The organism is Pedobacter sp. MC2016-05 (assembly GCF_026239735.1).
Classification (GTDB): Bacteria; Bacteroidota; Bacteroidia; order Sphingobacteriales; family Sphingobacteriaceae; genus Pedobacter.
This window is the reverse complement of the sequence record NZ_JAPIVT010000011.1, coordinates 1-57,671: the sequence shown is the minus strand read 5'-3', so window position 1 is coordinate 57,671 and position 57,671 is coordinate 1. Positions and strand designations below refer to the sequence as shown.

52 protein-coding genes and 1 pseudogene (1 of these 53 running past the window's edge) are annotated in these 57,671 nt (G+C 37.2%); 27 read left to right on the top strand and 26 right to left on the bottom strand.

Annotated features, from left to right (window positions below):
* Positions 1–400, bottom strand: the start of a protein-coding gene (ychF, locus tag OQZ33_RS14730; RefSeq protein ID WP_265799800.1) for a redox-regulated ATPase YchF. 701 nt of this gene lie to the left of the window's left edge; the window shows 400 of its 1,101 coding nt (coding positions 1–400); the start codon lies at positions 398–400; its stop codon lies beyond the left edge, outside the window.
* Positions 401–596: 196 nt separating this feature from the next.
* Here ychF and OQZ33_RS14725 point away from each other — a divergent pair, with 196 nt between their 5' ends.
* Complete coding sequence (locus OQZ33_RS14725; protein ID WP_265799798.1) at positions 597–1,061, top strand: DUF5362 family protein; 465 nt, start codon at positions 597–599, stop codon at positions 1,059–1,061.
* A 76-nt stretch (positions 1,062–1,137) separates the two neighbouring features.
* Here the strand turns inward: OQZ33_RS14725 and OQZ33_RS14720 are convergent, their stop codons facing one another.
* Both OQZ33_RS14720 and OQZ33_RS14715 read right to left on the bottom strand, forming a co-directional pair.
* A complete protein-coding gene (locus OQZ33_RS14720) occupies positions 1,138–1,461 on the bottom strand; it encodes a DUF3276 family protein (RefSeq protein ID WP_265799797.1) in 324 nt (107 codons plus the stop codon).
* A gap of 79 nt (positions 1,462–1,540) precedes the next feature.
* Positions 1,541–3,331: an ABC transporter ATP-binding protein gene (locus tag OQZ33_RS14715; protein ID WP_265799796.1), complete on the bottom strand. Its 1,791-nt coding sequence runs from the start codon at positions 3,329–3,331 to the stop codon at positions 1,541–1,543.
* Between the two features lie 407 nt (positions 3,332–3,738).
* Between OQZ33_RS14715 and OQZ33_RS14710 the strand changes: the two genes are divergently transcribed.
* The 4 genes from OQZ33_RS14710 (at position 3,739) to yajC (ending at position 6,657) form a co-directional block, all read left to right on the top strand.
* Entirely contained in the window at positions 3,739–4,827 is a 1,089-nt protein-coding gene (locus tag OQZ33_RS14710; RefSeq protein WP_056851307.1) for a Glu/Leu/Phe/Val family dehydrogenase, read from the top strand.
* 46 nt (positions 4,828–4,873) lie between these two features.
* The gene (nusB, locus tag OQZ33_RS14705; RefSeq protein WP_265799794.1) at positions 4,874–5,824 is read left to right on the top strand and encodes a transcription antitermination factor NusB; all 951 of its coding nucleotides are present in this window, start codon (positions 4,874–4,876) and stop codon (positions 5,822–5,824) included.
* A gap of 2 nt (positions 5,825–5,826) precedes the next feature.
* Positions 5,827–6,270 carry a DUF1573 domain-containing protein gene (locus tag OQZ33_RS14700; RefSeq protein ID WP_265799793.1) on the top strand — a complete coding sequence of 148 codons (444 nt, stop codon included), beginning with the start codon at positions 5,827–5,829 and terminating at the stop codon, positions 6,268–6,270.
* A 63-nt stretch (positions 6,271–6,333) separates the two neighbouring features.
* Complete coding sequence (gene yajC / locus OQZ33_RS14695; protein ID WP_056851304.1) at positions 6,334–6,657, top strand: preprotein translocase subunit YajC; 324 nt, start codon at positions 6,334–6,336, stop codon at positions 6,655–6,657.
* Positions 6,658–6,711: 54 nt separating this feature from the next.
* Here the strand turns inward: yajC and OQZ33_RS14690 are convergent, their stop codons facing one another.
* Positions 6,712–7,653 (bottom strand): energy transducer TonB, encoded by a 942-nt coding sequence (locus OQZ33_RS14690; protein WP_265799792.1) that lies wholly within the window; start codon positions 7,651–7,653, stop codon positions 6,712–6,714.
* 141 nt (positions 7,654–7,794) lie between these two features.
* On the opposite strand from OQZ33_RS14690, the gene OQZ33_RS14685 reads away from it, so the two are divergent.
* The 4 genes from OQZ33_RS14685 (at position 7,795) to OQZ33_RS24330 (ending at position 10,618) form a co-directional block, all read left to right on the top strand.
* A complete protein-coding gene (locus OQZ33_RS14685; RefSeq protein WP_265799791.1) occupies positions 7,795–8,742 on the top strand; it encodes a YbbR-like domain-containing protein in 948 nt (315 codons plus the stop codon).
* The gene (gene coaE, locus OQZ33_RS14680) at positions 8,742–9,350 is read left to right on the top strand and encodes a dephospho-CoA kinase (RefSeq protein WP_265799790.1); all 609 of its coding nucleotides are present in this window, start codon (positions 8,742–8,744) and stop codon (positions 9,348–9,350) included. Before OQZ33_RS14685 ends, coaE begins: the two co-directional genes overlap by 1 nt.
* Before the next feature lie 93 nt (positions 9,351–9,443).
* Positions 9,444–10,385, top strand: coding sequence for an exonuclease (locus tag OQZ33_RS14675; protein ID WP_265799789.1), 942 nt, complete (start codon positions 9,444–9,446; stop codon positions 10,383–10,385).
* Positions 10,386–10,474: 89 nt separating this feature from the next.
* A complete protein-coding gene (locus OQZ33_RS24330; RefSeq protein ID WP_162237770.1) occupies positions 10,475–10,618 on the top strand; it encodes a DUF5522 domain-containing protein in 144 nt (47 codons plus the stop codon).
* 187 nt (positions 10,619–10,805) lie between these two features.
* Here the strand turns inward: OQZ33_RS24330 and OQZ33_RS14665 are convergent, their stop codons facing one another.
* From OQZ33_RS14665 to OQZ33_RS14650, 4 genes are read right to left on the bottom strand one after another with little or no spacing between them, the layout of a single operon-like run.
* On the bottom strand, positions 10,806–11,231 hold the full coding sequence (locus OQZ33_RS14665; protein ID WP_265799788.1) for a Uma2 family endonuclease: 426 nt from the start codon (positions 11,229–11,231) through the stop codon (positions 10,806–10,808).
* 50 nt (positions 11,232–11,281) lie between these two features.
* Positions 11,282–12,004 (bottom strand): ZIP family metal transporter, encoded by a 723-nt coding sequence (locus OQZ33_RS14660; protein WP_056851298.1) that lies wholly within the window; start codon positions 12,002–12,004, stop codon positions 11,282–11,284.
* On the bottom strand, positions 12,004–12,567 hold the full coding sequence (locus OQZ33_RS14655; RefSeq protein WP_265799787.1) for a phosphatase PAP2 family protein: 564 nt from the start codon (positions 12,565–12,567) through the stop codon (positions 12,004–12,006). The genes OQZ33_RS14660 and OQZ33_RS14655 overlap by 1 nt, the downstream gene beginning before the upstream one ends.
* Positions 12,564–13,295 carry a class I SAM-dependent methyltransferase gene (locus OQZ33_RS14650; RefSeq protein WP_265799786.1) on the bottom strand — a complete coding sequence of 244 codons (732 nt, stop codon included), beginning with the start codon at positions 13,293–13,295 and terminating at the stop codon, positions 12,564–12,566. Before OQZ33_RS14650 ends, OQZ33_RS14655 begins: the two co-directional genes overlap by 4 nt.
* Before the next feature lie 716 nt (positions 13,296–14,011).
* Here OQZ33_RS14650 and glmM point away from each other — a divergent pair.
* The 6 genes from glmM to OQZ33_RS14620 all read left to right on the top strand — a co-directional run bounded on the left by glmM (position 14,012) and on the right by OQZ33_RS14620 (position 21,110).
* Positions 14,012–15,400, top strand: a complete 1,389-nt coding sequence (gene glmM, locus OQZ33_RS14645) for a phosphoglucosamine mutase (protein ID WP_265799785.1) — start codon at positions 14,012–14,014, stop codon at positions 15,398–15,400.
* Between the two features lie 3 nt (positions 15,401–15,403).
* The gene (locus tag OQZ33_RS14640) at positions 15,404–16,552 is read left to right on the top strand and encodes a cysteine desulfurase family protein (protein WP_265799784.1); all 1,149 of its coding nucleotides are present in this window, start codon (positions 15,404–15,406) and stop codon (positions 16,550–16,552) included.
* 861 nt (positions 16,553–17,413) lie between these two features.
* Entirely contained in the window at positions 17,414–17,617 is a 204-nt protein-coding gene (locus tag OQZ33_RS14635) for a hypothetical protein (RefSeq protein WP_056851293.1), read from the top strand.
* A 75-nt stretch (positions 17,618–17,692) separates the two neighbouring features.
* Positions 17,693–18,592 (top strand): MBL fold metallo-hydrolase, encoded by a 900-nt coding sequence (locus tag OQZ33_RS14630; RefSeq protein WP_265799781.1) that lies wholly within the window; start codon positions 17,693–17,695, stop codon positions 18,590–18,592.
* 180 nt (positions 18,593–18,772) lie between these two features.
* The gene (locus tag OQZ33_RS14625; RefSeq protein WP_265799779.1) at positions 18,773–20,104 is read left to right on the top strand and encodes a cytochrome ubiquinol oxidase subunit I; all 1,332 of its coding nucleotides are present in this window, start codon (positions 18,773–18,775) and stop codon (positions 20,102–20,104) included.
* Between the two features lies 1 nt (position 20,105).
* A complete protein-coding gene (locus tag OQZ33_RS14620; RefSeq protein WP_265799778.1) occupies positions 20,106–21,110 on the top strand; it encodes a cytochrome d ubiquinol oxidase subunit II in 1,005 nt (334 codons plus the stop codon).
* 290 nt (positions 21,111–21,400) lie between these two features.
* On the opposite strand, the gene OQZ33_RS14615 is transcribed toward OQZ33_RS14620, so the two are convergent.
* The 4 genes from OQZ33_RS14615 to accD form a co-directional block, all read right to left on the bottom strand.
* The gene (locus OQZ33_RS14615) at positions 21,401–22,948 is read right to left on the bottom strand and encodes a M20/M25/M40 family metallo-hydrolase (RefSeq protein WP_265799777.1); all 1,548 of its coding nucleotides are present in this window, start codon (positions 22,946–22,948) and stop codon (positions 21,401–21,403) included.
* Between the two features lie 181 nt (positions 22,949–23,129).
* Complete coding sequence (locus tag OQZ33_RS14610; RefSeq protein ID WP_265799776.1) at positions 23,130–24,299, bottom strand: FAD-dependent oxidoreductase; 1,170 nt, start codon at positions 24,297–24,299, stop codon at positions 23,130–23,132.
* Between the two features lie 23 nt (positions 24,300–24,322).
* Positions 24,323–25,075 carry a helix-turn-helix domain-containing protein gene (locus OQZ33_RS14605; RefSeq protein WP_265799775.1) on the bottom strand — a complete coding sequence of 251 codons (753 nt, stop codon included), beginning with the start codon at positions 25,073–25,075 and terminating at the stop codon, positions 24,323–24,325.
* 331 nt (positions 25,076–25,406) lie between these two features.
* Positions 25,407–26,252 (bottom strand): acetyl-CoA carboxylase, carboxyltransferase subunit beta, encoded by an 846-nt coding sequence (gene accD, locus OQZ33_RS14600; RefSeq protein ID WP_265799773.1) that lies wholly within the window; start codon positions 26,250–26,252, stop codon positions 25,407–25,409.
* Between the two features lie 348 nt (positions 26,253–26,600).
* Between accD and fbaA the strand changes: the two genes are divergently transcribed.
* The 4 genes and pseudogenes from fbaA to OQZ33_RS24520 all read left to right on the top strand — a co-directional run.
* Positions 26,601–27,680, top strand: a complete 1,080-nt coding sequence (gene fbaA / locus OQZ33_RS14595; protein ID WP_265799771.1) for a class II fructose-bisphosphate aldolase — start codon at positions 26,601–26,603, stop codon at positions 27,678–27,680.
* 142 nt (positions 27,681–27,822) lie between these two features.
* The gene (locus tag OQZ33_RS14590; RefSeq protein ID WP_265799770.1) at positions 27,823–28,305 is read left to right on the top strand and encodes a low affinity iron permease family protein; all 483 of its coding nucleotides are present in this window, start codon (positions 27,823–27,825) and stop codon (positions 28,303–28,305) included.
* Positions 28,305–28,727: a GNAT family N-acetyltransferase gene (locus OQZ33_RS14585; protein ID WP_056851284.1), complete on the top strand. Its 423-nt coding sequence runs from the start codon at positions 28,305–28,307 to the stop codon at positions 28,725–28,727. Before OQZ33_RS14590 ends, OQZ33_RS14585 begins: the two co-directional genes overlap by 1 nt.
* Before the next feature lie 209 nt (positions 28,728–28,936).
* Positions 28,937–29,017: pseudogene (locus OQZ33_RS24520) on the top strand (hypothetical protein); the annotation flags it as partial.
* A 308-nt stretch (positions 29,018–29,325) separates the two neighbouring features.
* On the opposite strand, the gene OQZ33_RS14580 reads toward OQZ33_RS24520, so the two are convergent.
* The 6 genes from OQZ33_RS14580 to OQZ33_RS14560 form a co-directional block, all read right to left on the bottom strand.
* Positions 29,326–30,186, bottom strand: a complete 861-nt coding sequence (locus OQZ33_RS14580; RefSeq protein ID WP_265799768.1) for a hydroxymethylglutaryl-CoA lyase — start codon at positions 30,184–30,186, stop codon at positions 29,326–29,328.
* 169 nt (positions 30,187–30,355) lie between these two features.
* Positions 30,356–31,681: an NAD(P)/FAD-dependent oxidoreductase gene (locus OQZ33_RS14575; RefSeq protein ID WP_265799766.1), complete on the bottom strand. Its 1,326-nt coding sequence runs from the start codon at positions 31,679–31,681 to the stop codon at positions 30,356–30,358.
* Between the two features lie 567 nt (positions 31,682–32,248).
* The gene (gene secDF / locus OQZ33_RS14570; RefSeq protein WP_265799765.1) at positions 32,249–35,227 is read right to left on the bottom strand and encodes a protein translocase subunit SecDF; all 2,979 of its coding nucleotides are present in this window, start codon (positions 35,225–35,227) and stop codon (positions 32,249–32,251) included.
* Positions 35,228–35,676: 449 nt separating this feature from the next.
* Positions 35,677–36,186: a dihydrofolate reductase gene (locus OQZ33_RS14565; protein ID WP_265799764.1), complete on the bottom strand. Its 510-nt coding sequence runs from the start codon at positions 36,184–36,186 to the stop codon at positions 35,677–35,679.
* A gap of 38 nt (positions 36,187–36,224) precedes the next feature.
* Positions 36,225–36,452 carry a four helix bundle protein gene (locus tag OQZ33_RS24515; RefSeq protein ID WP_416338756.1) on the bottom strand — a complete coding sequence of 76 codons (228 nt, stop codon included), beginning with the start codon at positions 36,450–36,452 and terminating at the stop codon, positions 36,225–36,227.
* A 269-nt stretch (positions 36,453–36,721) separates the two neighbouring features.
* On the bottom strand, positions 36,722–37,516 hold the full coding sequence (locus OQZ33_RS14560) for a thymidylate synthase (RefSeq protein ID WP_265799762.1): 795 nt from the start codon (positions 37,514–37,516) through the stop codon (positions 36,722–36,724).
* A 199-nt stretch (positions 37,517–37,715) separates the two neighbouring features.
* Here OQZ33_RS14560 and ispE point away from each other — a divergent pair, with 199 nt between their 5' ends.
* From ispE to OQZ33_RS14535, 5 genes are all read left to right on the top strand, one after another.
* Positions 37,716–38,519, top strand: coding sequence for a 4-(cytidine 5'-diphospho)-2-C-methyl-D-erythritol kinase (gene ispE, locus OQZ33_RS14555; RefSeq protein ID WP_265799760.1), 804 nt, complete (start codon positions 37,716–37,718; stop codon positions 38,517–38,519).
* 78 nt (positions 38,520–38,597) lie between these two features.
* Entirely contained in the window at positions 38,598–39,017 is a 420-nt protein-coding gene (locus OQZ33_RS14550; RefSeq protein WP_265799759.1) for an OsmC family protein, read from the top strand.
* Positions 39,018–39,087: 70 nt separating this feature from the next.
* A complete protein-coding gene (locus OQZ33_RS14545; protein ID WP_265799757.1) occupies positions 39,088–40,254 on the top strand; it encodes an O-succinylhomoserine sulfhydrylase in 1,167 nt (388 codons plus the stop codon).
* A gap of 249 nt (positions 40,255–40,503) precedes the next feature.
* A complete protein-coding gene (locus OQZ33_RS14540; protein ID WP_265799756.1) occupies positions 40,504–41,223 on the top strand; it encodes a pirin family protein in 720 nt (239 codons plus the stop codon).
* A gap of 83 nt (positions 41,224–41,306) precedes the next feature.
* Entirely contained in the window at positions 41,307–41,603 is a 297-nt protein-coding gene (locus tag OQZ33_RS14535) for a hypothetical protein (RefSeq protein ID WP_265799755.1), read from the top strand.
* Positions 41,604–41,684: 81 nt separating this feature from the next.
* Here OQZ33_RS14535 and OQZ33_RS14530 read toward each other — a convergent pair whose 3' ends face one another.
* The 6 genes from OQZ33_RS14530 to tgt all read right to left on the bottom strand — a co-directional run bounded on the left by OQZ33_RS14530 (position 41,685) and on the right by tgt (position 49,907).
* Complete coding sequence (locus OQZ33_RS14530) at positions 41,685–42,077, bottom strand: GxxExxY protein (RefSeq protein ID WP_265799754.1); 393 nt, start codon at positions 42,075–42,077, stop codon at positions 41,685–41,687.
* 210 nt (positions 42,078–42,287) lie between these two features.
* Positions 42,288–42,569 carry a hypothetical protein gene (locus tag OQZ33_RS14525; protein ID WP_265799753.1) on the bottom strand — a complete coding sequence of 94 codons (282 nt, stop codon included), beginning with the start codon at positions 42,567–42,569 and terminating at the stop codon, positions 42,288–42,290.
* A gap of 139 nt (positions 42,570–42,708) precedes the next feature.
* On the bottom strand, positions 42,709–45,513 hold the full coding sequence (locus OQZ33_RS14520) for a TolB family protein (RefSeq protein WP_265799751.1): 2,805 nt from the start codon (positions 45,511–45,513) through the stop codon (positions 42,709–42,711).
* A gap of 1,277 nt (positions 45,514–46,790) precedes the next feature.
* The gene (locus tag OQZ33_RS14515; RefSeq protein WP_265799750.1) at positions 46,791–47,669 is read right to left on the bottom strand and encodes a DMT family transporter; all 879 of its coding nucleotides are present in this window, start codon (positions 47,667–47,669) and stop codon (positions 46,791–46,793) included.
* Between the two features lie 2 nt (positions 47,670–47,671).
* The gene (locus OQZ33_RS14510) at positions 47,672–48,775 is read right to left on the bottom strand and encodes an LptF/LptG family permease (protein ID WP_082455102.1); all 1,104 of its coding nucleotides are present in this window, start codon (positions 48,773–48,775) and stop codon (positions 47,672–47,674) included.
* 1 nt (position 48,776) lies between these two features.
* Positions 48,777–49,907 (bottom strand): tRNA guanosine(34) transglycosylase Tgt, encoded by a 1,131-nt coding sequence (gene tgt, locus OQZ33_RS14505; RefSeq protein ID WP_265799749.1) that lies wholly within the window; start codon positions 49,905–49,907, stop codon positions 48,777–48,779.
* A gap of 97 nt (positions 49,908–50,004) precedes the next feature.
* On the opposite strand from tgt, the gene OQZ33_RS14500 reads away from it, so the two are divergent.
* Positions 50,005–51,216: a glycosyltransferase gene (locus OQZ33_RS14500; protein ID WP_265799747.1), complete on the top strand. Its 1,212-nt coding sequence runs from the start codon at positions 50,005–50,007 to the stop codon at positions 51,214–51,216.
* 25 nt (positions 51,217–51,241) lie between these two features.
* Positions 51,242–51,877, top strand: coding sequence for a 16S rRNA (guanine(527)-N(7))-methyltransferase RsmG (gene rsmG, locus OQZ33_RS14495; RefSeq protein WP_265799746.1), 636 nt, complete (start codon positions 51,242–51,244; stop codon positions 51,875–51,877).
* On the opposite strand, the gene OQZ33_RS14490 is transcribed toward rsmG, so the two are convergent.
* Both OQZ33_RS14490 and smc read right to left on the bottom strand, forming a co-directional pair.
* Complete coding sequence (locus OQZ33_RS14490; RefSeq protein WP_265799745.1) at positions 51,878–52,852, bottom strand: M28 family peptidase; 975 nt, start codon at positions 52,850–52,852, stop codon at positions 51,878–51,880.
* 397 nt (positions 52,853–53,249) lie between these two features.
* Positions 53,250–56,789: a chromosome segregation protein SMC gene (gene smc / locus OQZ33_RS14485; protein WP_265799743.1), complete on the bottom strand. Its 3,540-nt coding sequence runs from the start codon at positions 56,787–56,789 to the stop codon at positions 53,250–53,252.
* Positions 56,790–57,067: 278 nt separating this feature from the next.
* Here smc and OQZ33_RS14480 point away from each other — a divergent pair.
* Positions 57,068–57,671: LGFP repeat-containing protein (locus OQZ33_RS14480; RefSeq protein ID WP_265799742.1), on the top strand; the 604-nt coding region annotated here is incomplete at its 3' end.

Here is a 57,671-nt window from a genome sequence, read left to right as displayed (position 1 = left end):
ATTGCAACTCTGTATCGATTATTTCTCTATCGCGAATGGGATCAACAGAACCATCAACATGGATCACATTGCCATCATCGAAGCAACGTAAAACATGGATAATTGCATTCGTAGCACGGATGTTTCCTAAAAACTGGTTGCCTAAACCTTCACCCTTCGAAGCGCCCTTTACCAAACCCGCAATATCAACAATTTCAATCGTATTGGGTTGTACCTTGTTTGGTTTAACCAGTTCAGCCAGTTTGGTCAATCTATCATCAGGCACAGTAATTACGCCAACGTTTGGCTCAATTGTACAAAACGGAAAGTTAGCAGCTTGTGCCTTTGCATTTGATAAACAGTTAAAAAGAGTCGATTTTCCAACATTTGGTAAACCTACAATACCACATTGTAATGCCATTTATATTTTTTAATTTACGATTTACGATTTCACTTCTCACTTCTCACTTCTCACTTCTCACTTCTCACTTCTCACTTCTCACTTCTCACTTCTCACCTTTTTCAGGCGGCAAAGATAAGCTTTTAAACCTTTATTTAGAGATTCGAATTTGTAGCGCCAGTATATTTTATCTAAGTTTATCGAAAATTAAAACAAGATGATAGAAGAATTTGAAGAGCAGAAACCGGCTGAAGTGAAACTAGCAGTAACAGAAGATATACGCAGTTATCTCTATGATATCACTAAATGGGCAAAATTTCTTTCCATAGTTGGTTTTGTTGTTTCAATTTTTGTAATTATTGCGGCCTTTAGCATACCTGCGTTAATCAATAGTAACCCTGCTGTGGCCACTCAAATGGGGCAATTGGGCTCAAGTGGAACAACCATAATAACGGTGATTTATTTCGTACTGGGTTTGCTGCTTTTTTATCCAAGCATTTTACTTAATAAAATAGCCAATAAAGGTAAACAAGGCGTCTTATTCGGTGATCAGGAAAGTTTAAATTCAGCAATGGCGAGCTTAAAATCCTTATTTAAATTTTGGGGATCGATTACCATTGCCATAATAGCGTTTTACTTTTTGCTAATATTTATGGTTGGTGCTGGCTTGGCCGTTGCATAATGCCGTAGAAAACTCAAGTACATAAAAAAGCCCTTGTTGATGAAACAAGGGCTTTTTATTTTGAAATTATAATTTATTAAAAAGAAAAATCATCATTTGTTTTTGTGCTATGTTCTCCGTTTTCAGAATATTCATAACGTTTTTCCACAACATCCTGGTGAGTTTTAATATAATCAACAGTTTCGTTTAATCCTTCAGCAAATTTTTCGAAATCTTCTTTATATAAAAAGATTTTATGCTTTACGAATACACCGTCTTCTAATCTTTTCTTGCTCTCGGTAACGGTCAAATAATAATCACCTGAGCGAGTAGCCTTCACGTCGAAGAAATAAGTTCTCTTACCTGCTCTTACTTTCTTTGAAAAAACTTCTTCTCTTTCCTTGTTGTCGAATTCTCCCATGGTTGGTATTGATGTTGGTTTTTGGTTTCGGTAAATATAAAGCAAATATTTAAAGTACAAAATACAATTTTGATACAATTTAAATTGTTCTTGTTTCCTCCTCCAATAATTGGTTATGATAAAGCTCAGTATAACTTCCGTTTAGGTTAAGCAATTCATCATGTGTACCTTGTTCTATTATTTTACCATCGTCCAATACCAAAATCTTATCTGCATTTTTTATGGTTGAAATCCGGTGCGCAATTAAGATACTGGTTTTATCTTTCATAATTTTGCCCAAATTCTGGAGAATTTCCTCTTCTGTTTTAGTGTCAACAGCGGATAAACAGTCGTCGAATATCAAAATTTTTGGAGATTTAATTAATGCCCTTGCAATGGATACACGTTGTTTTTGTCCCCCGGAAAGTGTGATTCCTCTTTCGCCCAACATGGTTTCAAACTTTTCATCAAAATCAATGATGTTATGATAAACCGAAGCATTTTTGGCAGCATCATATACTGCTTCATCCGTAACTTTATCTAAACCAAAAGCAATATTGTTTTTGATCGTATCAGAGAATAGAAAAACCTCTTGCGGCACAAAGCCAATCTGGTTGCGGTAATATTTAAGGTTTAACGATTTTAAATTTTCCCCATCAACACTGATAGCTCCTTGCTCCACATCATACATCCGCATAATTAAGTTTGCCAATGTTGATTTTCCAGAACCTGTTTTTCCAATAATTGCCACAAACTCACCGCTCTTAATTTCAAAACTTAAGTTTTGAAGCGCTAGTATTCCGGTATCAGGATAAACGAAGCTAACATTTTCAAACTTGATGTTGCCTTGAATTTCTTTCTCTTCATTGTTTGTTGATTGAATATCCGAAGGAATGTCTAAAAATTCGTTAATTCTCTTTTGAGAAGCCGCCGCCCGCTGTATTAAAGAGGTTACCCAACCCAGCATGGTTACAGGGAAAGTTAACTGATTGATATAGATGATGAACTCAGCAATGTTTCCTGCTGTAATACTGCCATTCATTACCTGGTTGCCACCAACATAAATAGTTAAAATGGTACTCAAGCCAATTAATAAAAGCATTGTAGGGTAAAAAAGGGCAGAAACCTTTACCAAACTCATCGAATCTTTTTTATACTCATTGCTTTGAATCTCAAACATGTTGCGGGTATAATCTTCGCGTACATAAGATTTAATAATTCTGATACCTGAAAAACGTTCTTGCACGAAGCTTGATAGATCTGATAAACGTTCCTGGATTTTTCCGCTTTTTTTGAAAATCAAAGTGTTTACATAATAGATAATGATGACTAAAAAGGGAAGGGGCAACAAGCAATATATGGCCAATTTCGAGTTTACATCAAACATAGACCAGATGATGAGCACAGATAAAACAAATGTGTTAATGGTATACATAATGGCTGGTCCAACATACATCCTCACGCGATTCACATCTTCAGTTGCCCGGTTCATCAAATCGCCGGTATTGTTGCGGCGGTAAAAACCCAGACTTAATTTCTGATAATGCTGATAGATATCGTTTTTCATATCAAACTCAATGTGCCTAGACATGAGAATGATGGTTTGCCTCATAAAAAACAGGAACAAACCCCTTAATACGTACAATGCCACCACCAGCAATCCAAAAAATAATAGGTTGCTGCTAAAAATATCGTAAATGATTTCCTGACGATTAAAACCTCCAAAAAGATTATAAACCTGAACATTTTCAGTAATTAAATCTACCGCATAGCCGATTACCTGAGCTGGCACCACGCCAAAAATATTGGAGATGACCACGAAAATACTGCCCGGAATAATCCACCACTTATATTTTAAAAAGTATTTGTTTAATCTGCTTAGATGTTTCATGCAATACAAACTTAGATAAATTTGTTATTTCGTGCTGCATATTTATGTTTCGATAGCTTAGCTTTAAAAAAATAATGACATTACTGAGGTTTTGAAGGGTTAAGCTTAATGAGATTGAGAAGGTTGTTTGAGCTAACAAATTATCAATTGCGGGCTAATTAAATAACATTGCGGCTAAACGATACCTTTTGTTAAGAAACACCCTAGCTAACACCAACAAATGTTATAGCGCAAACCCGTCAAGATTTTAGCAATCGAGAGATTGTATTTGCAGAAATACAGCAGAAATTGCTTTTGAGAAAACCATCTAAATATTTGTTTCTAGTAGCAGCGCAAATAGTTTATTTATATAAGTGTATTAATCGTTTTTTATTTTAATTTTGCAGCAGATTAGCCGAACGTTCAATATGCCAGCAAATTCTTCGTCAGATTTTTCCATTTTAGAGCAATTGAGTGCTTACGGGCATAAAAAATTGGTTTTTTGTAATGATCCTGATACGGGCTTAAAGGCAATTATCGCGATACATGATACTACCTTAGGTCCGGCTTTAGGCGGAACGAGGATGTGGAGCTATGCGACTGAGGGCGAAGCTTTGGAAGATGCCTTGCGTTTATCGCGTGGGATGACCTATAAATCGGCAATTACCGGATTAAATTTAGGTGGCGGAAAAGGCGTCATCATTGGCGATTCTCGTAAAGATAAAACCGAAACTTTAATGCGTAGCTATGGTAGGTTTATTAAAAACCTTAATGGCGAGTTTATTACAGCTGAAGAAATGGGGACCAATACTCGGGACATGGAGTATATCCGCATGGAAACCAATTATGTAACAGGTGTTCCTGAATCAATTGGAGGTGCAGGAAATCCAGCTCCGTTTACGGCACAGGGGGTTTATTTAGGTATTAAAGCTAGTGTGAAAGAGGTTTTTGGAACCGACATGCTCGCGGGTAGGACAATTGTAGTACAAGGAATTGGCAACGTGGGCGAACATTTAGTAGCTTTGCTTAGAAAGGAAAATGCGGAGGTTTTAATTAGTGATATTAACCAGGAGCAATTGACTTATGTTGCCCGAAAATATAAAGCAAAACCCATTGAAGCTGATAAAATTTTTGGTTGTGATGCCGATGTTTATGCGCCATGTGCGATGGGAGCAACGGTTAATAATAAAACCATTGAAAAAATGAAGTTTGCAATTATTGCAGGTTCGGCCAATAATCAGTTAAAAGATGAGGTTTTAGACAGCGAACTGCTTTTGAAAAAAGGCATTTTATTTGCGCCTGATTATTTAATTAATGCTGGTGGCTTAATTGCTTGTTACTCTGAATGGACTGGCTTTGGAAAAAAACGTACAGTGCAACTTACCGAAAATATTTACGAGGCTACACGTAACGTAATCAAGTTGAGTAAAGCCGAGAAAATATCAACAAATATTGCTGCAAACAGAATTGCTGAAAAGCGTATTGCAGATGTTAAAAAAATTAAATCATCATATTAAATAATTATTAAAATAGGTTTTATAAACCTCACTCGTTCTTACATTCATGTTAAATAGAAGGCACTTAAGAATCAAAGCTTTGCAAAATATTTTTGCTTGGCACATGGCAGACAAAAAAGACATTAAAGGAGATTTGAAAACTTTAATGCAAAGTATTGATAGCGTGTACGAAATGTACATCTGGATGTTATCATTGATGGTTGAAGTTACAGAGTTTACAGCAAACGATGCTGCAGAACGTGCTAACAAATACCTTAAAACCGCTGAGGACTTAAATCCAAATATGAAACTGCTACACAATAAGTTTAGCGTTTTAATGCAGCAAAACCCAGAATATGTTTCTGCGGTAAAAAAATACAAAGTAGACTGGGGCTTCGATCCAGAAATTCGTAAAACAGTTTATAATTCTTTAAAAGCATCTCAGGAGTATGCCGATTATCTTGCAGATCCGAACGAAAGCTTAGAGTCGTCAAAAGATATTATCAAATATATTTTCAGAAAAATTATTTTAAAAAACCAGGGTATTATCCAGGTTTTCGAAGAGAAATTTATCAATTGGCAGGTAGATCACGAGGTGATGAAAGGAATGGTTGCAAAAACGTTGAAGAACTTTACGTCTGACGATCCTTTCAAAAATAAACTTACCGAAATAAGCGCTGATTGGGTGGAAGACAGCAAATTTGTGCAAGATTTATTTGTACACACCTTGCAGAATGACGCTAAATACCAGGAATTGATTGCGGAGCGTACAAAAAATTGGGAGTCAGAACGGATTGCTTTAATGGATACCATTTTGATGAAGATGGCTATATGTGAGCTTTTAAACTTTCCATCTATTCCTGTTAAAGTAACCATTAACGAATATTTGGAGCTATCAAAAGATTACAGTACGCCGAAAAGTAATTCGTTTATTAACGGTATTTTAGACAAAATTTTAGGCGACCTTAAGAAGACAAATACGATTAAAAAAATCGGTCGCGGATTAATTGAAGATTAATAATGAAAAAATTATTCATCCTTGCTATTGCAGCAATCTCTTTCACAGCTTGCCGAAATGCAAACAATTCTACAGATCAGGTTGCAGGAAATGATTCGTTGGCAGCAGCTACAATTGCCTCACCTGACGCACCAATAATTGTTTTTGAGAAAGATATTTTTGATTTCGAAAAAATTAACCAAGGTGAAAGTGTAGAACACCAATTCAAATTCAAAAATACAGGTAAAAGCCCTTTAATCATTTCAAATGCTACAGCCACTTGTGGTTGTACAGTTCCAGAAGTGCCGAAAGAACCTATTTTACCGGGAAAAGAAGGTGTAATTAAAGTTGTGTTTAATAGTACAGGGAAAGAAGGAATGCAGGATAAAGTGGTAACAGTAAGTTCGAATGCGAACCCAACAGTTTCAACGGTACACTTGGTAGGCGAGGTGCTTACAAAAAAATAAAATGGTATGGTTTGGTTTTGTACCTATACCCTTACTTACAATCAATAATCAAATAAATAAGAAATGACATCAACAGTAATTTTACAAGCAGCAGGTGGATTTGGCCAATACGGACAATTAATTATGTTAGGTGCTATCGCGGTAGTATTCTATTTTTTCATGATCCGTCCACAGGTTAAAAAAGCTAAAGACCATAAAAAATTAATAGAAGGATTAAAAAAAGGTGATAAGATTATCACTACTGCAGGTATTCACGGCCGGATCGCTGATATGAACGATACTACTTTCTTAATCGAAGTAGAAGGTGGAGTGAAAATTCGCTTCGATAAATCGGCGGTTTCTTTAGATGCAACCAAAGCAGTTGTTCCTCCTGTAGCAAAAGCATAATCAATGCATTTAGCATTAAAAAGGGTTCCGAGTTTCGGAACCCTTTTTTGTTTGTTATTGTTGCGCCAGGTTGATATTGATATTGTAAGACACTTTTACTGGAATGCCGTGTTGTAACCCGGGGTTCCAATTGCGGCACTCCTTCAAAACACGGATGGCTTCTTCCCTGGTTCCATAACCCAGTTCGTTTTTAAACTTATAATTAGATAACTTCCCGTCTTTTTCGACAACAAAACTGATAAATAATTTCCCCGAAATCTTATTTTTTAGGGCTTCAGATGGGTATTTAAAATTTCTGGATAAATACCTGTAGAATTCAGTTATTCCACCTGGATAATCTGGCTTTTCTTCTTCCGTTTTATACTTTTTTGTCTCTCCGTTTTCAAATGTTGCAATGCCGTCAATAAAATATCCATTATTATACTTTTCAGCATAGCTATCTTTACCTATTATACCTTTCCACTCGCCATCTTTGTAACCATTCACATAATCTCCTTCTTCACGTTTATTCATATTTAAGTGTCCGTTGCCATCTTTTATAAATTGATTTCCCAACGAATCGAAACCCGAAATCACTTTGAAAGCAGAACCTTTCTGTTTATCAGATTTATCCGCATCATCGTATAGAATAACTCTTGCCAACTGCCCATTGGCATAATATGATGATGATTCGCCAATTGGCTTGCCCTTCAGATAATTGGTTTTTTCAATTAAAATTCCTTTTTTATTAAAGCGTTTAAGCTCTCCCTCATAAACCAGATTGGGTTCAAATTTAGATAGCTTGCCAATTGTTTTATCCGTATTGTCTGCGTAAAACTCGTAAAGGTTATAAAATTTCGATCCAGAGTCTGGTTCTTGGATAACCCTTCGGTAATCGGCTGATTCATTGTTTTTTACAGGGATTCCATCTTTAAAATAATAAACGTTTGAACGTTTTTGGCTAAATGCATAACATGATAATGCGGAGAGAAGCAGTAATAAGATGATTTTTTTCATAATTCAGATTGATGGTGCTAATATAGAAAACCTCTTTTCAAAATCCGTTTTCTTTTATTACATAGGAATTAATAAATTGTTACATTTGGAAGAATTGCTTTATCGAGCACAAATGATGCGGTAAGTTGTTTAATTTATAATATGCCCTTTATTAGATTAACTAAAATTGAAAGACGACGTGTTTTAACACTATTAGCCTGTTTATTTTTGGCTATAGCGGCTTGGCTTTTCATGGCATTGAATAACAAATACAATTACATAGCGAAAACGGTTATTGTATTCAAAAATAAACCTGCTAAAAGAGCTTTTTATCCTTTACAAACTGATACTTTAGATTTAGAGGTGGAAGGCACAGGTTGGCAACTTGTTTTTGCCCGATTGAGGATAAGTCCGCCATCAATTTCAGTTAATTTGAGTCAACTAAACGCAAGAGACTTTGTAGTTCTATCCGATCAGCTTTATAATATCAACAAACAGGTAGGAAGTGCACAAAAGGTAATCTCAGTTAAACCAGATACCTTGTATTTCGATTTCACAAAACAAATCATTAAAAAGGTAAACATAAAATTGGTAAGTCAGTTGGCATTTCATAAACAGTATGGATTGGCAAGTGAGGTATTACTTAACCCAAAAACAGTCACTGTAGCCGGTCCACAAGAAGAATTGAGCAAAATTATTGCTTGGCCTACAGATACTTTAAAAATAAATAATTTACAGAACAGCACCACAGCTCGAATCGGTCTCCAACATAGTATTCATAAAAACGTAAGCATTTATCCGTCATCAACAGAAGTAAAACTTTCAGTTGATGAGTTTACCGAGAAGACTGTTGAGGTGCCGTTAAAGATATTAAATAACAGAAATTACAACAGCATTAAGCTTTATCCAAAGAAAGTTAAGGTAACATTTTTGGTTGCCTTGGGCAGTTATGCACAAGTTGATGCAAATTTCATAACGGCAACCATTGATGTTGATGAATGGAAAAACCTAAACCATCGCCAGTTTGCTGTAAAGATTACGGAGTTTCCGGATTATTGCAAATTAATTAGTGTAAGCCCATCGAAAATAGATTTTGTAGTAGAAAAATAATGTATAAAGTTGGGATAACAGGTGGAATTGGTAGTGGCAAAACAACAGTATGTAAGGTTTTCGAGGTTCTGGGTATTCCAATCTTTTATGCCGATACTGAAGCCAAGAATATGATGGTTGAAGATAAATTGCTTATTGAAGCTATAAAATCAACCTTTGGTGAGGAAAGTTATTTCGAAGAAGGAAAGCTAAACAATAAACACATTGCAGGTATTGTATTTAATAATGAAGCCGAATTAGCAAAATTAAATGCCTTAGTTCATCCTGCAGTTTTTAGGGCTTTTGATAGGTGGGAAGCCAATGTGAATGCTAACGCTCCTTACACGTTAAAAGAGGCTGCCTTGCTTTTTGAAAGTGGTTCTTACAAAATATGCGATACAACAATTCTGGTTACTGCGCCAACGGATGTGAAAATAAACCGTGTGATGCAACGCGACAATAGTACTGCAGAACAAGTTAAAGCAAGGATGGACAAGCAGATGAGTGATGACGAAAAAGCTAAAATGGCCAATCATTTTATCATGAATGATGAAGCACATTCTATTATCGAGCGAGTTCTTGCCCTACACAAAGAGTTTTTAAACCTGGCCGCCAATCCGCTTAGTTAATATTCATCTCAAATATTTTATCAAATCATTTTTTAATAATATGTCTAATAGCCTAAAATCCTGCCTTATCCTCAAATCCAACAGAACCTAGTCATGATTTTAGACGATTTTATCACCATTACGCCAACAGGTTTATATTGTGTTTATGGCGATTTTTATTTAGACCCACAACAACCTGTAAATGATGCCGTGGTTTCTCATGCGCATGGCGACCACGCTATCGGTGGAAGTCAGAATGTTTACTGCACTGCTGCAACAGAAAACTTTATGAAACACCGTTACCGTAAATTTGCAGCGGTAGATTTTCATCTTAAAAATTACCATGAAACGTTTAAAATTAAGGATGTAGCCATCACGTTTTATTCTGCAGGGCATATTTTAGGTTCGGCGCAGGTTTTAATGGAATATCAAGATGTAAAATACCTTTACACAGGAGATTATAAGATAGAGCCAGATGCTACTTGCGAGCCTTTCGAGTTTGTGAAAGCAGATGTTTTAATTACCGAAAGCACGTTCGCCAACCCCGAAACGAAGCACCCTTCTCCAATTGATGAGATTATGAAACTGAACGAAACTTCAGGCAATATTATGCTGGGCGCCTATGCTTTAGGGAAAAGTCAGCGTATTATTCAGTTGTTAAGTGAACATTGTCCTACAAAAAATGTGATGGTCCACCATAGCATTATGCCCTTTGTTAAAATTTACGAAGACTTCGGGATGAAAATTGGTAACTATAAAATGTATGATAGAAAGGTGATGAAGAATAATCATGAGCACCAGGTTTATATTGTTCCGCCGATGGTTTTTCATAGTTACCACAAAGCGATAAATGTTGTTCGGGCTTTTGCATCGGGTTGGAAGAATCTGCAACAACAAAATGGAATTTCTCTTTACATCTCCGATCATGCAGATTGGGATGCGATTTTAGAAACTATTGAAAAAGTACAACCGAAACAAGTTTGGACCTTGCATGGAAATGGCAATCAATTAAAAGAATATTTTGAGGGTAAGCTGGAGGTAAAAATACTAAACTAATGAGCAGGATTTTTAGTATTTAAGGATTTCAAGATTATGATGATTGCAAACATTCACTCATTCAAAATTCAATCATTCACTCATTAATTATGAAAGAGGGCGAAGACTTTTATTTTAACGAAGACGGATTAATGGTTTTTACAGCGGCATATCATTTAAAACGTGGATATTGTTGTAAAAATAAATGCAAGCATTGTCCCTGGGGTTACGGGAAAAAGAAAGAGAAGAAGTAATTTTTTAGATTTTAAGTTTTAGAACCGAACTCGATTGTAAATATCACTCAAAACTACCTCAAAACCCATTGAAACAAACTTAACCGTGTCTTCAATTTGTTGGTATTCAATCAGTTCCCAGTTTTGTTTTTCGTTTAAGTAAAAAGCCTCAACTGATATAGCTTCTGAATCAATAAGAATATATTCTTTAAGGGTTGGAAATATCTTTATAAAGCTCGAATTTATGACCTCTATCATAATCCCTTGTCGATGGAGAAAGTATTTCAATAATTACTGGGAGTTCAACAAAGCTTTCTTCATCAATATTACTTTGGTTTAAGCCGTTACAATAAATTGAAATGTCAGGATAAGTGAATAAACCATTTGCGGTTATCTGGGTACGAAGGTCGCTGCCATAAGTGAGGCAAGGTTTACCTTTCAGCTTACCTCCAATTTCTAAAAACAAATTGGTGAAAATCTCATTATGATTTGTGCTTGCGCCAGCCATTGAAAATATTTCGCCCTGAAAATACTCATGCTTTTCTTGCGATGCCTTTTCCATCTCCAAATATTCAGCAACAGTAAAATGCCTTTTTTTGTATTCTACATTAGGCTCATTTACAATCTCTTCCATGTTCTAATATACTGAATGTTTTCAGATAAAACCTTGCAAAATTGGAAATGCTAGTGTGAATGCCCGGCAAAGAAACCAATTAAAGCCACGCCAATTCCCAGTAGAACAGCAATCATTTTTCGGGTGTTAATTTTATGGTCTGCGCTCGATTCGAATAAAATTGTAGTGGAAATGTGTAGGAAAATACCAATTACAATTCCCATAATTTTGTTGAAATAAGCATCGATACCTCCAATGGTTCCGTTGCTTAAACCAACACTTACATAAAAGCCAAGCGGGGCCATCACGGCGAAAATTATCAAGTACATGATGATGCTTCCTTTTTTGAAATGGTTTTGCATTAAAATGCTTGCCAAAGCAAATGCCGCTGGAATGTGATGTAATGAGATTCCAAAAATAAGTTCGTTATGCTGATCTTTGGCAAGTGGCATCCCCTCTAAAAAAGCATGCAGGCAAAGGCTGATCATAATTCCGAATGGAAAAACATTTCCATCGTGGTGTTTATGGATATGCCCATGTTCTACACCCTCAGAAAACTGCTCTAAAAAAACCTGCAATAAAAAACCTACCAATATAAAAATACCAATTTCGCCTTTGTCGGGCCCGCTATAGGCGTCGGGTATAAGGTGAAGAACCGTAATGGCAAATAGGTAAGATCCACTGAAAGAAAGGATTAATTTCAGTAGTTTTGATTTATCACTTTTGACCAAAAAAATGGCCGAGCCGCCTAAAAAAGCGCAGAAAAAAAGTACGGCAAATTTCCAAGCTTCCATTAAAATTGGGGTTGTAATTTTTTAAATATTCTCGAACAGATAAAACCAATTAAAGTTCCCAATAGTGCACCTGTAGTTACATCTATCGGGTAATGAACGCCCACGTAAACTTGTGCAAAGCTAATTATTCCTGCCCAAAATATCCCAAGAGGCAAAATAGGCTTCCAGCGACTGTAAAATACGCAAATTAAAAACACAGCAATAGCAAAATGATTGGTAGCATGGGCTGAGGGAAAACTTAATCCACTGCCGCATGGCACCCGGTGAATAATATCATTTGCCAAACTGAAATCATTGCAGGGCCTTACCCGAGCCACAAACGGTTTTATTAAACGAGATGCGATCAGATCTCCTGTGGCGAAGGTAAAAAGTACCATTCCAATAATATAGTATCCGTGTTTTTTGTACTGCTTAATGCAGAAAATAATAATAAAAATATACAGCGGCGACCAAAAAAAACGATTGCGCATTAAAGGCATCAGCCAATCGAAAAAGCCATTAGAAAGCCCACGGTGGATTTTCATAAAAAGCTCAACATCAAATTGCTGTATGCTTTCTATCATGCCTTTTTACAAATTAAAATTAAACGATCGGAGTTGCATTCGTCGAATTTGTCGAGCGCATAACTGCCAAAAGCTTTTTGAACCACCAGGCCTGCTTTGGTTAACATACGCTCAAAATCTTCAAAACAAAAAGCTTGCACCCGTTCTTCGAAATTGTATGTTTTGCCCTTATCATCGAAATTTATTTTTTTGATAATCTTGCCTTCCACTACATTTTTAGTGATATTGAAGGCAATGCCATCAAGCGATTTAATTTCGCAATGATTTAAATTTCTGACGATTTTTTCAGTATTAAAATAGTCTATAACCAGAGTTCCATTGGTTTTTAAACATTTTCTAAACGTTTTAAGCGCATTAACATGGTCTTTCTCGGTGTCGAAATAACCGAAACTGGTAAATAAGTTTAAGGCAACATCAAAATAGTTGATATAAAACAGTTTGCGCATATCATGTACCAAAAAATGCAGTTTATTGTTTTCGAATTTCCTGGCGTATTTTATACTTTGTTCTGATAAATCGATTCCTGTAACATCAAAGCCTTTTTTATTGAGATAAATAGAATGCCTACCTTTCCCGCAAGCAATATCAAGCATTTTCGAATCGACCGCCGGACTAAGATATTCTGTTAACTTATCGATGAAAAATTCGGCTTCTGCATCGTTTCTTTGTTGATAAAGAATATGATAATATGGCGAATTAAACCAATATTGAAACCACTTACGTTGCATATAAAAAGCCTTTTTGTTTTGGAATTTGCAAACTTAGATAAAATTGAGATAAACAAAGTACATTAATTTCACAGCGAAGCAATTTATAATTTATCGATAAGGAGATTGGTCTTTATATTTTGGAAATCGGCGTTCACATTTTGTCGGGACCTGCAGCCCTGCCATTCGCTGTAACCCTCGTAGAAAAACTCCGGGCTGCCGCAGTTGTCAGGTTTAATAATAAAGGCTTGTAACTTTTTGGTATGAACCCACCCCCCAACCAATCCTTGAAGTTAAGGAGGGGAGCAGGGTAGAGCAAATAAAATTAGCACAGAATTAGGTTTCGGGTTAAAAGTATATGCTTTAAAAATTGGCTAACTTGCCCTTCTTTGGCTACTCCCCTCCTAACTTAGCAGGGGCAAGGGGGGGTAAAACTAACCTCAGGATTACGGAATAATCTTTCTAAAACCGACTTAGTGGAAAACCAGCAATCCTGATTTTTTATCCGGAGCGGATTTGCAACGGGGGCGGAACTGCAGAAACCGATGCACGATTGCGCTTGCTTTCCAAAAAAATAAAAACCAATCACACGTTTGACTAAAACCTTAGCCGAATTTCTATTAAATATATCGTATAAATAGATATAAAAACAATGTAAATTAACATGCCAAGGCCGCCTAAAATAGCTGCTATCTTGTTTTTTTTCTTATTTTTGAGCCTTAAATAAAATACACAAAGTGACTTTAATAAAATCGATTTCAGGAATACGAGGAACCATTGGCGGACAAGCTGGAAACGGCTTAACACCGATAGATATAGTAAAATTTACAGCGGCTTTTGGTAGCTGGGTAGTACAAAAAACAGGAAACAAAAGAATCGTATTAGGTCGCGATGCACGTATTTCGGGCGAAATGGTGAACAATTTGGTTATTGGCACCCTTCAAGGATTAGGGATTGAGGTAATCGATTTAGGCCTTTCAACAACACCAACAGTAGAAGTTGCTGTTCCGGATGAACACGCAGGAGGAGGAATTATTTTAACCGCCAGCCATAACCCGAAACAATGGAATGCCCTGAAGTTGCTAAACGCGGATGGAGAATTTATCAGCGATTTAGATGGAAAAGAAGTGCTCGATTTAGCAGAAAGTGCAAGTTTCGAATTTGCTGAGGTGGATCAATTAGGTAAGGTTATTCAAAATAATACTTACCTGCAGAAACATATAGATAAGGTTTTAGCATTGCCTTTGGTTGATGTAGATGCCATTAAAAAAGCCGATTTTAAGGTTGTTATTGATTGTGTAAATTCGACAGGCGGAATTTTTATTCCTGCTTTGTTAAAAGCCTTGGGCGTAACAAGAGTTACCGAATTATATTGCGATCCTAACGGTCACTTTCCACACAACCCTGAGCCGCTTCCTGAGAATTTAACTGAAATTTCAAAAGAGGTACAAAAGCAAAATGCCGATTTAGGTATTGTGGTTGATCCAGATGTGGACCGTTTATGTTTTGTAAATGAAGATGGAAGCATGTTTGGCGAGGAATATACATTAGTTGCCGTTGCCGATTACGTGTTAAAAAATACGCCAGGAAACACCGTTTCTAACCTTTCTTCCACACGGGCTTTACGAGATGTTACCGAGAAAGCTGGTTCGGAGTATAATGCATCAGCGGTCGGCGAGGTGAATGTAGTTAACAAAATGAAAGAAACCAATGCAATTATTGGCGGCGAAGGCAATGGCGGCATTATCTATCCAGAATCGCATTACGGCAGAGATGCTTTGGTTGGTATTGCATTATTTTTAACTCATTTAGCCAAATTTGGAAAATCAATTTCATTGTTGAGAAGCAGCTACCCACAATACCATATTTCAAAAAACAAAATTACCCTTACACCAGAAATGGATATCGATAATTTGTTAAAACAGGTTGAGGAAAAGTACAAAAACCAACCTTATAGCACTATCGATGGGTTAAAAATCGAATTCGATAAAACCTGGGTTCATTTGCGCAGATCTAATACCGAGCCAATTATCCGTATTTATAGCGAAGCGGAGAACGAAGCCACAGCAGAAAATTTAGCGAACAAAATTATTTCGGACATCAAAGAAATACTTAAATTAAACTAGTACATGAAAAGAGTTTATTTAGATAATGCAGCTACAACGCCATTGGATAAAGAGGTAATTGCTGAAATGACCAATGTAATGGAAAACCATTTTGGCAATCCATCTGCTATTCATGCATTAGGGAGAGAGGTTAGAACGCTCGTAGAGAAGGCTCGTAAAACGGTTTCTGGTCTTTTAGGTGCATCACCTTCCGAAATATTTTTCACTTCTGGAGGTACCGAAGCAGATAATACTGCTATCCGGTGTGGCATTTCTGCTTATGGAATTAAGCATGCCATCACTTCTAAAATAGAGCATCACGCGGTAGAACATACCTTAAATACGATGCTTAAAAATGGCGAAATTGATAAATTAAGTTTTGTAAATATTGATGAAAAAGGTAATGTAGATTATGCCCACCTGGAAGAGTTATTGCAAAACAATGATCGCACTTTTGTATCGCTAATGCATGCAAACAACGAATTGGGTACTTTAACCGATATGCTTAAAGTTGGCGATATCTGCGAAAAATATAACGCCATTTATCATGCCGATACAGTGCAAACCATGGGGCATTACGTACACAATGTGCGTGAATTAAAAGCCCATTTCATTGTATGTGCGGCACATAAGCTACATGGTCCCAAAGGGGTGGGTTTCTTGTATGTAAATAGCAACATCAAGATTCCACCGATGATTTATGGGGGAGCACAAGAGCGTAACATGCGTGGTGGTACCGAAAATGTTTACGGTATTGTTGGCCTGGCCAAAGCGTTGGAAATTGCCTATGCAGAAATGGCATTGCATCAAAGCCACATTCAGGGGTTAAAAGATTATCTAAAAGAACAATTGATTGCAGAGATTCCGGGAATTGGTTTCAACGGAGAAACAGATGCAGACAAGAGTCTTTATACCGTTTTAAATGTGTCATTTCCGGAAATGGACATGGCCGATATGTTGTTGTTTAATTTGGATATCAATGGAATTTGTGCCTCTGGCGGCAGCGCTTGTTCTTCAGGCTCGAACATTGGTTCTCACGTTTTAAATGGCATCAAAGCCGACCCAAATCGCCCATCAGTTCGCTTTTCTTTTAGTAAATATACTACCAAAGAGGAACTGGATTACGTTATTGATAAAGTTAAAATGGTGGTAAAGCAAAATGCTTTAGCCTAAAAATATCACTAACCAAATAGGAAACAGTCTCGGAGCAATTCGAGACTTTTTTTTGAGATTTTTTTTGAAAGCAAGTGCAACTCATTTATTAAGGTTAGTCCTGCTTTCTATACTAACCAAAGCAGAAAAAGCTTTTGGTTTCCACGGCAATCAGTATATTTAACATGGGTTTGGGTGGTTGGGAAAGGCATTAAATTTTCAAAACCGCTGCTGAAGCAGGACGGCAATGATATTTATAGCTTCAGTTCTAAGTTGGTTGCTTTTCATTACTGTTAACTTCACTCAACGACAATTTTTAAATCCCTTGCAAATCTCAAAAGAAAAACTTATATTTAATTAAGATAAAGGCTATCCACAAGCCAAGACACATGAGTTCCTTAACGAAACCTTATCAAATATCTCTTTAGGATAAGGTTAGGCAATTATAAAACAGCTTTGCAGAATTTTCTTAAAAAGAGAAACAAACGCATTTTTTGAAAATTGAATTCACCCTCAAAAGCAGCTAATGCTTTTATAAATTTATCGTTATGGAAAATCAAAAAACTAATGCTCAAGCAGCAAATACTGATAATCTGAACTCGTTAGACAGCAGAAAGCATATTTACAAATTCATTTTATCACCGTTTTCATTCGAGTCATCCCATCATTTTAACAAAATTCATAAACGAAAATTCAATTCTTTTGGTTGTATTCACGAGTTGAGAAAGCTGTCAGGCTCAATGCTGTAAGTTCAAATTTAAAGCGAATAAGACTTTTCCATGGAAACGAGTGGGTATATTGTGTCAGAATGATTCCTTAAGGTATTAAAAAAAACAATATTCCATTTTCGCTTGTTGCTTTAGTATATCAATTTGAAATACTATGGAAACTAATAAAGAAAAGGGAAAAGTTATTCAGAATGACTTACTAGATAAAGAAGTTGAAGATGTAAGAGAGCATGATTCTCTTGACAATAATAAATCTTCTAAACAGGCTACGAATTTATTCGAAAAGGATAAAAACCGAAAGAACAATGCATTTGGACCAGGTCATGAGCCAGGTACTACACCGGGTTCTGGCATTTAGAGCATTGGTATTTCGGGTATAAATTTTTAAATTTAAGCCACAGCATTTGTTGTGGCTTTTTATGTTGATTAAAAAATGGAAAGAAGAAATTTTATTAAAAATTCTGCATTGGCAATGGCCTTGCTCTCAATTTATAAAACAGATGTTTTTGCTCAGCAAGAGATGTTGCGGGCGTATAACTTCAAGCCATTGAGAAACAACGTCGGTATTTTCACCGAGCAGGGCGGAACTATCGGCTGGTTAAATTCATCAAATGGCTTTGTTGTTGTTGATGCACAGTTTCCAACATCGGCACCGCATGTTATCGAAGAATTGAAAAAACTTGGCGAAAAACCTTTTAAATATTTAATCAACACGCACCATCATAGCGACCATACTGCGGGTAACATCGCTTTCAAAGGTTTGGCGGAAAAAGTCGTGGCGCATCAAAACTCGCTTGTTAATCAGAAAAGAGGGGCAGAGAAAGCAAATAGTTTAGATAAACAATTATTGCCAGATACTACATTCGGTATCGGCTGGAAAGCACCTGTAGGCGATGAAAAGATTAGCGCTTACTACTATGGTTCTGCCCATACAAATGGCGACGCTGTTTACCATTTTGAAAATGCAAACATCGTTCATGTCGGCGACCTGGTTTCCAATAGAAAATACCCTTATATCGATAGAGAAAATGGTGCTCATATCGGCAATTGGGTTACCGCTTTAGAAAAAATACATAATCAGTTTGATAACGATACCTTATTTATCTTTGGCCATAGCCGTGAGCCAGAAAAAGTTACTGGAAACAAAGCTGATATCAAGGCATTTCAAAATTATCTTCAAAATTTGCTGAGTTTTGTCGGCGCTGAAATAAAGGCAGGTAAATCAAAAGAAGATATATTAAAAGCAACTGCAATACCAAATGCTACGGAATGGCAAGGCGAAGGTATTCAAAGGAGTTTAACAGCTGCTTATGATGAGCTAAAAGGCGTTTAAATTTTTGCCGTAGATTTGCGATGTTTTAAAATTGACCTACAAATCTGCGGCTTCATTTTGCCAAATCTTTTTCCAATTTATAAACATTCTATATTTGAAAAATAAGGAGATAGCCATTTGTTAACTACTTAAAGCTACCTCTTATCTGTTATATTTGTCTATACAAATCCAATATCAGATATGGATGATTTTTTAGCGGCACGTTCGCAAATGGCTCTTTCCCTGGGCTTTCATATTATTTTTTCTTGTATCGGAATGGTGATGCCATTTTTTATGGCGGTTTCTCACTATAAGTGGCTACGAACCAATCAGGAAGTTTACAAAAACCTCACAAAAGCCTGGAGTAAGGGAGTTGCCATCTTTTTTGCCACCGGTGCGGTGTCTGGCACGATGTTATCATTTGAGCTGGGCTTGTTATGGCCAAGGTTTATGGAACATGCAGGGCCTATTTTCGGGATGCCCTTCTCTCTGGAAGGTACTGCATTTTTTATCGAAGCCATTGCGTTAGGCTTTTTTCTTTATGGCTGGAACAAGCTAAACAAATGGTTTCATTGGTTTACGGGGGTAGTTGTTGGTGTTAGCGGCCTGGCTTCAGGGATATTGGTTGTTGCTGCAAATGCCTGGATGAACAGCCCTGCAGGATTCGATTTTGTAAACGGCAGGTACTTGAATATCGATCCTATACAAGCTATGTTTAACAAGGCATGGTTTTCGCAAGCCTTGCATATGTGTTTAGCTGCTTTTACGGCTACAGGTTTTGCGGTGGCCGGCGTCCACGCACTTATGATTTTGCGGAATAAAAACAGAGATTTTCATTTCAAAGCATTTAAAATCGCGGCTGTTTTTGCTTGTATTGGAGCTATATTGCAACCTTTGAGTGGAGATATTTCTGCAAAAGATGTAGCTGAAAGACAGCCTGCAAAACTTGCCGCAATGGAAGCGCTTTATAAAACAGAAAAACCAGCGCCGCTATTAATCGGAGGAATTGTTAACGAAAAAGATAAAACTGTAAAGGGAGCGATAAAAATACCCGGTGCACTCAGTTTCCTGGCGCATGGCGATTTCCATGCAGAGGTTAAGGGCTTAGATCAAATTCCTAAAAATGAACATCCACCGGTCGCGATTACGCATTATGCCTTTCAAATTATGGTGGGTATCGGTACGCTCTTAGCTCTTATTTCAGTGATCTTCTTTATCAATATCATCAGAAAACGATCAGTTATAGATAAGCGCTGGCTGCTTAAACTCTTTGTAGCATCTATTCCTTTGGGCTACATCGCCTTAGAAGCTGGCTGGGTGGTAACTGAAGTGGGAAGACAACCATGGATTATTTATGGAATCATGCGTACGAAAGATGCCGTTACGCCTATGCCCGGTATTGCTTATTCATTTTACATTTTCTCAGCAATTTATATCTCGTTAAGCATTGTAGTTACTTTTCTCCTTTATAGGCAGATTAAAATGGTGCCCGTTGTTTACGATAAATCTGATAGCCACGATTTGAAATCATAATATGGAATATGTTGTAGTTACTTTCTTATGTCTGGCTATTTTGCTGTACTTCTTATTGGGAGGTGCTGATTTTGGCGCCGGGATTATCGAGCTCTTTACCTCTACGAAGAATAGAAGCCGAACCAGGAAAACAATGTATCAGGCCATTGGTCCCGTTTGGGAGGCAAATCACATGTGGCTGATCATTGCAATTGTGATTCTATTTGTGGGTTTTCCATACATTTATACCACCATGTCTGTGCATCTCCATATTCCATTGTTAATCATGCTCATTGGAATTATTGCCCGTGGTACGGCCTTTGTATTCCGTCATTACGATGCAATTAAGGATGACATGCAATGGCTTTACAATCGAATTTTCAGGTACTCCAGTTTCATCACGCCTTTATTTTTAGGAATCATCGCGGGCAGTGTAATTTCTGGCCACATTGATCTTGATGCCAAAGATTTTTTAACAGCCTACGTTTGGAGTTGGTTAAATTGGTTCTCTATATCCGTCGGCTTATTTACTGTGGCCTTATGCGGATTCCTTGCAGCCATTTACCTGATTGGTGAAACTGATGATGAACAAGATAAGCGAAGGTTTATTAAAAAAGCAGAGTACATGAATATTGCTGCCGTCGTATTTGGGGCAATGGTTTTTATTGCAGCACAGTTTGATGGGATTCCACTAATCGATTGGGTTTTCAAAAATACAGTTGGTCTTGCTTCTATCATTTTGGCAAGTCTGTCACTCATTTTATTATGGTATCTTCTAATAAAAGGAGAAACAAAAACGTTAAGGATTTTAGCCGGCTTTCAGGTAACAATGATTTTGTTAGCCATTAGTTATGCACACTTTCCGAATTTTATACTCTTGAAAAATGGTGACGCCATTTCGTTATTTGAGGCGATTGGCCCGCCAAAAACGATTTATAGTTTGGGCGTAGCCTTATTGTTAGGTAGCATTTTAATTTTGCCGTTTCTGGGTTATTTGTTTTATAAATTTAAGAAAAAAGAGGAGTAGTGGTTGTCTCTCCATTACCACGTATAAACCTTTTTCTAACGATTTAATTTGAAAAGCACTTGTAGTAGTCTTCGGTTCCGAAAGTCCCGCTATCGTTCCAATCTTTTTTAACTTCAGTCAGCTTGCAACCATTCGTTAATGCTACAGGAGAATGACGAAGCAATAGTTTGAGTACGGGCTACAAAAAAGTATTTACACTTTATCGGGTTATGCTTAACGGCAATGCATTAACACATCCATCAAAGAAAAAGAGCATCCATTTCTGAATGCTCTCTTGATCTATTATTTGCTTACAACCCCCCTTTTCTGGTAGCTTTTCTTGCTTCGGGCCAGGTAACTTGTTTTCCCGTACGCTCGTTTACTGGTAAATCTGTTGCTTTCTCTGTCGAAGTTTTTTCAGGATCTTCACAAGCCATATAAACCATAATCGCAGCTAGAATTACATTGCTTCGAATTTCGTCGAAAACCAATTTGTCGTAGCTATCGCGATTGGTGTGCCAGGTGTAAGTTCCGTAATCCCAGCTTGTAGAGCTTAGCGAATAACCCAATGCTCCTGCAGCTACAAAAGATGCAAAATCAGAACCACCTGCTCCAGGCATCCCAGGGAAACTGGTTTTAATCTGATTTTTAATAGTATCCGGTACAGCCGCTAACCAACGGGTAATGTAATCTCTGGATTTTGCAAAACCTTGGCCACCTATATTAACCACACGGCCTGTGCCATTATCCTGATTGAATAGAGCCTGCAAATTACCAACAACTTCCGGATGATCTTCTACAAAAGCTCTCGAGCCATTTAATCCTTGTTCTTCACTTCCCCAATGGCCAACCAAAATGGTGCGTTTCGGATTTGGATAAAGTTTCTTCAAAATGCGCATCGCTTCCATCATCATAATTGTTCCAGAACCGTTATCGGTTGCACCGCTGGCACCATCCCACGAATCGAAGTGGGCCGACAGCATCACATATTCTTTTGGCTTTTGCTTGCCTTTAATTTCTGCAATGGTATTGAATGTTGGTACTACACCATTTTCCTTCGATTCAGACTCAATTTTTAACATAGGCTTATTCCCACTTTGTGCTAAACGGTAAACTAAACCATAATCTTCAACCGATAAATCTAAAGTTGGGATTTTTGTAGTATTGGCGCCGAAAATTTTATCTACACCAAAACCTTGCGACCAATTATTGATGATAATTCCTGCAGCCCCTGCATTTTCGATAGCAAGTGCCAGTGCTTTTGCATTTAGCCCTGTTTTAGCGATGCCTGCTGCAAATGTCTTTAATGCTTCTGCTTTTTCCTTTTTATATTTTTCGAATAAATCTTTTGTTGCAAATTCTTCCCAGTTTTTCTCTGGTCTGCCAGAAATTTGATTCATAGAAATGAGAACCAATTTCCCTTTTGCGTTTGGTAACCATTTTTGAAAGGAAACAGAATCAGTAATTGAAGGCAGAATAATGGCTTCGGCATTGATCGCCTTTCCATTGGTAGATGGACTCCAGGCTAATTGCGTGCCTTCTAGAGTTCTTAACCGCGGACTTACCAAATCGATATGCGTAACACCTCTTTCCCATCCACGCCATTCGCCCCATTTTTCATTTTTGGCAGAAATTCCCCAATCGCTGTATTTCTTTACCGCCCAATCATTCGCTTGTTTCATTTGCGGTGAACCCACTAAACGCGGCCCAACAACATCTAAAAGCTCATGCGCTAATTTTTCTAATTGTGAGTTCTCATTTACTTCTTTTACAATGTTGTCGATTAACTTTTTGTCTTGTGCAAAGGCAAAAGAGGAAGTGAAGAGTAGTAATGTTGGCAACAGTAGTTTTTTATTCATCTGTATATATTTATTTTTTAGGTTGTCAGATGGAGTTACCATAATCTGTTGTTATGGTAGGTTCATTTTGTTTATTAATAGACTTCTAAATTAGGTAATAAGTCGGTTTTGAAGCTTTTTTAATAGAAATGTTGCAAAGGTTAATGTCAGTTGTGTAAGTCTGCTATCTTATGTTTGCATATTAATGTGCTGAAAAGAAGCTTAACATATCATTTAGGGCATTTTCAGCATGCATTAAATCCCCATTATCAAGTGATTCCTTTGACACAATAGCAGCTCGTTTAAGCATGCTACTTTCATAGGTAGAAATAGCTTCAAGTAAAGTTTGATGCTGGTCTGACGTTAGATTTTCACTTAATTCGAGCGCATCAAGCATGGCCATATTTACGCCTTCTCCAGCGAATGGGGGCATAACATGTGCTGCATCTCCGATTAGAGTTAAATTAGATAGCGACTTCCATTTTTGATCTAGAGGCATGCAATAAATTGGGCGGGGAATGAATGGTACTGTTGTACATTCAAACAATTCGTTCCATATATTACTCCATCCTGTATAGTTTGCTTTAAACCAATCTAACATTTGGGCTCTATCGCTATAATTCAGTCCATTAAGTCCATTATTCTTAGCCCAGCTCTCATCAGTTTTAAAACTAGCATAAAATCCAATCTCTCCATTGCCTTTTTGACCCATCAGTATGTTTTGTTCATTTCCAAAAGCCATGATTTTTCCACCTCTTAATAGCTTAAAAATATTTGGAGCTTCTTTTTCCGCATTATATATATTTCCTTCGAGCATAGTGATACCAGAATAAAATGGTATGATGTCTGTAACGTAAGGACGGATTTTTGAATTGGCTCCGTCAGCAGCAATTACAATATCAGCATATATAGATTCCTTGTTTTTAAAATGAAGCATCCAACCATCGTTCTTCTGTTCCATAGCAATAAAGTGGCTATTCCAAATGATATGAGAAGGATCTATAGACGCTAACAAAATTTTCCTTAGCGCACCGCGATCTATCTCTGGACGGAAATGTTCGTTTTCGAAATTTTCTTCGATTTTATAGTCATGATCGCTAAAAAGTATTTCCGCATGCTCGTTCATGATGAGTTTTTTATCGGCTCCTGGAAGAAAATTATTTTTAAACTCTTTCAACAGATTTGCTTTGCGAAGCGCCGCCAAACCAGACTCGTCGTGCAGATCAAGAGGAGAACCTTGTACTCGTGCATTTTTATCGAAATCTCTTTCGTAAACTTTAATATCTGCACCTTTAAGTGCTAAGAGTTTGGCTAGTGTCAGTCCGCCGGGACCACCGCCGATAATGGCAATTGATTTATCTTGTAGTAACATAATTTAAAATTTATGCTACAAAATTATTTCTTGTCGTAAACTAAAAATTGTAAAAAACGGTCGTTTTCATTTTTAAATAACTCTTTCGGAGAAACGCCGGAAAGCTTTTTTATCTCTTTGATAAAGTGCGATTGATCGGTAAAGTTCAGCTGCGGAGAAAGTTGTCCGTCTTTAATGTGTGGAAGTGAGGCTTGAAAACGCAGGATGTTACAGTAGGCTTTTAATGAAATTCCTAGTTGCTGGTTAAAATAGCGATTGATTTGTCGTTCGCTCCAAGCTACTTTTTCAGAAAGTTCTTTGATGCTCATTTCGCCATTATTGGCAAAAATTAGATGAAATAGCTTTCGCTTGCGTTCATCTACTTCTTTAGAAATAAGTGATTTTATTTTACGTGATGCTTTTTCACAAAATTTGCCAAAATTATTGAGGTCATCTAAGCCAAAATCCCAAAAGTTGCTTTCTAATATTTTGCCGCTATTTAAGATGTCAGCAATGGGTTGATGTAAGATGTATTCTATAGCAAGAGGCGTGAAACTAATGGAAAAAAATGATGAAACATTGAGTTTCGGTATCAATTTTGGCTTTGTTTCTAAACCCATTAAGGTGATTTGAAAATGATTGTCTACAGTTTTAGAGAACAATAAATCAATCCTCCCGTTTGGAATAATGATGCCATTGTTTGCGTCAGATAGATTTTCAAGTGACGAAAATCGATCCACAAAATCGGCAATTGAACATTCGGGTTTGATGTATTCGTAGCTTGGATTATCATTCATGAGGTACAAGTTGTTGTAATTTACTGAATTAATAAATCCAAATCTATTTTGGTTATCTTAAGTAAATCACATTCGGTAACACACTCCAAATTTTTTTTCGTTTTGTCTGATTGATAAAGCGGAAACTCTCCGTTATTTAAACCTGATTGCCGCGGTAGCTCCCGATCTTTTCGATCGGGCCTACAAGCAAAAAGCAGAACTGAAATAACCGAAGTTATCAAGCCCTGCTTTTCATATCTTTTTTTAAATCAATTAGTCATTTTGCACCAGTGAACCAATGACTAATGAACCAATGTCCGGTGAACTATTGACCAATGGCTATTGAACCAAATTAATTATTCATCATCTTAATAAAAGCGCCTATTTTAGCTTTCATAGCTCTTCTATCTACAATAAAATCAAGGAAACCATGTTCCAAAACAAATTCTGAAGTTTGGAATCCTTTTGGTAAGTCTTTTTTAATGGTTTCTTTAATCACCCTTGGGCCAGCGAAACCAATTAATGCGCCTGGTTCTGCAATATTAATGTCGCCAAGCATGGCATAAGATGCTGTAACGCCACCCGTCGTAGGGTCGGTAAGCAAAGAGATGTATGGAATTTTAGCCTGACTTAACAGCGCCAATTTTGCAGATGTTTTAGCCATTTGCATTAATGAAAATGCAGCTTCCATCATACGGGCACCACCTGATTTTGAAATCATCAGGAACGGAATTTTGTGTTTGATGCTATAATCGATTGAACGAGCGATTTTTTCGCCAACAACCGAACCCATTGAACCACCAATAAAAGCAAAATCCATACAGGCAATCACTAAATCCTGTCCTTCGATTTTTCCTACACCAGCACGGATAGCATCTTTTAAGCCGGTTTTAGCCTGACTTTCAATAATTCTATCGGTATAAGGTTTGTTATCGTTAAAATTTAAAGGATCGCCGGAGGTTAGATTCGGGAAAAGCTCTTTAAATTCGTTACTATCGAATAAAACTTCAAAATATTCTTTGGAACCTACTCTCAAGTGGTAGTTGCAGTAATGGCAAACGTACTTGTTTTCCTGTAACTCTGCCTGATGTAGCGGTTTTTTGCAATTCGGACACTTATTCCACACGCCATCTGGTGCCTCTTTCTTCTCTTCGGTTGTGGTAATGATACCTTTATTTTCTCTCTTAAACCAAGCCATATAATTTTTTAAAGAATTGGATTGCAAAGAAACGAAAAATATATGCAAGTTTGATATTAACCAATAATCAAATTTAAATTATCAAATTAATAAAGTAACGCTGACAATCTATTTTTATCGACAGACTCTTTTAAGCGTTACTGATGCGCTATTTCAACTTAATTCTAAGTAAGACTTGGTATATAAAAAAAAGCTGTTAGCGTTAAGAGTGTGAATTTTACACTAAGGATAATGTTATTTTTACACCAAACTGGCCTTATATGCTTGTAAGGCAAATAATTCTGTTGTTACAAAAGCTTGGATTGTAATTTTTTTTTATAACTTCGAACTTAATAAAATTAACAAGAGATGAGTTTAAAAGGCTACAGAGGCGTAATTTACGGAGATGCCGTTCAAGAATTATTTGAGCAGGCTAAGAAACATCAGTTTGCTTTACCAGCAGTTAACGTAACCGGTACAAACACGGTTAATGCGGTAATGGAAACTGCAAAGGCAGTAAATTCGCCAGTTATGATTCAGTTATCTAATGGAGGAGCGCAGTTTTACGCAGGTAAATCTTTGGATAACGAAAAATTGCAAGCATGTATTTTAGGTGCTGTATCGGCAGCTAAACATGTGCATTTATTGGCAGAACATTATGGTGTTGCTGTGGTTTTACATACCGACCACGCCGCTAAAAAATTGTTGCCTTGGATTGATGGCCTTTTAGACCACGGTGAAAAATTCTTCGCTGAAACTGGAAAACCTTTGTTTTCATCACATATGTTAGATCTTTCGGAAGAGCCGATTGAAGAAAATATGGAGATTTCTGCAAAATATTTTGCACGCATGGCGAAAATGAACATGACCATCGAAATCGAGCTTGGTGTTACAGGTGGTGAAGAAGATGGTGTAGACAATAGCGATGTAGATAGCTCGAAATTATATACCCAACCAAGCGAAGTTGCTTATGCTTACGAAGAATTAAGCAAAGTTTCTCCTCGTTTTACTGTTGCCGCTGCATTTGGAAACGTACATGGCGTTTACAAGCCTGGTAATGTAAAATTACAACCGGTTATTTTGAAAAATTCTCAAGACTTTATCAAAGAGAAATTTAACCTGAGCGCTGAAAAACCAATTAACTTTGTTTTTCATGGTGGTTCTGGTTCTTCTCAAGAAGAAATCAGAGAAGCAATTTCTTATGGTGCTATTAAAATGAATATCGATACAGATATGCAATGGGCATTCTGGGATGGTATTTTAGAGTATTACAAAAAGAATGAGGCTTATCTTCAAGGTCAAATCGGTAACCCTGAGGGTGATGATAAACCAAATAAGAAATACTACGATCCACGTGTTTGGTTACGTAAAGCTGAAGAGGCTTTTGTTAAACGTTTAACCGTTGCTTTCGAAGATTTGAATTGCATCAATGCGAACGATAAATTATAAGTTGAACTGAATTTTTTAAGCTGAAATAGTTAATCAGTCATTCAAAAATCATCATTCGATATTTAGACGGAGGCGCCATAGGTTTAAAAACTTATGGCGCTTTTGTTTGTTTTTATTTTTACATTTAAGCAAACATATTGCGATGATAAATAGAACTAACGAACCAGTAAATAATAATTTTTTTGAACGTTTCGCTAATGCCGCCACCAAGTTTACAGGTAGCTCTGCTGCATTTATTGCAGCCACAGCAATTGTTGTAATCTGGGCAGTTACAGGACCAGTTTTTCACTATTCTGAAACCTGGCAGCTGGTTATTAATACTGGTACAACGATTATCACTTTCCTAATGGTTTTCCTGATTCAAAAGGCACAGAATAAAGATGGAAAAGCTATTCAGCTTAAATTGAACGAACTTATTGCTGCGCAACAGGGGGCAAGCAACCGGATGGTTGATATTGAGGATTTGAGTGAAAAAGAATTAGATCAGTTACATCACTTTTATGTAACCATTGCTGCACTTGCCAAGAAAGAGGCTGATATTCGCTGCTCACATTCTATAGATGTGGCTAAAGAATTAAATGAGGAAAAATTGAAATTGAATAAACACTTTAAAAAAGAAAAATAATGAGCTTACAGGTTCAAAAGGTGATTCACCCCGAAGATTTAGATAAAGTATTTGCCATTAGAAAAATTGTATTTGTTGATGAGCAAAACTGCCCACCAGAATTAGAATGGGAGCATGAAGATGAATCAATTCATTTCCTGGCTACGCACAATGGCCAACCTTGTGGTGCATGCCGTTGGCGCAAAACGGATTTAGGTTATAAATTAGAGCGCTTTGCGGTGTTGCAAGACTTTAGGGGTCAGGGTGTAGGGAGAGCACTCATTGCAGAAGCGCTTTCTGATTTACCTGAAGATGCACATTACATTTACTTAAATTCCCAATTAGATGCGATGAGTTTATATGCTAAGTTCGGCTTTGTTGCCGAAGGTGAACAATTTGAAGAGGCAGGGATTCAGCATTTCAAGATGGTGAAGAAAGTGTAGCTATTAACTAGTCTTCATTGCGAGGCACGAAGCAATCTTTATGCTTTTGCTATAGATTAAAAGGCTTTTGATGTAAATCATCAAGCTTGCGTTAGCCGACACAACCTTTGTAGAATTGCTTCATTATGGACTTGACTAAAAATATTTTATGATGGAGTGAGGTGGCTGTGTTTACATAATGACAAACTCCTTAATAATATTTATATGTTGGAGTCACATCCGAATTAGAAACTAGAATTTGGCAGCATAAAAACAATGAGTTTCCAAAGTGTTTTAACTTCGAAATATAAATGCTACAACTTGGTTTACTTTATGTTTTTCCAATCATTGAAGATGCAATTGCAGAAGGAAAAAGGATAAAGGGAGGGAATTGACATCAAAAGATTAATTACTTATTGAATTAAATCAGAATTCGAAAGATTTGTATGATGACTTAAATTACGTATGTCGTCATTGCAAGGTACGAAGCAATCTTAAAGCATTCGCTATAGATTAAAGGCATTTTAGAGTCAATTACTAAGTTTACATTCCTAACCCCAGTAGTAGGATTGCTTCGTGCCTCGCAATGACAACCATCTAAAAAGCACAATAAATTAGCTTACCCAAATATCTTTCCTGACAAAGCCATCGCCTCATTCCATTTATCCGTATTAAGATTAAGATCTTCACCTTTTGAGTTTAAAAAACTTATTACATCTTCAGTAGCGATATTACCTGTTAAATCGTCAGCAGCCATCGGGCAACCGCCAAAACCTTTTAAGGCAGAATCTATCCGTTTTGCCCCAGAGCGGTATGCGGCTTCAATCTTTTCAAATCGTTCTACAGGGGTAGAGTGCAAGTGAATACCAATTTCAGTTTTGTTGAATTTTGTAATCAGTTTTGGAAGTATGGATGTGAGTTTTTCAGGAGTTGAAACACCAACGGTATCTGCTAATGAAAGAATTTTAACGCCCTTAGCAACTAAAATGTCAGCCCACTTTTCTACAATTTCATAATTCCATTCATCTCCGTAAGGATTACCAAAACCCATGGAGAGATAAATAACAGCAGTTTTGTTGTTTTGATCACAAAGAGATAACATTTCTTGAACCGTATTTAAGGATTGCGAAATGCTCGAATTTGTATTGCGTTGCTGAAATGTTTCCGATATGGAAAATGGGAAACCTAAGTAACTGATTTGCTCGTATCTTATAGCGTCTTCTACACCCCTTAAATTCGCTACAATTGCCAATAGCTTTGTTGAGGTTTGAGTTAAATCTAAATCGTCCAACACTTTAGCTGTATCTGCCATCTGCGGAATAGCCTTTGGTGATACAAAACTTCCAAAATCGAGCGTGTCGAAACCCACTTGAAGCAAAAGATTAAGATATTCTGATTTCAAATCCGTTGGGACGAAATCATGTAAACCCTGCATGGCATCACGTGGGCATTCCACAAGTTTGAATCTTTGATTACTCATTTGGCTCAGTCGTTGTTAATCGCAAAGTGCGTAAAGTTTTTCGCAAAGAAAAGAAGATTAAAGAAAACTGTGAGCTTCAAATCGAGTTTACCGTAATGACCAATGACCAATGACCAATGACCAATGACCAATGACCAATGACCAATGACCAATGACCAATGACCAATAACTAATGAACTTCCTTCACGCTGGGTACTTCGGCTCTGTAATCAACACTTCGGTCTTTGGCAAAGGTTCTGATAATTAATCTAGTTCCTCTATCATAACTAAAATAACTCCAAACCCAATTTACAAATACAATAATTTTATTTCTAAAGCCCACAAGGGTCATTAAGTGAACAAACATCCAGGTAAACCATGCAAAAACACCTTGAAAACGGATTTTACCGATATCAACCACAGCTTTGTTCCGGCCAACTGTAGCCATAGAACCTTTATCGAAATACTTAAATTTCTCTAACGGTTTATTTTCTTTGATGTTAATTAAGTTTTTAGCTAGATGATGCCCCTGCTGGATAGCGGCTGGTGCTACTCCGGGATGTCCGGTTGGAGTGGCCTCATCAATTATTGCCGCAACATCGCCAATGGCATAGATATTTTTATAACCGACAACCAGATTTTGGGTATCAGTTTTTAATCTGCCACCACGAACCACTTCTGCTTTGTCAAGGCCCGGCAATACCACGCCTTTTACTCCAGCGCTCCAAATTACGGTCGAACTTAATATTGGCGCCTTATCTTGTAAAGAAAGGGTGTGACCATCGTAACCTAAAACACGGGTATCGTTCATTACCTGGACACCCATTTTAATCAAAAATTCTTTAGATTTTTGTTGTGCCTGGGGTGACATTGGTCCTAAAAGCTCAGGGGAATTTTCAATAAGATAAATGTTCACTTTACTCACATCCATTTCTGGATAATCGTTAGGAATAACATGTCTTTTCAGTTCTGAAATTGCTCCAGCAGTTTCCACGCCTGTTGGGCCTCCACCCACTACCACGAAGTTTAATAGAGCGCTTTTCTTATCTAAATCCTTCTCGATCAACGATTTCTCGAAATTTTGCAAAATCAAACTTCTTAAATCTAAAGCCTCTGGAATAGATTTCATCGGCATTGAGTTCGCTTCAATTTCTTTGTTGCTGAAGAAATTACTAGTCGAGCCAGTTGCAATCACCAAATAATCATAACTCACCTTTCCAATATCTGTCATCAAACAGTTTTCAGCAGCATTTACTTCCGTCACTTTAGTTACCCTAAAGATTAGGTTTTTTTGTCCTTTAAAAATCTTTCTCAAGGGAAATGCAATGGAGTCAGCTTCCAATCCGCCTGTTGCTACTTGGTAAAGTAAGGGTTGAAAAGTATGATAATTATGTTTATCAAGCATGACTACTTGAAAAGGTTTATTTTTTAGTCGTTTAGCTAACTCTATTCCGCCAAATCCACCGCCAACTATAACTACTCTTGGGTATTCACTTTTAGGAAGTTGTAAATCCATTTTAAATCGCTTTATCTGTTATTAATGTAACAAAAAGATAGCCAAAAGGTTTAAGAATTAAGGTTCTGAAGCCAGTTTCTTAAGAGCTTCTATAGAGATATAACTTTGATATGACCGAGTTGGTTTTCGCTGGTTTTTAGGACTGTTTTGACTAAAATAAACCAGAGGGACACGAGCATGGAGCGCAGTGAAATAAAGTGGACAGCAGGGCTGAGGTTGCCGAAGAAATTCGGGTTTTGCTTTTTAAAAAACCTCACCGTATTATTGTCTGTGGTATTGGGTATCTAGTGCACGTCAATCGTATATAGGCAATTAGAGAGATAAAGCCTCGCCCTATCAACGTTTGTGGTTATAGGAAGTTAGTGCAAATCCCTCTCGGGAAGAGAGGAACAAAATGATGTGGTTTGAACCGATGGGTTTAAATCACAGTCTGTCAAAACCTTGTCTTCCGGAGAGGGCGGCTGGAAAACTTTCCATACCACGAACTTCCAAAGGGTGAGGCTGTAAAAACAAACCGCCTTCCTGATTGATCAGGAAGGCGGTTAATATATTCTTAGAATCTAAATCTTATTTTTTCTTCTCTTCCGAACTTCCCAAATCGATTACGATAGGAGTGGAGATACATAATGATGAATACGTACCGATAACACGGCCGATTAACAATGCGAAGATAAATCCGCGGATGCTATCGCCACCAAAAATGAAAATCACCAATAACACGAAGAACACGGTTAACGAAGTCAAAATCGTCCGGCTTAATGTACTGTTTAACGCAAAGTTGATTAATTGGTTACGTTCTTCACCGTGTAAATCTTCTTTACCAGCTTCTTTTAGTTTCTCACGAATACGGTCAAATACAACAACAGTTTCTGTCATGGTATAACCCATTACTGTTAAAATTGCTGCGATAAAATCCTGACCAATTTCTAATGAGAATGGCAAAACACCATCTAAAATGGTATAGAAAGAAAGTACCATTAAAACGTCGTGTGCTAATGCCAATACAGCACCTAAACCATATTGCCATTTTTTAAATCTCACTACGATGTAGATAAACATAAAGATACATGAAATCAATACCGCGTAAAAAGCTCCATTAACAATATCGCTAGCGATAATTGGAGTCACTTTCTGTGAACTTACAATTTCATATTTAGAACCTGCTAAGCCTTTGTTTAAAGCATCTTCAACCACTTTATCAGTTTTCACATCTTGATCTTCGATGTGGAAAGTAGTGGTGATTTTAACCTGACTGTTTTCTCCTGCTGTTTTAACCTCAGGAGTTTCGTTACCGAAAACAGGAGTTAACTGAGATTTGATATCTTCAGTGTTAACCGCTTTATCGAAGTGTACAAGGTAAGTTCTACCACCTTTGAAATCTACGCCAAGGTTTAAACCACCATGTTTGAAATACATGCCGATACCAGCTAGGATGATCAATGTAGAAATGATATAATAGATTTTACGACGGCCAACAAAGTTGAAAGCTAAATTTTTAAATGCATTACGTGTAAATTGATTATCAAAGCTAATTTCCATTTTACGATCTAACATCGCTTCGAAAACCAATCTTGAAATTAATACAGCAGCAAATAATGAAGAAAGGATACCAATACATAAGGTAGTTGCAAACCCTTGAACCGGACCGCTTCCGAAAGCGTAAAGAATAGCACCTAAAATAAATACGGTAATGTTTGCATCTAAGATAGATGGCATTGCATGTTTAAAACCTTCTTTAATTGCACTAGGAATATTTTTGCCCAAGGCAAGCTCTTCACGTACACGTTCGAAAATTAGAATGTTCGCATCTACAGACAAACCAATGGTAAGCACGATACCGGCGATACCAGGCAATGTTAACACCGCACCAAGCGATACTAAAATACCGATGATGAAAAACAAGTTAACCAATAAGGCAAAGTTTGCAACCCAACCTGCACGGTGATAATACAATGCCATGAAGATCAGGATCACGATAAACGCAATCACAAATGAAATTAAACCATCATGGATAGCTTGTGCACCTAAAGTTGGACCAACGATATAACTACCAGCAATACGAGCAGGAGCAGGTAATTTACCAGCTTTTAAGATGTTTGATAAATCCTTAGTATCTGCCTGTGTGAAGTTACCGGTAATTGATGAAACACCACCACCAATTTCATTCTGAACAGTAGGAGCAGAATAAACCATGTTATCTAATACAATAGCGATAGATTTTTTATTGTTAGGATCAGCGGCAGCTTCAGCAGTAATTTTTTTCCATTTCGCAGCACCTTCGCTGGTCATGTACATGGTTACCTCTGGCTTGCCTTTTTGATCAAAGTCAGCACGCGAATCGCTGATTGCTTCACCACCTAAATCTGGTTTACCATCAGCACTGGTAACTTTAATAGCGTAAAGTTCAAACACTTTAGAACCTTCTCTAGGTTTAACGCTCCACATAAATTTCATCGTAGATGGAATTGCTGCGGCAACCTCAGGAAGTTTTAAGTATTTATTAACTTTTGCAGTATCTTTTTGTAACGACATACCAACAACTGCACCTGGCATTAATTGTTGTTGTCCGTTTTCGCCTTGATAAATAGGAAGACTTAAAACTGCGTATAATGGATTTGATTTTGCTAATTCAGCTCTTACTGCGGTAGAATCTTTTTTACCTAAGCCAGCTAATTTGCCGCCTTTTGCAGTGGAGTCTTTAGCAGCATTCTCTAAGCCGGCTAATTTGCCGCCAGCTTTAGCAGCCGTATCTGTAGTAGCCGCGGGAGTTTCAGTTTTTAAAGTTGCCGCTAAAGTTTTGTTAATGTTTTCTAACAAAGGTGCTACTTCCTGTACCTGGTATACTTGCCAGAACTGTAATTCGGCAGAACCTTGTAAAAGTTTAGCAATACGTTCTTTATCCTGCACACCTGGCATCTCAATTAAGATGCGGTTACTACCTTCTTGTTTTTGCATGTTCGGACTCACAACGCCGAAACCATCAATACGAGAACGTAAAACAGTAAATGAGCGATCGATAGCACTTGTAGCCTCTTTCTCTAAGAAAGATTCAACTTCGCCATTGCTAGCACTTGGTTTTAATTGCGATGCATTGTCTTGATTAGAAAAATAGTCAGCAAGTTTTACACCTGGACTTAATTTTTCAAATTCATCAACAAAAATTTTGATGTAATCTTTACCACCAGCATTTAGCTGAATTTGTGCGTTCTGAACTGCTTTATTAAAGTTAGCATCAGTAGGGTTGCCCGCTAAAGATTTAACCAATTCCGCTAACGATATCTCCATCGTTACGTTCATACCGCCTTTTAAGTCTAGACCTAAATTAATCTCTTTCGATTTAACTTCGCCGTAAGTGAACCCAACAAGCGGGTAAACTTTCTCGGTACTCATCGAATCTAAGTAAGCCTTTTCTTTGGCTGCATCACCTTTCGCATAGTTTTTTGCGTCTTTCTCTACTTTGGATGCTACCAAAGTAAAGGAAAGTGCATACGCACAAACGATAGCCAATACTATCGCTATAAACTTAATAAAACCTTTTCCTTGCATTGTTTGTTTAAAATAATTTGTCTTTCGCTGTTTTTTAACAAGTCGGCAAATCTAATTAAATTTTTAAATTATAGAACCCCTTAGTTGATAATTTATTAAGATTAATTTTTGTCAGATAATTATACCCATGCATTCGATACATAGATCTTCTTTTTGCGCCAAAATTAAGGTCTGATTTATTTGGAAAGCAATTGCAGTAGCATTTGGCTTTTGTTCGGTCCTGCCAACCGCTGTAGCTCCGATCAAAAAAATCGGAGGCTGTCGCTATTGTCAGGTTTAAGTGGCCAGGGAGGTAATACTATTTTCGGCTAAATGCATAAACCTTCCCTGATTTGCAAGGTTTTTACCTAACCGGCAACAATAGGAAGATGTCAACCAATTATAAACGCAAACCTTTATAGCAAACGCATTAAGATTGCTTTGTGCCTCGCAATGACGACTTTTTCTGATTACTTCCTTTTAAGTACCTCAAAAGTATAATCATACTTGTTTTTCTCATCAGCTTTATGCGGATCGCTGCTCACAACTTCCCAATCATTTCTGTCGATCTCTGGGAAAAACGTATCAGCGTCAAAAGTATGATGAATTGTAGTTAAATAAAGTAGGTCCGTTTTTGGTAAAGCCTGGCGATAAATTTCCGCACCACCAACAACAAAAACAGGTTTTTCTTCTGCTTTGGTAATTTCTAATGCTTCATCAAGACTATTCACGATCTCAACGCCATCGATTTTTAATGATGAATCTCTCGTGATGACAATGTTTCTGCGATTTGGTAAGGGTTTACCGACAGAATCGAAGGTCTTGCGGCCCATTACAACCGTGTGCCCAGAAGTAGTTTGTTTAAAAAACTTTAAATCGGCAGGCATGTGCCACAAAAGCTGGTTGTTTTTTCCTATGGCGAAGTTTTCACCTACCGCAACTGCTATAGCAAGTGAAGGGTTTTTTAGTTCATTGGTCATTAGTTCATTAGTTTCATTTGTTCCTTAGGTTTATCTGTTCATGATTTCATGCCAGACTGACCTTTTCCAATGTATTTTATATAAGCGTTAAGCTTTATATGTACTGTTTCTAGTTTGGCAAAAAGTTGTGTGTAAATTTCTTCATTGACGAGCCCTCTATGTCGCGTTTTTCTGAAGAAAGACTTGGTTTCTAAAATAGAATCTCTGCTGTAGTAACAAAAGTTCTTATTTTCCTTGAAATGAAAACGACCATAACCTTCGGCAATATTTGCACTAATTGAATCTGCAGCCCTGCAAATTTGTTTCGTATGGTATCTTTAGCAAAAAAGTCCCATGTCGTTGTAATATCCCAAATTTCATTTGATAAATTTTCAGCAAGCATATACACCTCCAAATCTTCAATTCGATTGTAACTCATAATTATTTCGTTCACACATTAATTATAAGGGATGAATTTATAAATAGAGATTTTTTATAAGCGTTTAGCCTAATGATACTTATGAACTAATGAACTATTGATCAAATGACTAATAACCTATACCGCCACCACTCCTTTAATATGTGGATGTGCCTCGTAATTCTCTAATGTAAAATCCTCGAATTTAAAATCAAAGATGCTTTTTACTTCAGGATTGATTTTCATGGTTGGAAGCGGTTTCGGCTCTCTGCTTAATTGCAAATGTGCCTGTTCGATATGGTTATTGTACAAATGCGCATCGCCTAAAGTATGAACAAAATCGCCAGCTTCTAAACCACAAACCTGTGCAACCATCATGGTTAATAAAGCATAAGAAGCGATATTAAAAGGGACGCCCAAAAAAATATCGGCACTACGCTGATAGAGTTGGCAGCTTAATTTTCCATCGGCTACGTAGAACTGAAAGAAAGCGTGGCAAGGAGGCAAAGCCATATTCTCTATTTCTGCTACGTTCCATGCAGAAACAATAATTCTTCGCGAATCTGGATTGTTTTTAATCGTATTAATGATGTTGGTAATCTGATCGATGTATTGTCCATCGGGCGTTGGCCAACTTCTCCATTGCGAACCATAAACTGGGCCGAGGTTTCCCTCTTCGTCTGCCCATTCATCCCAAATGCGAACGCCATTATCTTTTAAGTATTTAATATTGGTATCGCCAGTCAAGAACCAGATTAATTCATGTATGATAGATTTTAGATGTAGCTTCTTCGTGGTAACCATCGGAAAGCCCTCCTGCAAATTGAAACGCATTTGATAGCCGAAAACGCTAATCGTTCCTGTTCCCGTGCGGTCGTGTTTTTGAGCGCCGTGATCCAGCACATGTTGCATTAAATCTAAATATTGTTTCATAACTCCGAACCCTAAAGGGGCTTCCAAATCTTAAATAAATTATTAATTACAAATATGTAAAAAATCTTAATCACGAAATCTTTTAGTTTTCTACATTAACGTATTTTTAAACAAGCCTGACTTTTGTATGTTTGCATCAGCACTGTATTTGACTTTGAGGGGGAAATCTCAAATCTCAAATCTCAAATCTCAAATCCGAATGTTATCTTTTCCAAACGCAAAAATAAACCTGGGCTTAAATATTACTGAGAAACGCAACGATGGTTACCACAACCTCGAAACCGTTTTTTATCCTATTAATATCAAAGATTCAGTTGAAATTACCGATGCTGATTTCACCTCCTGCAAAATTCATGGCATCGATATTCCTGGTGATGCCAATGATAATCTGTGTATAAAAGCTTACCATCTCGTTAAACAAGATTTTGATATTCCTGCGCAGCAGATTAATTTATTGAAAAACATTCCCGTCGGTGCGGGTTTGGGAGGCGGCTCAGCAGATTGCGCTTTCCTGATAAAATTATTAAACGGTAAGTTCAAGTTGGGCTTATCGGTTACAGACATGGAGAATTACGCCCGTAAGCTTGGTGCAGATTGTGCCTTTTTTATCGAAAACACACCTGTTTACGCCTTTAACAAAGGGGATGAATTTGAAAAGTGCGAAGTAGATTTGTCAGCCTGGTTTAAAGTTTTAGTGAAACCGCCTGTACACGTGAGTACAGCGGATGCTTATGCGCTTGTAAAACCTCACAAGCCTTTGCAATCCTTAAAAGAAATCATACATTTGTCGCCAACAACATGGAAGAATAAGGTTATCAACGATTTCGAGCCATCGGTATTCGCAAAATATCCCCAAATTCATCAAATAAAAACCAGTTTATACGATGCAGGCGCAACATTCGCTTTAATGAGTGGTAGCGGTTCGTCGGTTTTTGCAATTTTTAACGCACCTGTTAAATTGCCCGAACTGGAAAAAGACAATTTAGTTTATTATAATATTTAAAAAGAGCTGAAAGGTAAAGGCTGAAAGACTAAAGCAAAATCGTCTTGATACTTGAAACTAAATACTCGATACTACAAAATGAATATAAATCTGATCCGCAAAAGCGGAAAATTTAATTTCGAAGCAGTAAATGAAAGCGGTTTTACCGTCGAATTAGATGCGAAAGTTGCTATTGGTGGTGAAGGCAAAGGTTTTAGACCTATGGAAATGCTTTTGGTTGGACTTGGTGGTTGTAGTGGAATAGACATGGTAAATGTGTTAACCAAACAGAAAGAACCACTTGAAGATATTAAAATCGCCATCAATGCCACCAGAAAAGATGAAGAGATGCCGCCTATTTTCGACGAAATTGAAATTCACTTCGATTTATCAGGCGATTTAAATCCGGCAAAAGTGGAAAGGGCTTTGGCTATGACGTTCGATAAATATTGTTCCGTATCGAACATTTTAGGTCGCTCCGCAAAAATTAATTTTACATACAACATAAATAAGGTTTAAGGTAAAAGGTTTATGGCTTAAGGTCTGGAATCTCGTATCACCAATCTCAATACTCATATCACAAAACAAAATGAAATCCGAAAATTTTGAAACCATAGCTATACGCACTCAAACCGAACGCAGTTCGCACAAAGAACACTCTGCACCAATTTATCTCACTTCGAGTTATAAGTTTGATGATGCTGAAGAAATGCGGGCTTTATTTGCAAACGAGAAAGAGGGCAATGTGTATAGCCGTTATTCAAATCCAAACACCTCAGAGTTTATAGAGAAGATGTGTTTGTTAGAAGGTGCTGAAGATGGTTTTGCTACTGCAACGGGTATGGCTGCTATTTTCACCACATTTGGTGCCTTCTTAAAAGCCGGCGACCATATCGTTTCCAGTCGCTCAGTTTTTGGATCAACACATCAGCTACTTACCAATGTTTTCTCTAAATGGGGTGTAACTTTTGATTATGCCGATTTGGATAAGCCTGAAGATTGGGAAGCTTTGATTAAGCCGAATACCAAAATGATTTTCGTTGAAACGCCATCAAATCCCGGTATTGATATTATCGATTTAGCTTTCCTTGGCGATTTAGCCAAAAAACATCATCAGCTTTTAGTAGTTGATAATTGCTTTGCAACGCCATATTTGCAGCAGCCGATCAAATTAGGTGCGCACCTTTCTATCCACTCGGCTACTAAATACATCGATGGACAAGGAAGAGTGCTGGGCGGAATTGTTTTAGGTACGAAGGAATTAATTACTGAAGTTGTTGCATTTGCCCGTCATAGTGGCCCGGCTTTGTCGCCATTTAACGCCTGGATTTTATCTAAAAGTTTAGAAACGCTGGCTGTTCGCATGGACCGCCACTGCGAGAGTGCTTTAAAAGTGGCTGAGTATTTGGAAAAACATCCAAAAATTAAATTAGTTAAATATCCGTTTCTTCCTTCTCACCCTCAGTATGAAATAGCTAAAAAGCAGATGAAGCAGGGTGGTGGTATCGTAACTATTGTGGTTGAAGGTGGCGTTGAAGGCGCCCGCAAATTTATGGATGGCCTGAAAATGTTCTCCATCTCTGCAAATTTGGCCGATACACGTTCAATCGCTACGCACCCGGCAACAAGTACGCACAGCAAACTTACCGAAGAGGAACGCAATATTGTGGGTATTGAGCAAGGCTCTATCCGTTTGTCAATCGGTTTGGAGCATGTTGATGATATTTTAGCAGATATTGAAGAGGCACTTTCGTAATTACGATTTTAGATTTACGAATTACAATTTTTAGAAAAATAAGTGCAGTGGGGCGTCGGTTGCGATAGCCCCATTTGTTTTGATAGCTTGCATGTTCTTATCGGTGATCAATTTCAACAAAGCTATATGGAGGACTGCTAACTTCGAACCGCTAGCTTGACACTCAAAACCCCAAACTTTCTTACCCTACATCAATGCACAGGTTTCGAACCTGTAGTAAATTTGTATCATAAACAAGAAAGGAAATTTATGTCACAGTTTATTTTGCACAAAGAAAACACCAGAGGCCATGCAAATCATGGTTGGTTAAATGCTCACCACTCATTCAGTTTTGCTAACTACTACAATCCTGAAAGAATGCACTTTGGAGTTTTGCGGGTTTTAAATGATGACTTGATTGATGGTGGAATGGGATTTGGAACTCACCCACACGATAATATGGAAATCATTACGATTCCATTGGCCGGTGCCATTGCACACAAGGATAGCATGGGAAATTCGGCAGTAATTAAAAGCGGAGAAATTCAGGTAATGAGCGCCGGAACCGGGGTTAGCCATAGTGAATTTAACGCTTTGGCAGACGAACAGTTAAATTTATTACAAATTTGGCTGTTTCCTAACAAGAAAAATGTTACGCCACGTTACGACCAGCAGACTTTAGATGTTGAAGCTCGTCACAACAATTTTCAGCAGATTTTATCACCAAACCAAGATGATGCTGGAGTTTGGATTCATCAAGATGCCTGGTTCTCATTGGGTAAATTTGATGAAGGCTTCGAAACCGAATACAAAATCAAAAAAGCTGGAAACGGTGTGTACGCTTTTGTGATTAATGGAGAAGTTACCATTAACGGCCAAACATTAAACAAAAGAGATGGTTTAGGGATTTGGGATACGGACAGCATCAGCTTCAAAGCAAACTCTGCAGACGCAGAAGTGTTATTAATGGATGTTCCGATGGAATTATAATTCAGTTACGTGTTAAAAGTTGCGAGTGATAGGGCTAAAGCTCTTACTCGCAACTTTTTACGTTTAAATTTAACGAAAATATGATGCAAACTACTATACTTTATATCGGTCGAGACACAGAAATTACTATTGTAATGAACAGGTTGCTTAACGCCCGACCTGAATGGAAAGGCATTTGTGTTTGTACAGACCAGGAAGCCATGTCTGTTTTAGAAACGCAGGATATTGATTTGGTGCTTTTAGGTAACGGAATTGATCTTGAGTGTGAACAGGTGCTTAGAAAGCGTATACAAGAGCTCAAACCTAATGTGAAGATTGTTCAGCATTACGGTGGCGGAAGTGGATTGCTTTATGGCGAAATTATGATTGCGCTAGGCTAATAGTCTTTGACTAGGATTTTTAAGATTAAAGGATTTCAAGAATTTGGTTTCCGAGGTCAAATCCTAAGGGCCTTTATCTCATTAAACTGGTCTTTTGTTTTCAGGATGATTGGTGTTATACACTCTTTTAAAAATCAAGCTCTTGCTACCAAAATTTATAAGCAAACCAACAGGAAGATTGTAAGCCTCTAAGTAATTTATGGCTTGATTTAAGTGTGCATCAGTTAATTCAGATACTGCTTTGAGTTCAAGCATGATCGTATCTTCAACAAAAAAGTCTACTCTTCTTATACCAATCTGAATGTTATCGTAAAAGATGGTCATTTCCATTTCTCTGCTAAAACTTAAATTTTGTTTTTGCAATTCTATAGAGAGTGCTCGTTGATAAATCACTTCCTGAAAGCCCGAACCCAAAGTGCCATGTACTTTCATAGCACAGCCGATGATTTTTCCCGTTAAATCGCCATATTTCATTTTGGTAGAATTAAATTTTACTTTCTAGAAATAGGGATGATCTAATATTCATCAAATTTTTAATCCATTACAATTCCTCGGCAAATTATTTTCAAACCTAACAAACCTAGAACTAGTAAAATAGTTTAGTTCTGATCCTTTCAATTAAATTGATCTAGCATTGCAAATCCTAAAATCATTCAATCCTTGAAATCTTGGTAACTTCTGCTTTTAACTGATATAATCCCTGTCCTCATCACTTAATTCCTTTTTGTTGCTTACTGGCTGATTTTTCTCAATTTCATTATCGTAACTACTCACCGTTTTTCTAGGTCGGCCTGCGACGAAGCCGATAATAAAACCAATCACTACACAAACTCCGATCACGATCAGTTTAGAAACAAAAACACCATCCACAATAATGAAATTGAATGCTACTTCATCACTGTTTAGGAATAAGAAAGCAGTTAGTAATGCCGTAAGGATGATGATGAATATGGTTTTTCCACTCATAAGTCTGGTATTTGTTAAAACTGATTGATAAACAACAAATTGTATTATTGGTTTGCTTCTTTGTTCAAGTATGGTGAAAATACTCTTTTTTTTGATTCTGATGAAAGAAAAATCTTAACAAGAAAATGTTTTGCTTTACTTAAAATGAATAATTGAAAGAAAATTCTAATATCGGGTTTTGGTTGTAAATTTTGTTAACGAAAACCAATCTCACCCCAACATCAACAACGGGTTGATATCTTAAAAGATTTAAACTACTGTTTAGTTCTACACCATAGGTTTTAGGTTGGCCAATGTTGCTGTCTACACCAATGTTTTCATAATGACAAAACAAACCCGCTCTAAAATTTCGCACATAGGCTAAAGAGCTCAGCTCCCAATCTGGAAAAGCAAATGGAAAACGATAATTGAGAAGCAAGCTGTTTTGCAATTTGCTTTTCGCGAGGATATTGTTGTAGCCGTAAACCGTTGCAATTTCTGTAGCATACTGATTGGCACCGCTTGCTTTTTGGTAGTTGAAACTTGCCAGGAAAGAATGGTTTTTCGCTAGGCCTGGGAAGTACAAGAAACTTTCCAGTGCAAGGATTTCGCCAGTTAAATTTTTATCAAATGGTTGGTGGTTATAAGTTGCCCTTAAAATCTGTGCCCATCTTGGCGCAATGTCTCGTTCGGTGGTTCGCACACTGTGGTTAAAGGTAAAATTATATTCCATTGGAAATTTCAGCTCTCGAATGAAATTAGTCGGCATATTCTCTGCAAGGTATCGCTGTGTAAAACTGGTTGCCGCATTGAGTGTGAAAGAGTAGTTTTGATTCCTTGCATTAAATGATAGCGGTACCGATGCGTTAAGTTTGATGAAGTTCTCTCTCCAGTTTCCTTGCTGAATCGCGTTTTTAGATCGATAGAACGTTCGTTTTGGTCGGTTGCGATATAGAACACTAAAAACAGGGTAAAGCGCCTTATAGCTAATATCTGCCGTATACTCAAAACGCTTTAAGTCCCGATGGTATTTTGCACCGGTGTAGAAGTCCATCGTATTAAGCAAATTGTTCGACTGCAGCTCAAGGCCGAAAACATATTCATTGTCGATTACGGGAATTACACTATGAAAACTGAACAGGTTTGAGCCCTGACGAAAGCGCTTGCTCTGGAAAACGCTGTCGGGAATATTTTCGAAAATATTACCCGCACGTTCTTGCTTTTCTGCTGCTGAAGAAAAATCTACAAAGGTGTTTTCTCCAACTGGATTTTCGGTTATTGCTTTCTCTGCAATTTCATAACCGTTGATATTATAATCGTTAAAAATGATTTTTTCATGATCAGTTTCGGTCGCGTTAAATGCGCCATATTTTGAATTGCTCAAAGCATTTATTTTTTTAGAATTGATACCAATACTGTAGATGTTATCGATGCCATTAAAGTGTGCGTTGAAAACAATTTTGTCACCGATAAAAATTGGCCGACTGAGTTGTTGTCTGCTGTTAGAAATGAGTTGCGTTTTTTTCTCGTCCTCTAGCAGCCATAAGTTTTTTCCATTCTCGCTTACGCTGATGTAGGCAATTCGCTTTCCGGTTTTGTCGAAGCTCGGTGTTTGTAAAATTTCGTTTTCAGTGTTAGGGTAAGTTTTCAAGATCTCACCAGATGAGGCATCAATTTCTACAAGGTTAAACTGATTGTTGAGTTCAACTTTTGCAGCGATTATTTTTTTGCCATCACTTGAAAGGCTAGGGGAGAAGAGTCGGCTTTGACTGCTGAGCTTTTTGAATTTTTTTGTATTAAAATTGTATGAGCAAATTACACTGTAACTTCGCTGCTTGTATCTGGGGTCGTAGCGAATTTCATCCCAAACCAAAACGTTATTTTTGTAACTGAACCAGGGCTGTTCCTGGTAACCAATTCCAAATAATTTTCGTTCACTTTTATCTTCATTTATGATCACAAAATAATGGGCATCTTGCTTGCTTTCTTTTAGTGCTAAAATCTGGTTTTTATTTAAACGAACTGGAAGAAAATAGTTCGTTGCCAGTGACGTTTCTTTATTTAAATTTTCATACTCATCTTTTGAAGTTTCTTTATCCTGTTTTTTCCAATTTTCGGTTAGCTTTTCTTGTGTGGAAAGGAAATATTTTTTTGTGTTTTTTCCGGTGATTTTTTTCAGACTTTGCGAAAAAGGATAAAGCCTTAATGGTCTTTTTCTGATGTCGCCCATTAAGCTGTCGGAAATGAACTGTCCATGCCTTTCTCTCATGTCGGCAACCATTAAGTATCCGGTTTGATAGTAGCCTGGAGTTACATCTTTGTTAGATCCGAAATAAGCTTTGCTGTAAGAGAATTTTTTGCCTTCTAAAGCCGATGTCCGAAAAGGCATGATCCAATTGGGCTGCCGCCCTCGTCCTGATTGGGTGAGTGCAGTTTCATTCACCACGGCATCTCCCTCGAAAAACCAGATTGGTAAGCCGGCGCCGAAATAGGCGAAGTAAACTAGCTCTGGAAAGGGACGTCTTTGTGATCCTGTCAAATTGTCAAACTGAGCAATGTGTCGAAGTTCATGGACTGCGAGGTTATTCAGCCAATCTTGACTATCAAAATATTGTGGTGGTGTGGTGTAAAATTCAGACTTCTTCGGACCCAGCTGAACGAAGCCATTTGCTATGGTTCCGCGGTTTTGTAAGAGCAGCGGGATGAAAGTATTTTGTTGCCTCAAGCCTAAACCGATTTTAGGGTAGATGAAGGGCAGTGTATTTGCCATTCTTTGTGCGTCTTTCTCCAGTTGTTGAGGATAGATAATTTTGAAGCCTCCAGACTGGATATAGTTCCATCTTACACTAAGTGGGTTCTGGGCTGTGCTGAAAATCTGCCCAAAAACGGATAGTGAAACAAAGCTTAATATAATAGTAGTTAAATGCTTGATAAATAGTATATTGTTTGTGTTATTTGAATGCATTTGAGATGATTGCTAAAATATTTAGTTTTAATTGTTTTTTGACTTTGAATTTTTGTGCATTTTTTCTTGATATAAAAATATATAAGTTATTGATTTTGAAAATTATATGTAAATTAAGTAAATTTAGATGTTACCACTTTTTATATAAAAATTTAATCGATAATTGAGATTTAGTGGGATGATTTTATAATTTTTATAATCTTTCCAAATCTGCCATTAATGTACACTTATTAATCGATTTTCCTTTAAATTTTTTACTCAATGCTGCGGAGGGTGTTACGGATTTGAATTTATTTTTTCCGACTTCTATCGCAATTTTCGATTTGAATTGCTCTTAATTAACACGGTTTTTTAAGTAAATTCTCAAATATTTGATGACATTTTTTTGCTTTGGATCTTGGTTTTACCTATCAATTTTTCAGTGGTAGACCTGGTTTTTTGTTATCATAATTGCCTCATGATCGCTAAAGTCATCTGGTGATTGTAGCTTGTAGGAAAAGTTAAATCGTTTAAACTAAACACTCCATATTTTAAGTACGATGACAATATGTCATTAAATCGTCTCGGCTGATATCTTTAAGAGAACTTCGTTTCCAAAGTTTTTTTAAGAGAATTTAGTTTAAAGGTTTTGGGTACTAGGCTCTTTCGAATCTATAAAAAGTATTATTTAACAATTTTTATACTTTGAAAATCGATCGTTTTTTTGGGCATTTCGGATTTAACTTTTCTCCCTAACGTATATTTTAAGGTGAGATATAGGTATCAAAAATGCTTGGTTTGCCTCTTTAAATTGCAATTCCTTGCAATATCCGTCGATAAATAAAAAAATATAAGCTATAATGAAAAAAATATTTTTTCTGGTTAATTCGCTGTTTATGAGTTTTTTATAACGGTTTTGAATAAGTGATCTATTTTTCTATCACCAGCGGGAAATTTTATTACATATTCACTTTCAGCTCGCACCAACGCTCAAATAGACAGCGAAATTTAAATGTCATACCATTAATTTAGGTTTCTATTTGAGAAATTTGCTGTTAGAATGCTCGATAGTTTTACTAAAAATTTGCAATTTTCCAGTTAAAATTATTGGTTGTCTAGTCGGGAATTTAACCAAATTCTGGTCCTATGGAGATGTGAATTTATACGGTTTCATCGTATTAATTTGCTTCATTTTCATTGTCGAAAATTGCCAACAAATTCCATACAATTTGCAGTTCATTCGCACATGAGATCAAGCTAATTGAAGAGGAAATTATAGTATAAATTCCAGATTTAAATTATCCTTTATTATACCTCTTTTTATAAACCGGATAAAGAAATACAGCGCCTAAAATAATCATTGCTCCGATGTAAAAACCACCAGTCATTTGCTCTTTATCTTTAAAAAAAAAGTAAGCGAGTATGATGCCATAAACGGGTTCTAGATTGGTTACTAACGCTACGCGAAAAGCAGATAAAGTTCTCATTACTGAAACGCCTGCAACATAGGCAACGGAGGTGCAAAGTGTACCAAGAATGCCAATATAAATCCAGTTATTTACACTTAAATTAAAGCTCATATTTTGGAACGAACCATCATAAATGCGGTATATTGTAATCCAAAATAAGCCACCAACCAATTCATAAAACCCAATAATGGAGGGCTCACTTTTTTGAACGAGCGTAGAATTTATGGTAGAAAAAAGACTCGAGGCGACTGCTGCTAAAAGTCCGAAAATAATCCCCAAAGTATATTGTCCTTCGAATTTGAAGATCATATAAATCCCCAGAATTATTAGTAACCCGATTAGAACATCACCCATTTGAATGGATTGTTTTTTGATCAGCGGTTCTAAAATGGCTGTGAATAATGTAAAAGAGGAGAGGCAGACCAGCGTTACCGAAACGGTAGAAACCTTAATTGCATGAAAGAAAAATATCCAGTGAATGGCTACAATTCCGCCTGTTAAAAAGAACTGTATAAACTGCAGTTTTGTGATTTTTATATTCTTCTTAGTAGCGATAAACCAAAGGAAAAGAGTTGAGGTTCCAATCAAAACACGATACCAAACTAACGGTACTGCATCTATCGAAATTACTTTCCCCAGCACTCCGGTGAAGCCCCAAATTAAAACCGTTAAATGAAGAATAATTAAATTCTTTTTATTGATGTCCATCTCTATTTTGGAGCTTTTCGGAGAAGGTAAATGCCTAACATACCGAATACGATTGTAGGTAAGATTACTGCTAAAAATGGGGGCAACCCACCTTTTGTAGAAAACATTTGTGTGAATTGATTAAACACGATATAGGCAAAGCTAATAAAGATGCCTATTCCCAATGATACTCCAACTCCACCGCGAACTTTTCGGGAGGATAAAGCAACACCAATCAACGTTAAAATGTAGGCAGATAAGGGATGTAAATAGCGTTTGAATTTCTCAAATTCGAGATCGTTCATGATACCAGTTCCGCGAATTTTCTCCTTTCTGATCTTCTCTGAAAGTTCCTTTGTAGATAGATTTTGAACCACATTATCATAGGCAGAAAAATCATCAGGACGCATGTCTAAAATGGTATCTTTTACTTTGCCACTTCCATAAATCATGCTTTCTTTCAGCCCATCAATTTTTCTAATAGAATAGTTACTCAACTGCCATTTTCTCTTTAACGAATCCCATTTGATGTTATCTGCAACGATTTTTTTTACCATCACATCTCCATTAAAATTATCCAGAGTGAAGCGATAACCATAGTTGGTTTTATTGTCAAAACTCTCAATATAAATGTAAGTTTTGTTATCCAGTTTCATATGGATATTTGATTTGGTCGAAGGGTCGTTTCGTTTTACAAAGGTATTTTCGAAGCTGTTTTTTAAGGTGTTGGTATAGGGTAAAATGTAAAGGTTAGAGACCAAATTTGCTGAAAATATGATGGTAGCCGATACGAAATAAGGGAACAAGAATCTATTGAAACTTACACCACCACTTAAAATGGGAACAATTTCAGTTTGATCAGCCATCTTCGCCGTAAAAAATATTACGGCGATAAAGTTGATGAGTGGGGAGAGCATGTTGACGTAAAAAGGGATGGAGCCTGCGTAGTATTTGGTGAGTACACCCCAAAAGCTAAGCCCACTTTTCATGAAATCATCCATCTTTTCAGATAAATCAAAAACAACAATAATGATCACGAAAATAGCCAGGGTATATACGAAAGTACCCAGGTATTTACCAATAATATATTGATCGATAATTTTAATTCTCCCTTTTATTAGACTCATTTTATAGTTTATTGCCTAAAATTTTGACCATTTTGTTTTTCCATTCGTAAAATTCGCCAGCAATTATTTTTTCTCGGGCTTGCTTCACTAACCACAAATAGAAGTGTAAATTATGCAATGTTGCAATTTGTGCGCCAAGCATTTCTTTGCTATGAACCAGATGTCTGAGGTAAGCCTTGCTGGTCACCTGGTCGGCGTGTAAGTCACTTTCTGCATCTAAAGGAGAAAAATCATTTTCCCACTTCTTATTTCTGATATTGATTATTCCATTTCGGGTAAAAAGCATTCCGTTACGGGCATTTCTTGTAGGCATTACACAATCGAACATATCTACACCAAGCGCAATGTTTTCCAGGATATTAATTGGTGTTCCAACGCCCATTAAATAACGGGGTTTTTCGTAAGGTAATATATCGCAAACCACTTCCGTCATGGCATACATTTCCTCAGCAGGCTCTCCAACAGATAAACCGCCAATGGCGTTCCCTTCACGGTTCATGCTGGCAATAAATTCTGCCGATTTTATCCGCAGATCTTTATAAACCGACCCTTGTACAATAGGGAACAACGTTTGGTCGAAGCCATATTTTGGGTCTGTATTATCAAAATGAGTGCAGCATCGCTTCAACCAGCGATGGGTCATTTTAATTGATTCGGCCGCATAGGTATAATCGCAGGGATATGGGGTACATTCATCGAATGCCATGATAATATCAGCGCCAATAGTCCGCTGAATGTCCATAGCATATTCTGGTGTAAACAAATGTTTTGAGCCATCAATGTGTGAATGAAACGTTACGCCTTCTTCTTTTATCTTACGAACTTTACTTAACGAGTATACCTGATAACCGCCGCTATCTGTTAAAATCGGACGATCCCAGCCTATAAAATTATGCAAACCTCCAGCACCTTCTAAAATATCCAACCCTGGTCTTAGATATAAATGGTAGGTATTTCCCAGTATAATTTGAGCTTCAATATCTTCCTTTAGCTCTCGTTGATGCACAGCCTTCACAGTTCCTGCGGTGCCAACAGGCATAAAAATTGGTGTTTGTATCTCTCCGTGGGCGGTTGTAACCGTTCCTGCTCTGGCTTTTGATAAAGGATCTTTAGCCTGTAAAGTAAATTCCATATAGGTTGCAAAAGTAACAAATTTAGCGCACCTGTAGGTAATGTTCTAGCGTTTAGTGCCTAAAGCTAATGGATAGAATAATCCTTTAAATTTAATTATGGGTTTATGCGACCTATTTTTTTCAACATCAGGCGTATTGCAGATTAAAAATGTGAAATTTGCGCCTATTTATTTTAACATCGTGATATTAACCCTGCTTGAAATTATTTTGCTGTCTTTATTAGCTTTTTGCTTGCTGGTACAGCTTTATTACGTTCTTTTCGTTCATTTGAAACTCGCTAATACCAGTATTGAAGAAGTACCCAAAATAGCTCAGAAGCCATTAAGTGTAATCATCTGTGCGAGAAATGAGATCAAAAATCTCGAACAATATCTTTCTTCAGTGCTCAACCAGAATTACCCGGATTTTGAAGTTGTGGTGGTTAACGACCGCTCTTGGGATGGTACAGAAGAATTTTTGGAGGCCTGGGAGAAAAAGTACGCTAATCTGAAAGTGGTGAAGATTTTAGATAATGATAAATTTCTGGCGGGTAAAAAGTTTGCTGTAACCATGGGAATTAAAGCTGCAAAATACGATTGGTTGGTTTTTACTGATGCTGATTGTACACCTGCTACTGATAGTTGGTTAATGGATATGCAACAGCCAAGCGATGAAAATGTAGAAATTGTTTTGGGCTACTCACCTTATTTAAAGCGAAAAGGCCTATTAAATGCCTTAATTCGTTTTGAAACCTTTTTTACAGCGGTAAATTATCTGGGTTTTGCTATAAAAGGGATGCCTTACATGGGAGTAGGTAGAAACATGGCCTATAAAAAATCGCTTTTTTTTAAGCACAAAGGTTTTGCCGCTCACATGCATATACCTTCAGGTGATGATGATCTGTTTGTTAACGCACATGCCAACAAGCACAATACCGAAATTAGATTGAATCAAGAAAGTCATGTTTGGAGTGAGCCGAACCATACCTGGGCCGGCTATCTGCGCCAAAAAAAGCGTCATTTCGGTGCGGGCAAATTGTATAAGCCGAAACATAAATTCATTTTAAGTCTGCAGATCATTATCCAATTTCTATTTTATGGATTCTTTTCAGGATGTATGTTTTTAAGCCGGGAAGCCCAGTACATTGCTGGTGGAATCTTGCTGCTGAGCATCGTGATCAGGTGTTTCGTCTATCCGAAATTGCTGAAACGTTTAAACTATGGCGATTTACGTTGGTGGTTCCCAATTTTAGATATACTTTTGTTTTTCTTTTTAACCCTTAACGGATTTCTCGCCCTATTTGGGAAGAAAAAAGTGAATTGGAAGTAAGTGAAAACCCTTTAAGAATTACCCCATGGCTGATGTAAAACCTGATATCATTCTAAAATATTTTCCCGATTTAACTGCGCAACAAATCGATCAGTTTGCGCAACTGTTTGAATTATACGTTTTTTGGAATGCTCAAATCAATGTAATTTCCAGAAAAGACATTGAAGAATTATATGAACGCCATGTTTTGCATTCGCTTGGAATAGCCAAGATATGTACTTTCAAAGCCGGAGAATCGGTTTTAGATGTGGGTACAGGCGGAGGTTTTCCTGGCATCCCATTAGCTATTTTGTTTCCAGAGACCCAGTTTCAATTGGTCGATTCAATTGGAAAAAAAATAAAAGTGGTTAAGGAAGTGGCTTCTGCTTTGGGATTGAATAATTTAAAAGCCGATCATTTAAGGGCAGAACAGGTTAAAGAAAAATTCAACTTTGTTGTCTCCAGAGCAGTAACTCGTTTAGGCGAATTTTATCCTTGGATTCAAGGTAAATTCAAAAAAGACGCCATTAATGCCATTCCAAATGGTATTTTATATTTGAAAGGTGGCGATTTAGAGGAAGAAATAAAAGAATCAAAGCTGAAAGCAGAATTATATCCGCTTTCAGAATTTTTTGAGGAAGATTTTTTTGAAACTAAGTATGTGGTGTACGTTCCGCAGTAGCTAAAACTTATTTACCTTCTGCGGATTATCCATCATCCTCATTTTGTCTTTTAATGATTTTTGCAAACCAGTTTGTTTATCTACTACTTTAACAACCTCTAGAACAGCATTCGCGGCATCGCTAAAAAATGGTTTAGTGATTGTAGAATACTCATCTGTTTCTTTATGATAATCTTTATGGTCTTCAACGCCAAAATATAAGAAAGGAATATTTTTAGCATTGAATGCTCCTTGGTCGCTTTGGTTTGTCCAATCATCATGCCCCATTTTGGGGTCATCATGACCTAAAATAACTTTGATTTCTTTTCTGTTGGTATCAATATATTTCTTTAACTCCGGATATTTGAATGTACCAGCTATGTACAGTTCACCTTTGTCGCTATGGCTAATCATATCCATATTTATGTTTACTGCGATGGTATTGATATTTACAGGAGGGTTAGCCACAAATGCTTTTGCGCCCTGTAAACCCATTTCTTCTGCATCAAATGAGGCGAAGATGATCGTATTGTTAGGCTTGTTCTTAGCAAAGTAGGCAGCAATTTTAAGTAAGCCTGCCGTACCCGATGCATTGTCATCGGCACCATTAAATACCTGATCCTTAACGACTCCCAGGTGGTCATAATGAGCTGAAACTACAATCACATCTGTTCCTTTGCCAGGAATGTAGCCAATGATATTTGTGCCGTTTACTTTTGCTCCACCTCTGGCATTAAATGTAAACTCTTGTGCGTAGTTAACATTTTGAGGATAAGATTTTAGACCAAGTTTTTGAAAACGCTCAATAATGTAAGCTCTTGCCATTTCAGCACCTTTTGTGCCGGTTTTTCTCCCCTGATAGGCGTCTGAAGATAAAACCTCCACATCTTTTAAAAGTTGGTTATCTAGTTTGCCTGAGCTGGCGGAAGTTTGATTTTTAACTGATGAACAGCAACTTAGCATCATGGCTAAGGGGATAATATAAAGGATTTTCATGTTTTTTTTTTTCGTCATTGCGAGGCACGAAGCAATCCTAAAACTTAATTAGAAATTAAAGAAGGAGATTGCTTCATGCTTCGCAATGACGTGATGATTAAATTATGTTTAAAGATATTAATTATTGAGACATTGAAATGGAAATATATTTTTATGCTGTTGTGGAGTTGTGGTTTGCAGATGCTTCGTGCCTACTATTGACGGTTTTAACTTTCCGTCATTGCCTGCCTGCCGCAGTCAGACAATGGCGACCGTTCTTAAAGTCATTTATATTGATTTTTGTGAAATAAATTACCTCCTCAGCATGGCAACAGTTACATTATCGTCTTCAATTTAATAATGTTCTAGAAAGCATTTTTAGATATTAGTATTCTGCTTTAGCCACTAAGCTCTCAGCTTAAGCTGCAACTTCTCTTAAATCAACCGCTACAACTCTAGAAACACCTTGTTCTACCATCGTAACGCCATAAATAATGTCGGTACTGGCAATAGTTCTTTTGTTATGAGATACTATAATAAACTGTGATTGATCGGAAAATTTTCTAATAATATTGTTAAACTTATCGATGTTGGTATCGTCCAATGGGGCATCAACCTCATCGAAAATACAGAATGGAGCAGGTTTCAAAAGGTAAAGCGAAAACAGTAAAGCAGTGGCAGTAAGTGTTTTTTCACCTCCAGATAACTGGTTGATCGATAGCGGTCTTTTACCCTTGGGCCTCGCAACGATGTCGATATCTGCATCTAAAGGATTGTTGACATCAGATAAGATCAAATCACAGCTGTCTTCCTCGTTAAAAAGAGACCGGAAAACCACAATGAAATGTTCCCGTGCCTGTGTAAAAGCCTGCATAAATTTTTCTTTTGCAGTATCATCAATCTCTTTTATGGTTTGCAAAAGATCGGTTTTCGCTGCGTTGAGATCTTTTTTCTGATTTTGAATAAAGGTATACCGCTCTTCCATTTCCTTAAAGGCTTCCATCGCCATGGAGTTAATGGCGCCAAACTCATCCAGTTGGCGCTTCATTTTTTCTACTTTCTGACGAATTTCAAACTCACTTTCAGATGCTTCTACTTCGCTTTCCGTATCAAGAAGATCGTTAATGTCGATATTGAATTCTACTGCTAATCGCTCTTTTAGGGAGTTCAGGTCGATTTTAAGTGTATTTTTTTTATCCTTTATCTCGGTTAAAAGGAAATCCGTTTCCTCCCGGCTCTTGCGAATATTGGTCAGGTTATTCTCCAGCTCATTAATATTGCCTTTGCTTTCGAAGTACTCTTTTTCAACACCAGCAAGGCCTTTTTCCATTTCTTCACGCTGTTGATACATTTCCAAAAGCGTGTCATCGCTCAAATCGGTATGTTGTAAAGTTGCTGTAATTTGCGTTAAAGTTTCCTGAAGTTCTTTGTCATTTTGGGCAATGCGCTTATTCAATGCTTCTTCCTGTACAAACCGATAATCTAAATCTTTCTCCAGGCTCGATAGTTTGTTTTGTTGTTGATGGAAGCGGATATTGTCCTGGTTATACTTACCAGCTGAGTCATTTACCTGGTCGGCCAGCTCCTGATAATTGATTTGTTGTTCCTGAAGATTCAAATGGTCTTGCTGCTGCTTTTTCTGTAAATCAACCAAAGCAGGCAATTTTTCCGATAGAGATTTCTCTATGGAAACGATTTTCTGGGCGATATCGGTTTTGCGATTTTCACTGGTTGTAATAAATTCCTGGTACTGGTCGCGTCTGGTTTGAACAGAAATTTGTTCGTTAATGAAACGATTCAGCTCTTGTTGCAAAGCATTAATCTGGTTTACTTTTGATGCTTCTTTTAGATTAAAAATATTATCAGTTTCAGCGGTAATTGCCGCATTGTATTGATTGATTAGCGATTCTGAGGCTTTAATTTCCTTTGCTAAATTCTCCAGGTTTTTAGCACGACCGATTCTTTTACCCTCAAACAATCCTACTGAACCACCTGCCAAAGTGAACTTCGTCTGCGCATATTTTCCATTTTTTGCCAGAATGGTTGCGGTTTCGGTTGATTTGGTTCTGAAAAGATTTTCCTGCTCTTCAACAGCGATATATACATTTTGCAAAAGTAAGTTGCAGAGATGCTGGTACTTTTTATCTACTTCGATAACAGATAGGGCTGAAATTAAGCCTTCATATGTATTCAACGTTGGGTTTTTATTAGGGATATTTTCCAAAATGAAAAAGTTCGCCCGCCCACGACTGGCATCCGTTAAAAGGTTAATTGCGTGAACGGCATCGGAATATTGATCAACCACATAATGGTTCATTACCGGTTCCAGATAATTTTCGATTGCAATCCGGTAGTCCTCGTTACAGAATAAAATATCTGATAGGAGCAAAGCACTTTTTGCAAAAGCATTATTCTTTTTTAGGAAACGGATAGACTCTGGAAAGCCCTCCAGGCTATCTACAAGCGATTTTGTAAGGTTGTATTCATTCTGCTTGGCATCTTTCTTACGGTTTTCGGCGGTAAGTTTTTCCTTGTTAGTGCTTAAGTTAATTTCCGATTGAGCTAATTTTTCCTTTAAGATTTCTTCAGCCTCTTTTAGCTGTTTAATCTGGCTTTGCTTTTCCGTAACCTGAATATCCAATTCAGCCAAAGCATGATCAAAAGCTTTCAGTTCTGATGTTTTCGTTTCAGTATCATCAACATTTCTGTTGGTTTCCTGTACCAGAGCATCCTTTTGGATGTTTAAAATGTCTATCTCCTTTTGCGATTGATAAACCTGGTTTTGTAATTCATTAACGGATTTTATCAGGTTATCAACTCTGTTTTTTTCTGTCTGCTGTTGTTCGCGAAGCGTATCCAGAGAAGATTTTAGAAGCTTTAAGTCAGATTCTAGTTTGTTGAAAACTTCTGTTTCAGTTAAAACTTCTTCATTTAAACGCTTGATATTGTATTTGATGTGGTTAACCTGGTTTTTATCTTTCTCCAGCTCCCCCGACAAACGCGTTTCTTTTTCTTGCAAAAAACGCATTTGTTCATTTTTTACTTTCTTCTCGCTTTCGTAAGCACGAATTTTTGAAACCAGTTCGTTAGTTGCTTTTTGCTGAATGGAAAGGTTTTTTTCTTGACTTATACTGCCCAGTTTGAGCTTTTGCAGTTCAGCTTCATGAGTATCGATTTTAATGCTGAGTTCAGTTCTTAGCACCTGCTGGTTTCGCTCCTGGCTCTCCAAAGCATTTAAATCAGTACGGAAAAAGGCAATTCGATGGGTGGCCAATTGAACACTTAACTCACGATATTGCTCCTTTAATTTATAGTAGCGTTCGGCTTTACGAGCTTGATTTTCGAGGGTTTTTAAGTTTTTTTCGATTTCAAAAAGCAAATCTTCCACACGCTCAAGGTCGGCTTCAGTGTCTTTTAATTTACTGAAAGTTTGTTTCTTGCGGAGTTTGTATTTCGATATTCCTGAGGCTTCCTCAAACAAAGATCGTCGGCTATGTTCTTTATTTGTGATAATTTCATCGACCATTTTAAGTTCGATAATGGAGTAACTATCAGAGCCAATTCCGGTGTCTAGAAATAAGTCGGTAATGTCTTTCAAACGGCATTGAACATCATTCAAACGATATTCGCTATCGCCATTCCGATAGAGTTTACGGGTTACTGTAACCTGAGAGTAAGCTGTCGGGAGAATGTTTTTGGTATTATCAAAGCTTAAGGAGACCTCTGCTAATTGGGCTTGTTTACGGTTTTTTGTGCCATTAAAGATGATGTTTTCCATCTTCTCAGAACGCAAGGCTTTTGTACTTTGCTCACCAAGCACCCATCTCATGGCATCAATTACATTCGATTTTCCACAACCGTTCGGGCCAACAATTGCTGTAACACCTTCATTAAAATTGATGGTCACCTTGTCGCCAAAGCTTTTAAATCCTTTAATTTCTAATCGGGTGAGTTGCATGGTGTTTCAACGAGAGAACGGAAGCCAATATTAAGGAAATTTTGGGGTTTTTCAAGTGTTTGTTGTCCACGAAATAAATAAATTACAACACATCAGTCAATTCTTAACACCAATATCAAATTCTTACTCATTGATACTGGCAATTCGCTAGGCAGTAACCGTTATTTGCTCATTTATCTGATTAACAGCTGTTTAAATTTACAACTTCGTATCAGCTTAATCGATTTAAGTGATGTAGTTAAAGAATTATTTTACCTCTTATTTAAACTATAAATGTTATGTCAAATTTATCATCATTAAAAGTTTCTGTAGAAGCTTTAAAAGGTTACAAGTTTCCTAAGAAACTAGAAACCGCGGTAATCTCAAGTATTGAGTCGAAGTTAAAAAAGCGCTTCGATGAACTGGGTGGAAGCAAATTTCTTGGTCAGCTTTTAAGGAAAGATGGGATTGCCTGGTACGGCGAATTGGCCTGTGTTTGTTACAATAGCAATACTAGATCGGTATTGGAAATCCATGGTGCCATTTACCAAAAGTGGGTTGCTTTAGGTGGCGTAAATTGGGGCATACCCAATACCGATGAATCGCCTTGCTGGGATGGAACAGGGCGATTTAATCACTTCAACGGCGATCAAGCCACCATCATATGGTCGCCACAGACTGGAGCTCAAGCAATTTGGGGCGACATTCGCAGGAGATGGGCAGAATTGGGTTGGGAAAGATCGTATTTAGGTTATCCAACCTCAGATGAAAGTAACTTTCCAGATGGTGGAAGGGTTAATTCCTTTCAACGCGGCGGTATTTACTGGTGGCCAGATACCGGTGCATTGGATTTAAATGATGTTGTGCTCCACTATACCGGCTTGGTTTGTTTGAGAGAAACAG

Bases quoted from the DNA above. Each gene is read 5' to 3' on its own strand.
- OQZ33_RS14725 (WP_265799798.1), top strand. From the start codon at position 597: ATGATAGAAGAATTTGAAGAGCAGAAACCGGCTGAAGTGAAACTAGCA.
- OQZ33_RS14720 (WP_265799797.1), bottom strand. From the start codon at position 1,461: ATGGGAGAATTCGACAACAAGGAAAGAGAAGAAGTTTTTTCAAAGAAA.
- OQZ33_RS14715 (WP_265799796.1), bottom strand. From the start codon at position 3,331: ATGAAACATCTAAGCAGATTAAACAAATACTTTTTAAAATATAAGTGG.
- OQZ33_RS14710 (WP_056851307.1), top strand. From the start codon at position 3,739: ATGCCAGCAAATTCTTCGTCAGATTTTTCCATTTTAGAGCAATTGAGT.
- nusB (WP_265799794.1), top strand. From the start codon at position 4,874: ATGTTAAATAGAAGGCACTTAAGAATCAAAGCTTTGCAAAATATTTTT.
- OQZ33_RS14700 (WP_265799793.1), top strand. From the start codon at position 5,827: ATGAAAAAATTATTCATCCTTGCTATTGCAGCAATCTCTTTCACAGCT.
- yajC (WP_056851304.1), top strand. From the start codon at position 6,334: ATGACATCAACAGTAATTTTACAAGCAGCAGGTGGATTTGGCCAATAC.
- OQZ33_RS14690 (WP_265799792.1), bottom strand. From the start codon at position 7,653: ATGAAAAAAATCATCTTATTACTGCTTCTCTCCGCATTATCATGTTAT.
- OQZ33_RS14685 (WP_265799791.1), top strand. From the start codon at position 7,795: ATGCCCTTTATTAGATTAACTAAAATTGAAAGACGACGTGTTTTAACA.
- coaE (WP_265799790.1), top strand. From the start codon at position 8,742: ATGTATAAAGTTGGGATAACAGGTGGAATTGGTAGTGGCAAAACAACA.
- OQZ33_RS14675 (WP_265799789.1), top strand. From the start codon at position 9,444: ATGATTTTAGACGATTTTATCACCATTACGCCAACAGGTTTATATTGT.
- OQZ33_RS24330 (WP_162237770.1), top strand. From the start codon at position 10,475: ATGAAAGAGGGCGAAGACTTTTATTTTAACGAAGACGGATTAATGGTT.
- OQZ33_RS14665 (WP_265799788.1), bottom strand. From the start codon at position 11,231: ATGGAAGAGATTGTAAATGAGCCTAATGTAGAATACAAAAAAAGGCAT.
- OQZ33_RS14660 (WP_056851298.1), bottom strand. From the start codon at position 12,004: ATGGAAGCTTGGAAATTTGCCGTACTTTTTTTCTGCGCTTTTTTAGGC.
- OQZ33_RS14655 (WP_265799787.1), bottom strand. From the start codon at position 12,567: ATGATAGAAAGCATACAGCAATTTGATGTTGAGCTTTTTATGAAAATC.
- OQZ33_RS14650 (WP_265799786.1), bottom strand. From the start codon at position 13,295: ATGCAACGTAAGTGGTTTCAATATTGGTTTAATTCGCCATATTATCAT.
- OQZ33_RS14640 (WP_265799784.1), top strand. From the start codon at position 15,404: ATGAAAAGAGTTTATTTAGATAATGCAGCTACAACGCCATTGGATAAA.
- OQZ33_RS14635 (WP_056851293.1), top strand. From the start codon at position 17,414: ATGGAAACTAATAAAGAAAAGGGAAAAGTTATTCAGAATGACTTACTA.
- OQZ33_RS14630 (WP_265799781.1), top strand. From the start codon at position 17,693: ATGGAAAGAAGAAATTTTATTAAAAATTCTGCATTGGCAATGGCCTTG.
- OQZ33_RS14625 (WP_265799779.1), top strand. From the start codon at position 18,773: ATGGATGATTTTTTAGCGGCACGTTCGCAAATGGCTCTTTCCCTGGGC.
- OQZ33_RS14620 (WP_265799778.1), top strand. From the start codon at position 20,106: ATGGAATATGTTGTAGTTACTTTCTTATGTCTGGCTATTTTGCTGTAC.
- OQZ33_RS14615 (WP_265799777.1), bottom strand. From the start codon at position 22,948: ATGAATAAAAAACTACTGTTGCCAACATTACTACTCTTCACTTCCTCT.
- OQZ33_RS14610 (WP_265799776.1), bottom strand. From the start codon at position 24,299: ATGTTACTACAAGATAAATCAATTGCCATTATCGGCGGTGGTCCCGGC.
- OQZ33_RS14605 (WP_265799775.1), bottom strand. From the start codon at position 25,075: ATGAATGATAATCCAAGCTACGAATACATCAAACCCGAATGTTCAATT.
- accD (WP_265799773.1), bottom strand. From the start codon at position 26,252: ATGGCTTGGTTTAAGAGAGAAAATAAAGGTATCATTACCACAACCGAA.
- fbaA (WP_265799771.1), top strand. From the start codon at position 26,601: ATGAGTTTAAAAGGCTACAGAGGCGTAATTTACGGAGATGCCGTTCAA.
- OQZ33_RS14590 (WP_265799770.1), top strand. From the start codon at position 27,823: ATGATAAATAGAACTAACGAACCAGTAAATAATAATTTTTTTGAACGT.
- OQZ33_RS14585 (WP_056851284.1), top strand. From the start codon at position 28,305: ATGAGCTTACAGGTTCAAAAGGTGATTCACCCCGAAGATTTAGATAAA.
- OQZ33_RS14580 (WP_265799768.1), bottom strand. From the start codon at position 30,186: ATGAGTAATCAAAGATTCAAACTTGTGGAATGCCCACGTGATGCCATG.
- OQZ33_RS14575 (WP_265799766.1), bottom strand. From the start codon at position 31,681: ATGGATTTACAACTTCCTAAAAGTGAATACCCAAGAGTAGTTATAGTT.
- secDF (WP_265799765.1), bottom strand. From the start codon at position 35,227: ATGCAAGGAAAAGGTTTTATTAAGTTTATAGCGATAGTATTGGCTATC.
- OQZ33_RS14565 (WP_265799764.1), bottom strand. From the start codon at position 36,186: ATGACCAATGAACTAAAAAACCCTTCACTTGCTATAGCAGTTGCGGTA.
- OQZ33_RS14560 (WP_265799762.1), bottom strand. From the start codon at position 37,516: ATGAAACAATATTTAGATTTAATGCAACATGTGCTGGATCACGGCGCT.
- ispE (WP_265799760.1), top strand. From the start codon at position 37,716: ATGTTATCTTTTCCAAACGCAAAAATAAACCTGGGCTTAAATATTACT.
- OQZ33_RS14550 (WP_265799759.1), top strand. From the start codon at position 38,598: ATGAATATAAATCTGATCCGCAAAAGCGGAAAATTTAATTTCGAAGCA.
- OQZ33_RS14545 (WP_265799757.1), top strand. From the start codon at position 39,088: ATGAAATCCGAAAATTTTGAAACCATAGCTATACGCACTCAAACCGAA.
- OQZ33_RS14540 (WP_265799756.1), top strand. From the start codon at position 40,504: ATGTCACAGTTTATTTTGCACAAAGAAAACACCAGAGGCCATGCAAAT.
- OQZ33_RS14535 (WP_265799755.1), top strand. From the start codon at position 41,307: ATGCAAACTACTATACTTTATATCGGTCGAGACACAGAAATTACTATT.
- OQZ33_RS14530 (WP_265799754.1), bottom strand. From the start codon at position 42,077: ATGAAATATGGCGATTTAACGGGAAAAATCATCGGCTGTGCTATGAAA.
- OQZ33_RS14525 (WP_265799753.1), bottom strand. From the start codon at position 42,569: ATGAGTGGAAAAACCATATTCATCATCATCCTTACGGCATTACTAACT.
- OQZ33_RS14520 (WP_265799751.1), bottom strand. From the start codon at position 45,513: ATGCATTCAAATAACACAAACAATATACTATTTATCAAGCATTTAACT.
- OQZ33_RS14515 (WP_265799750.1), bottom strand. From the start codon at position 47,669: ATGGACATCAATAAAAAGAATTTAATTATTCTTCATTTAACGGTTTTA.
- OQZ33_RS14510 (WP_082455102.1), bottom strand. From the start codon at position 48,775: ATGAGTCTAATAAAAGGGAGAATTAAAATTATCGATCAATATATTATT.
- tgt (WP_265799749.1), bottom strand. From the start codon at position 49,907: ATGGAATTTACTTTACAGGCTAAAGATCCTTTATCAAAAGCCAGAGCA.
- OQZ33_RS14500 (WP_265799747.1), top strand. From the start codon at position 50,005: ATGGGTTTATGCGACCTATTTTTTTCAACATCAGGCGTATTGCAGATT.
- rsmG (WP_265799746.1), top strand. From the start codon at position 51,242: ATGGCTGATGTAAAACCTGATATCATTCTAAAATATTTTCCCGATTTA.
- OQZ33_RS14490 (WP_265799745.1), bottom strand. From the start codon at position 52,852: ATGAAAATCCTTTATATTATCCCCTTAGCCATGATGCTAAGTTGCTGT.
- smc (WP_265799743.1), bottom strand. From the start codon at position 56,789: ATGCAACTCACCCGATTAGAAATTAAAGGATTTAAAAGCTTTGGCGAC.